Annotated in this window: 50 protein-coding genes (1 of these 50 running past the window's edge); 33 read left to right on the top strand and 17 right to left on the bottom strand. The window is 53.7% G+C overall.

Going from position 1 to position 57,671, the window contains the following annotated elements:
• Positions 1-337 precede the first annotated feature (337 nt).
• Entirely contained in the window at positions 338-1,039 is a 702-nt protein-coding gene (locus tag ABLV30_RS04285; protein ID WP_004855803.1) for a FadR/GntR family transcriptional regulator, read from the top strand.
• Between the two features lie 12 nt (positions 1,040-1,051).
• Entirely contained in the window at positions 1,052-2,449 is a 1,398-nt protein-coding gene (gene mdtD / locus ABLV30_RS04290; RefSeq protein WP_348865558.1) for a multidrug transporter subunit MdtD, read from the top strand.
• Here the strand turns inward: mdtD and rbsR are convergent.
• The 7 genes from rbsR to kup form a co-directional block, all read right to left on the bottom strand.
• On the bottom strand, positions 2,446-3,438 hold the full coding sequence (rbsR, locus tag ABLV30_RS04295; RefSeq protein ID WP_014227359.1) for a ribose operon transcriptional repressor RbsR: 993 nt from the start codon (positions 3,436-3,438) through the stop codon (positions 2,446-2,448). The two genes, mdtD and rbsR, sit on opposite strands and share 4 nt — an antisense overlap.
• A 3-nt stretch (positions 3,439-3,441) precedes the next feature.
• Positions 3,442-4,374 carry a ribokinase gene (rbsK, locus tag ABLV30_RS04300; protein ID WP_265802165.1) on the bottom strand — a complete coding sequence of 311 codons (933 nt, stop codon included), beginning with the start codon at positions 4,372-4,374 and terminating at the stop codon, positions 3,442-3,444.
• A gap of 98 nt (positions 4,375-4,472) precedes the next feature.
• The gene (rbsB, locus tag ABLV30_RS04305) at positions 4,473-5,363 is read right to left on the bottom strand and encodes a ribose ABC transporter substrate-binding protein RbsB (RefSeq protein WP_004855794.1); all 891 of its coding nucleotides are present in this window, start codon (positions 5,361-5,363) and stop codon (positions 4,473-4,475) included.
• 27 nt (positions 5,364-5,390) lie between these two features.
• Positions 5,391-6,356, bottom strand: coding sequence for a ribose ABC transporter permease (rbsC, locus tag ABLV30_RS04310; protein ID WP_004855792.1), 966 nt, complete (start codon positions 6,354-6,356; stop codon positions 5,391-5,393).
• Between the two features lie 5 nt (positions 6,357-6,361).
• Entirely contained in the window at positions 6,362-7,867 is a 1,506-nt protein-coding gene (gene rbsA, locus ABLV30_RS04315) for a ribose ABC transporter ATP-binding protein RbsA (protein WP_009653315.1), read from the bottom strand.
• A gap of 10 nt (positions 7,868-7,877) precedes the next feature.
• A complete protein-coding gene (gene rbsD, locus ABLV30_RS04320) occupies positions 7,878-8,297 on the bottom strand; it encodes a D-ribose pyranase (protein WP_004855789.1) in 420 nt (139 codons plus the stop codon).
• 184 nt (positions 8,298-8,481) lie between these two features.
• The gene (kup, locus tag ABLV30_RS04325; protein WP_014227355.1) at positions 8,482-10,350 is read right to left on the bottom strand and encodes a low affinity potassium transporter Kup; all 1,869 of its coding nucleotides are present in this window, start codon (positions 10,348-10,350) and stop codon (positions 8,482-8,484) included.
• A gap of 217 nt (positions 10,351-10,567) precedes the next feature.
• Here kup and ravA point away from each other — a divergent pair, with 217 nt between their 5' ends.
• A complete protein-coding gene (gene ravA / locus ABLV30_RS04330; RefSeq protein WP_014227354.1) occupies positions 10,568-12,067 on the top strand; it encodes an ATPase RavA in 1,500 nt (499 codons plus the stop codon).
• Positions 12,064-13,512, top strand: a complete 1,449-nt coding sequence (gene viaA, locus ABLV30_RS04335; protein WP_014839869.1) for an ATPase RavA stimulator ViaA — start codon at positions 12,064-12,066, stop codon at positions 13,510-13,512. Before ravA ends, viaA begins: the two co-directional genes overlap by 4 nt.
• A 7-nt stretch (positions 13,513-13,519) precedes the next feature.
• On the opposite strand, the gene asnA is transcribed toward viaA, so the two are convergent.
• Positions 13,520-14,512 (bottom strand): aspartate--ammonia ligase, encoded by a 993-nt coding sequence (gene asnA, locus ABLV30_RS04340; RefSeq protein ID WP_265802160.1) that lies wholly within the window; start codon positions 14,510-14,512, stop codon positions 13,520-13,522.
• Positions 14,513-14,664: 152 nt separating this feature from the next.
• Between asnA and asnC the strand changes: the two genes are divergently transcribed.
• From asnC to ABLV30_RS04405, 13 genes are all read left to right on the top strand, one after another.
• On the top strand, positions 14,665-15,123 hold the full coding sequence (gene asnC, locus ABLV30_RS04345) for a transcriptional regulator AsnC (RefSeq protein WP_004107306.1): 459 nt from the start codon (positions 14,665-14,667) through the stop codon (positions 15,121-15,123).
• 91 nt (positions 15,124-15,214) lie between these two features.
• Complete coding sequence (gene mioC / locus ABLV30_RS04350; RefSeq protein WP_265802161.1) at positions 15,215-15,655, top strand: FMN-binding protein MioC; 441 nt, start codon at positions 15,215-15,217, stop codon at positions 15,653-15,655.
• A 381-nt stretch (positions 15,656-16,036) separates the two neighbouring features.
• Complete coding sequence (mnmG, locus tag ABLV30_RS04355) at positions 16,037-17,926, top strand: tRNA uridine-5-carboxymethylaminomethyl(34) synthesis enzyme MnmG (protein WP_004855773.1); 1,890 nt, start codon at positions 16,037-16,039, stop codon at positions 17,924-17,926.
• 113 nt (positions 17,927-18,039) lie between these two features.
• The gene (rsmG, locus tag ABLV30_RS04360; protein WP_265802162.1) at positions 18,040-18,663 is read left to right on the top strand and encodes a 16S rRNA (guanine(527)-N(7))-methyltransferase RsmG; all 624 of its coding nucleotides are present in this window, start codon (positions 18,040-18,042) and stop codon (positions 18,661-18,663) included.
• A 616-nt stretch (positions 18,664-19,279) separates the two neighbouring features.
• Positions 19,280-19,660 (top strand): F0F1 ATP synthase subunit I, encoded by a 381-nt coding sequence (gene atpI / locus ABLV30_RS04365; RefSeq protein WP_004127040.1) that lies wholly within the window; start codon positions 19,280-19,282, stop codon positions 19,658-19,660.
• Between the two features lie 8 nt (positions 19,661-19,668).
• The gene (atpB, locus tag ABLV30_RS04370; RefSeq protein WP_004127037.1) at positions 19,669-20,484 is read left to right on the top strand and encodes a F0F1 ATP synthase subunit A; all 816 of its coding nucleotides are present in this window, start codon (positions 19,669-19,671) and stop codon (positions 20,482-20,484) included.
• 47 nt (positions 20,485-20,531) lie between these two features.
• Positions 20,532-20,771 carry a F0F1 ATP synthase subunit C gene (gene atpE / locus ABLV30_RS04375; protein WP_000429386.1) on the top strand — a complete coding sequence of 80 codons (240 nt, stop codon included), beginning with the start codon at positions 20,532-20,534 and terminating at the stop codon, positions 20,769-20,771.
• A gap of 56 nt (positions 20,772-20,827) precedes the next feature.
• Entirely contained in the window at positions 20,828-21,298 is a 471-nt protein-coding gene (atpF, locus tag ABLV30_RS04380) for a F0F1 ATP synthase subunit B (RefSeq protein WP_004107293.1), read from the top strand.
• A 14-nt stretch (positions 21,299-21,312) separates the two neighbouring features.
• Positions 21,313-21,846, top strand: coding sequence for a F0F1 ATP synthase subunit delta (atpH, locus tag ABLV30_RS04385; RefSeq protein WP_004855764.1), 534 nt, complete (start codon positions 21,313-21,315; stop codon positions 21,844-21,846).
• A 12-nt stretch (positions 21,847-21,858) separates the two neighbouring features.
• Entirely contained in the window at positions 21,859-23,400 is a 1,542-nt protein-coding gene (gene atpA / locus ABLV30_RS04390; RefSeq protein ID WP_004127029.1) for a F0F1 ATP synthase subunit alpha, read from the top strand.
• 50 nt (positions 23,401-23,450) lie between these two features.
• On the top strand, positions 23,451-24,314 hold the full coding sequence (gene atpG / locus ABLV30_RS04395; protein ID WP_004107278.1) for a F0F1 ATP synthase subunit gamma: 864 nt from the start codon (positions 23,451-23,453) through the stop codon (positions 24,312-24,314).
• Between the two features lie 26 nt (positions 24,315-24,340).
• A complete protein-coding gene (gene atpD, locus ABLV30_RS04400) occupies positions 24,341-25,723 on the top strand; it encodes a F0F1 ATP synthase subunit beta (RefSeq protein WP_004107276.1) in 1,383 nt (460 codons plus the stop codon).
• 20 nt (positions 25,724-25,743) lie between these two features.
• Positions 25,744-26,163, top strand: a complete 420-nt coding sequence (locus ABLV30_RS04405; protein WP_004107274.1) for a F0F1 ATP synthase subunit epsilon — start codon at positions 25,744-25,746, stop codon at positions 26,161-26,163.
• A gap of 413 nt (positions 26,164-26,576) precedes the next feature.
• On the opposite strand, the gene ABLV30_RS04410 is transcribed toward ABLV30_RS04405, so the two are convergent.
• Entirely contained in the window at positions 26,577-28,748 is a 2,172-nt protein-coding gene (locus ABLV30_RS04410) for a right-handed parallel beta-helix repeat-containing protein (protein ID WP_265802163.1), read from the bottom strand.
• Positions 28,749-29,093: 345 nt separating this feature from the next.
• Between ABLV30_RS04410 and glmU the strand changes: the two genes are divergently transcribed.
• From glmU to ABLV30_RS04460, 10 genes are all read left to right on the top strand, one after another.
• Entirely contained in the window at positions 29,094-30,464 is a 1,371-nt protein-coding gene (gene glmU / locus ABLV30_RS04415) for a bifunctional UDP-N-acetylglucosamine diphosphorylase/glucosamine-1-phosphate N-acetyltransferase GlmU (RefSeq protein ID WP_032751777.1), read from the top strand.
• A gap of 181 nt (positions 30,465-30,645) precedes the next feature.
• On the top strand, positions 30,646-32,475 hold the full coding sequence (gene glmS / locus ABLV30_RS04420) for a glutamine--fructose-6-phosphate transaminase (isomerizing) (RefSeq protein ID WP_265802164.1): 1,830 nt from the start codon (positions 30,646-30,648) through the stop codon (positions 32,473-32,475).
• A gap of 326 nt (positions 32,476-32,801) precedes the next feature.
• Entirely contained in the window at positions 32,802-33,842 is a 1,041-nt protein-coding gene (gene pstS / locus ABLV30_RS04425; RefSeq protein WP_004127017.1) for a phosphate ABC transporter substrate-binding protein PstS, read from the top strand.
• 192 nt (positions 33,843-34,034) lie between these two features.
• Positions 34,035-34,994, top strand: a complete 960-nt coding sequence (gene pstC, locus ABLV30_RS04430; protein WP_004107261.1) for a phosphate ABC transporter permease PstC — start codon at positions 34,035-34,037, stop codon at positions 34,992-34,994.
• Positions 34,994-35,884 carry a phosphate ABC transporter permease PstA gene (gene pstA / locus ABLV30_RS04435; protein ID WP_004855748.1) on the top strand — a complete coding sequence of 297 codons (891 nt, stop codon included), beginning with the start codon at positions 34,994-34,996 and terminating at the stop codon, positions 35,882-35,884. The genes pstC and pstA overlap by 1 nt, the downstream gene beginning before the upstream one ends.
• A 47-nt stretch (positions 35,885-35,931) precedes the next feature.
• On the top strand, positions 35,932-36,705 hold the full coding sequence (gene pstB / locus ABLV30_RS04440; RefSeq protein ID WP_004855746.1) for a phosphate ABC transporter ATP-binding protein PstB: 774 nt from the start codon (positions 35,932-35,934) through the stop codon (positions 36,703-36,705).
• A 49-nt stretch (positions 36,706-36,754) separates the two neighbouring features.
• Complete coding sequence (phoU, locus tag ABLV30_RS04445; protein WP_004107251.1) at positions 36,755-37,480, top strand: phosphate signaling complex protein PhoU; 726 nt, start codon at positions 36,755-36,757, stop codon at positions 37,478-37,480.
• 583 nt (positions 37,481-38,063) lie between these two features.
• On the top strand, positions 38,064-39,710 hold the full coding sequence (locus ABLV30_RS04450; protein ID WP_025107545.1) for a carbohydrate porin: 1,647 nt from the start codon (positions 38,064-38,066) through the stop codon (positions 39,708-39,710).
• 41 nt (positions 39,711-39,751) lie between these two features.
• Positions 39,752-40,918: an alpha/beta hydrolase-fold protein gene (locus ABLV30_RS04455; RefSeq protein WP_265801161.1), complete on the top strand. Its 1,167-nt coding sequence runs from the start codon at positions 39,752-39,754 to the stop codon at positions 40,916-40,918.
• Between the two features lie 54 nt (positions 40,919-40,972).
• Positions 40,973-41,695: a glucosamine-6-phosphate deaminase gene (locus ABLV30_RS04460; RefSeq protein WP_025107547.1), complete on the top strand. Its 723-nt coding sequence runs from the start codon at positions 40,973-40,975 to the stop codon at positions 41,693-41,695.
• 55 nt (positions 41,696-41,750) lie between these two features.
• Here the strand turns inward: ABLV30_RS04460 and yieH are convergent, their stop codons facing one another.
• Entirely contained in the window at positions 41,751-42,416 is a 666-nt protein-coding gene (gene yieH, locus ABLV30_RS04465; protein ID WP_032718760.1) for a 6-phosphogluconate phosphatase, read from the bottom strand.
• A gap of 167 nt (positions 42,417-42,583) precedes the next feature.
• On the opposite strand from yieH, the gene adeP reads away from it, so the two are divergent.
• Entirely contained in the window at positions 42,584-43,921 is a 1,338-nt protein-coding gene (gene adeP / locus ABLV30_RS04470) for an adenine permease AdeP (protein ID WP_265801164.1), read from the top strand.
• Between the two features lie 48 nt (positions 43,922-43,969).
• Here adeP and ABLV30_RS04475 read toward each other — a convergent pair whose 3' ends face one another.
• The 5 genes from ABLV30_RS04475 to ABLV30_RS04495 all read right to left on the bottom strand — a co-directional run bounded on the left by ABLV30_RS04475 (position 43,970) and on the right by ABLV30_RS04495 (position 48,163).
• Positions 43,970-44,536: an NADPH-dependent FMN reductase gene (locus tag ABLV30_RS04475; protein ID WP_004855733.1), complete on the bottom strand. Its 567-nt coding sequence runs from the start codon at positions 44,534-44,536 to the stop codon at positions 43,970-43,972.
• 37 nt (positions 44,537-44,573) lie between these two features.
• Entirely contained in the window at positions 44,574-45,311 is a 738-nt protein-coding gene (locus tag ABLV30_RS04480) for a hypothetical protein (RefSeq protein WP_025107549.1), read from the bottom strand.
• 146 nt (positions 45,312-45,457) lie between these two features.
• Positions 45,458-46,417, bottom strand: coding sequence for an HTH-type transcriptional regulator YidZ (gene yidZ, locus ABLV30_RS04485; protein WP_025107550.1), 960 nt, complete (start codon positions 46,415-46,417; stop codon positions 45,458-45,460).
• Entirely contained in the window at positions 46,386-47,576 is a 1,191-nt protein-coding gene (locus ABLV30_RS04490) for an MFS transporter (protein ID WP_265801167.1), read from the bottom strand. The genes yidZ and ABLV30_RS04490 overlap by 32 nt, the downstream gene beginning before the upstream one ends.
• Before the next feature lie 179 nt (positions 47,577-47,755).
• Positions 47,756-48,163, bottom strand: coding sequence for a GNAT family N-acetyltransferase (locus ABLV30_RS04495; protein ID WP_048262966.1), 408 nt, complete (start codon positions 48,161-48,163; stop codon positions 47,756-47,758).
• A gap of 925 nt (positions 48,164-49,088) precedes the next feature.
• Here ABLV30_RS04495 and ABLV30_RS04500 point away from each other — a divergent pair.
• The 5 genes from ABLV30_RS04500 to ABLV30_RS04520 all read left to right on the top strand — a co-directional run bounded on the left by ABLV30_RS04500 (position 49,089) and on the right by ABLV30_RS04520 (position 54,589).
• Complete coding sequence (locus tag ABLV30_RS04500; RefSeq protein ID WP_025107553.1) at positions 49,089-49,631, top strand: fimbrial protein; 543 nt, start codon at positions 49,089-49,091, stop codon at positions 49,629-49,631.
• Positions 49,632-49,707: 76 nt separating this feature from the next.
• The gene (locus ABLV30_RS04505; protein WP_032751796.1) at positions 49,708-50,415 is read left to right on the top strand and encodes a molecular chaperone; all 708 of its coding nucleotides are present in this window, start codon (positions 49,708-49,710) and stop codon (positions 50,413-50,415) included.
• Positions 50,416-50,417: 2 nt separating this feature from the next.
• Complete coding sequence (locus tag ABLV30_RS04510) at positions 50,418-53,018, top strand: fimbria/pilus outer membrane usher protein (protein ID WP_057173438.1); 2,601 nt, start codon at positions 50,418-50,420, stop codon at positions 53,016-53,018.
• 189 nt (positions 53,019-53,207) lie between these two features.
• Positions 53,208-54,077, top strand: coding sequence for a fimbrial protein (locus ABLV30_RS04515; RefSeq protein ID WP_025107556.1), 870 nt, complete (start codon positions 53,208-53,210; stop codon positions 54,075-54,077).
• Positions 54,078-54,088: 11 nt separating this feature from the next.
• Positions 54,089-54,589: a fimbrial protein gene (locus ABLV30_RS04520; protein WP_025107557.1), complete on the top strand. Its 501-nt coding sequence runs from the start codon at positions 54,089-54,091 to the stop codon at positions 54,587-54,589.
• Positions 54,590-54,887: 298 nt separating this feature from the next.
• On the opposite strand, the gene mnmE is transcribed toward ABLV30_RS04520, so the two are convergent.
• Together mnmE and yidC are read right to left on the bottom strand one after the other, a co-directional pair.
• A complete protein-coding gene (mnmE, locus tag ABLV30_RS04525) occupies positions 54,888-56,252 on the bottom strand; it encodes a tRNA uridine-5-carboxymethylaminomethyl(34) synthesis GTPase MnmE (protein WP_025107558.1) in 1,365 nt (454 codons plus the stop codon).
• Positions 56,253-56,345: 93 nt separating this feature from the next.
• Positions 56,346-57,671 carry the 3' portion of a membrane protein insertase YidC gene (gene yidC / locus ABLV30_RS04530; protein ID WP_348865559.1) on the bottom strand. It continues 321 nt past the right edge of the window, so the window shows 1,326 of its 1,647 coding nt (coding positions 322-1,647); the start codon falls outside the window, past its right edge; the stop codon is at positions 56,346-56,348.

The following is a 57,671-nucleotide window of genomic DNA, read 5'->3' on the forward strand; positions in this document are numbered from 1 at the left end:
AGTGCAACGCGGCTTTCGCTCACCGTTGCGAGGTGGCGTATATTACGCTTTCCTCATTCAGAGTCAAGCGTTTAATTTCGCTTTTCTCTGCCGGTATTCATCGCTGAATCCCGCTGACCCGGCGGGCTGTAAGCCGTTGTTCCGTGTCAGTGGAGGCGCATTATAGGGAGTTATTCCGAAGTGACAAGGGCTAAATGCAAAAAACTTTTTAACCGCCTCTTTTTTCATCATTACGGCGCGTAATGTAGCAAAAAACCGGCGTTTTGCCGTTTTAACCAACGAAGTAAGCCGCCAGATGGCATACTGGTAAGGTAAAAAAGAGAAAGGAACGGCACGTATGTCTTTAAGCGCACAGCAGTTGGCGGCACAAAAGAATATCTCCTGGGTATTAGCGGAGAAGCTGGCTCAAAAAATTTTGACCGGTGAATATCAGCCAGAAAGTATCCTTCCAGGCGAGATGGAACTGGGCGAGCAGTTTGGCGTGAGCCGCACCGCCGTGCGTGAAGCGGTGAAGACGCTAGCGGCAAAAGGCATGCTTTTACCACGGCCGCGCATCGGAACGCGGGTGATGCCACGCAGCAGCTGGAACTTTCTCGATAAAGAACTCCTGGCCTGGTGGTTAACAGAAGATAACTTCTCCGATGTTGTCAGCCATTTCCTCGTGATGCGCGGCAGTCTGGAACCTCAAGCCTGTTTCCTGGCGTCAACCTCAGGGACGCCGGAGCAAAAAGCCCAGCTCAACGCTTTGATGGAGGAGATGGTTGAGCTGAAGAGGAACTTTCAGCGCGAACGCTGGATTGAAGTCGATATGGCCTGGCATGAACATATATATGAAATGAGCGGCAACCCTTTCCTGATCTCTTTCGCTTCTTTATTTCATTCGGTCTATCACACCTACTTCACGTCGATTACGCAGAATGAAGTGGTGAAACTGGATCTGCACCAGGCAATCGTTGATGCCATTCTGGATAGCGACGGCTTGCGGGCGCTGAGCGCCTGCCAGGCGTTGTTGAGCGCTCCCAACCATTCCGATAAATAGCAAGGGTATCGAATGACCAAAAAGAAAGCCCGCAGTATGGCCGGGCTGCCATGGATCGCAGCGATGGCTTTTTTTATGCAGGCGCTCGACGCCACCATTCTGAATACAGCCCTTCCCGCTATCGCCCATAGTCTCAACCGTTCACCGCTAGCGATGCAGTCGGCCATTATCAGCTATACGCTGACGGTGGCCATGCTTATCCCGGTCAGCGGTTGGCTGGCCGACCGCTTCGGCACGCGAAAAGTGTTTATCATCGCCGTCAGCCTGTTTACCCTCGGTTCCCTGGCCTGCGCGCTTTCCAACTCCCTGATGGAACTGGTTATCTTCCGCGTCATTCAGGGCATCGGCGGGGCCATGATGATGCCGGTAGCCAGGCTGGCGCTACTGCGCGCCTATCCGCGCAGCGAACTGCTGCCGGTGCTCAACTTCGTCACGATGCCTGGACTGGTCGGCCCTATCCTCGGTCCCGTGCTCGGCGGCGTACTGGTGACCTGGGCTAGCTGGCACTGGATTTTCCTGATTAATATTCCCATCGGTATTATCGGGATCGTGTATGCCCGCAAGTATATGCCGGATTTCACCACGCCACGGCGCCGCTTCGACACGCTCGGTTTTATCCTGTCTGGCCTGAGCCTGGTTCTGTTTTCCAGCGGAATCGAGCTGTTTGGCGAGAAAATTGTCGCCACATGGATGGCTCTGGCGGTTATCGCCCTGAGCATCGTTTTACTGTGGGCCTATATTCGTCACGCTCGCCGCCATCCCACGCCGCTCATTTCGCTTTCTTTATTTAAGACGCATACTTTCTCTGTCGGGATTGCGGGAAACCTGGCCACGCGCCTGGGTACCGGTTGCGTTCCGTTCCTGATGCCGCTGATGTTACAGGTTGGCTTCGGTTATCCGGCGATCGTCGCCGGCTGCATGATAGCGCCTACGGCTGTTGGTTCGATTATTGCGAAATCAACCGTCACCCAGATTCTTCGCTGGTTTGGTTACCGTAAAACGCTGGTTGGGGTCACGATATTTATTGGCCTGATGATCGCTCAGTTTTCGCTGCAATCGCCGGATATGTCGATCTGGATGCTGCTGCTGCCGCTCTTCATTCTGGGAATGGCAATGTCCACCCAGTTCACCTCCATGAACACCATCACGCTCGCCGATTTAACCGATGAAAACGCCAGCAGCGGCAACAGCATGTTGGCCGTGACGCAGCAGCTATCGATCAGTCTCGGGGTCGCCGTTAGCGCGGCGGTGCTGCGGTTTTATGAAGGATTCGATAGCGCAAATACCATCGAGCAGTTTCACTACACCTTTATTACCATGGGGGTTATCACCGTGGTATCGGCGATGGTATTTACCTTATTAAGAGCAAAAGATGGCCGCAACCTGATTAAGGAGCGGCACAAACGTTAGGCTGAGCCGCGAACTACCAGCTCGGGGGTTAACTGTACGCGCTGCTGTTTTTGTCCCGGGTCGGCCATACGGTGAATCAGCACATCGATGGCCAGCTCGCCCAGTTCATCTTTCGGTTGATGAATTGTGGTTAACGGCGGCGTCATATAGCGCGCCAGTTCAATGTCGTCATAACCTACCAGCGCCATATCCTGTGGGATACGCAGACCGCTCTGATAAAGGGCCTGATAGGCGCCTACCGCCATCGCATCGTTACCGATAAACACCGCCTGCGGCAGCGCTGGCAGCATCAGCAGCTTCTGCATGGCGCTGAAACCGCCGCCAAACTCAAAATCGCTGCTAATCACATATCCTTCAGGTACCGTGAGTCCGGCTCGGGCCATCGCTTCCTGATATCCCTCCAGGCGCAGTCGGGCAGGAGTTTTATCCAGCGGACCCGCAATACAGGCAATCCGCGTATAGCCCTGGTCGATCAGATACTGCGTCGCCATATCGCCGCCCAGCAGAGAGTTATCCTGAATCAGATCGCTATCGCCGTCGAACGGCGCCCAGTCCATCATCACCGTCGGTACAGAAGGGTAGCGCTGCATAATCTCCGGCGAAGGTTGATGCGTTTCAGTGCACAGCAGCAGTAAACCATCGACGCGCTTTTGCATCAGCGTCTCCAGATTACGGTTCATCCGCTGTTCATCGCCTTCGGTATTACACAGCACAAGGCTATAACCCCGTTCAAAGCAGCTGCGCTCCACGCCGCGCACCAGCTCCGAGTAAAACGGATTGGTACTGGCGGTAATGAGCATGCCTATGGTGCGGGTTTGATTTAATTTGAGACTGCGCGCCAGCGCGGACGGCGCGTAGTTCAGGCTCTTAATCGCGGCGTCGACTTTAGCGGTAATAGCTTCGCTAACGAAACGATCTTTGTTGATGACATGAGAAACCGTCGAAGTGGAAACGCCCGCAATGCGGGCTACATCCTTCATGGTAGCCAATCGTTACCCCTGTTGACGTAAAAATTCGTCTATTTCTTTTCGCCAGGGCACGGAGGGCTGAGCCCCTTTGCGGGTGACGGCGATAGCGGCGGCGGCATGGGCAAAACGAATCGCCTGCGCCAGTTCGCTACCTTCAAGCAGCGCGGTGACCAGCGCACCATTAAAGGTATCGCCAGCGGCGATGGTATCAACCGCCTGCACTTTAAAACCGGGAACCCGACGACCTTCACCTTCGCTGCTGGCCCATACGCCACGGCTGCCAAGCGTAATGATCACCGTACCAATACCTTTATCATGGAGCACTTTGGCGGCTTTTGCCGCATCATCGTCGCTTTCTACGCGAACGCCGGTGAGCTTTTCCGCTTCGGTCTCGTTAGGGGTAATGATATCCACCAGCGTGAGCAGATCATCGGGCAGTTCACGTGCCGGCGCCGGATTGAGGATAACTGAGGTTTGATTCTGGTGAGCGATTTTCGCCGCGGCCAGTACGCTTTCCAGCGGCGATTCCAGCTGCATCAGCAGCGCCTGCGCGCCGGCAATACGCCCTTTTTCCGCATCAACCTGAGCCACGCTGAGCGCGGCGTTAGCGCCAGCATGAATACCGATAGTATTCTCACCTTCAGCGTTAACAAAAATCAGCGCCACGCCGGTTGATTCTCCGGCAACGGCCCTGATCGGCGCGACGTCGATATTATCGCTTTTCAGCTGACGACGAACGCGTTCGCCAATATCATCATCGCCGGTACAGGCGATAAAGGCGATATTGGCTCCGCTGCGTCCGGCAGCAACCGCCTGGTTTGCGCCCTTACCGCCAAAAGCGACCTGATAGTGATGACCGGTAACGGTTTCACCCGGCGTTGGGAAGGCGTCAAGATTCAGGATGTGATCGGCGTTGATACTGCCAAGGACGACAAGTTTGCCTGCGGTTTTCATAATCAATATTCCCGGAAAGCGCGCCACCGGAATCCGGTGGCGCATGCCCTGCTTTTCTTTATTATGTTGTCCCTCGGACCGTCACCGATCCGAATCGCACATTATTGCTTAATGACCAGTTTCAACTCAACCGGATAGCTGGTTTCCACTTTTTCGCCCTTCAGCACTTTATCGGCTGTCTCAACGCCTTTCACGCCGATCTGCTCCGGTAACTGGGCGATGGTCGCTGCCAGTTTGCCACTATTTACCGCTTTTTCGCCATCCGGAGTGCCGTCAAATCCAACAACCATCACATCAGATTTGCCTGCCGTTTGCAGGGCACGCAGCGCGCCCAGCGCCATTTCATCGTTTTGGGCGAATACGGCCTGTACATCAGGATGCGCCGTCAGCAGGTTCTGCATGACGTTCAGGCCCTTGGTACGGTCAAAATCTGCCGGCTGGCTGGCCAGAACGTTAAACTTATGCGCAGCAACGGCCTGCTGGAAACCTTCGCCACGCTCGCGCGCCGCGGACGTCCCGGCAATGCCCTGTAGTTCAATGATCTTCGCGCTTTCACCGACTTTCTTCGCGATATAGTCACCAGCCATCTTACCGCCCAGCACGTTATCAGACGCGATATGGCTCACCACGTCGCCTTTTGACGCCTGACGGTCGAGGGTGATAACCGGAATTTTAGCCTGGTTAGCCAGCTTCACGGCGTTACCCACCGCATCGGAATCCGTTGGGTTGATCAGCAGCAGTTTGGTACCACGAACGGTTAAATCCTGCACGTTAGCCAGCTCTTTGGCCGGGTTATTCTGAGAGTCCAGAACCACCAGGTTATAGCCCAGTTTGTCCGCTTCTTTTTGCGCGCCATCCTTCAGCGAGACAAAGAACGGGTTGTTAAGGGTTGAGATAACCAGAGCGATAGTGTCTTTTGCCATCGCGTTTGCGCTTACGGTCGCACTTAACGCTACAGCAGAGACCAGGGTCGCCAGTTTTTTCATATTCATAGTTAAGATGTCCTGTAGAGTTATCAGTTACTGCTTCTTGTTATCTACCAGTACCGCCAGCAAAATAACCACCGCTTTCACGATCATCTGGTAATAGGATGAAACGCCTAATAAATTCAGTCCGTTGTTCAGAAAGCCAAGGATCAACGCGCCAATCAGCGTCCCGACAATACGGCCTTTACCGCCCGCAAGGCTGGTACCGCCGAGCACCACCGCCGCAATCGCATCCAGTTCATATCCGGTGCCCGCCGTCGGCTGCGCGGAAGAGAGACGCGCGACCTCAATAATGCCGGCCAGCGAGGCCAGCATGCCGCACAAAGAATAGACGATGATTTTAACTTTATTCACGCTGATGCCGGAAAGACGCGTTGCCGCTTCGTTGCCGCCGAGCGCGTAGATATAACGACCCAGGCGGGTATGGTGCAGCATGTACCAGGCGGCCAGGAAGACGATCGCCATAATCCACACCGGCGTTGGGATCCCAAGCGGACGGCCAATCCCGAACCAGCCAAACAGATCGGCGTTGTCGGTAAAGCCGGTGTTTACCGGGCTGCCGTTGGTATACACCATCGTCACGCCGCGCAGCAGCAACATCATGACCAGCGTGGCGATAAATGCCTGTACGCGCCCTTTCGCCACGATTACGCCGGTCACGGCGCCAATTGCCGCACCTAACGCCAGCGCAGCGGCCACCGCCACCAGCGCGTTGACCTCAATCCCCACAATGGAAGCCGCCACCGCGCCGGTCAGCGCCAGCAGGGAGCCGACGGACAGGTCGATGCCCGAAGTCAGGATAACCAGCGTCATCCCGACCGCCATAATGGCGTTAACTGAAGTCTGCTGCAGAATATTGAACAGGTTATTCACGGTAAAAAAGTTGGGGCTCATGGTCGAGACAATCGCAATCAGCACCAGCAGGGCAATCAGCGATTTTTGCTCCATCAGCCACGCTTTTGTGAAGTAGCGACGACCAGAAACAGCCGGGTTATTCATCTTTTTTACTCCTGATTCACACGGTTAAGCTTGCCCACAGCGGCAGCCATCAATACTTCCTGGGTGGCCTGCTCGCGTGTGAATTCACCGCCGAGGTGCCCTTCATGCATCACCATGATGCGATCGCTCATGCCCAGCACTTCCGGCATCTCCGAAGAGACCAGAATGATGCTCAGGCCTTCGGCTTTAAACTGGTTAATCAGCTGGTAGATCTCTTTCTTCGCCCCGACGTCGACGCCGCGGGTCGGTTCATCAAGGATCAGCACCTTCGGACGGGTCATCAAGCCGCGGGCAATCGCCACCTTCTGCTGGTTACCGCCCGATAGCAGCCCAATAGCCTGCTCCATCGACGGCGTTTTCACATTAAACAGGCGGATAAAATCACCTACCGCCTGCTGTTCATCTTTATGCTTCAGGCTACCGCCGCCGCGGCTGAAGTAACGCAGCGCGGTGAGCGACATATTCTCTTTAACCGACATGCCGAGCACTAAACCATCGCGCTTGCGGTCTTCGGAGATATAAACAATGCCGTTGGCCAGGCCATCCTGCGGAGAACGCGTAATGACCTCATGCCCATCCAGGGTAACCGATCCGCTGCTGCGCGGCAGCGCACCGTACAGCACCTTCATCAGTTCGGTTCGTCCGGCGCCCATCAGCCCGGCGACGCCGAGGATTTCGCCCTGGCGCAGAATAAAGGAGATGTTCTCCACCCCTGATCCACACAGGTTGTCGACCTTAAGGCGAACCGCGCCCGGAGCTTTGTCCAGATGCGGATACTGATCCTCCAGCTTGCGGCCGACCATCATCTCAATCAGCAGATCTTCATCCAGGCTGGCCACTTCGCGCTCGGCGATAAACTGCCCATCGCGGAAGACCGTGACGTCATCGCAAATCTCGAAGATCTCTTTCATACGGTGAGAGATATAGACAATACCGCGCCCCTGCGATTTCAGTTCGCGGATCACGCGGAACAGGGATTCGGTCTCGGTGTCGGTTAGCGCGTCGGTGGGCTCATCCATAATGATGACCTTCGACTCAAAGCTCAGCACTTTAGCGATCTCGACCATCTGCTGATCGCCGATCGACAAATCGCCCACCAGCTTTTGGCTGTTGAAGCGTAAGTTCAGCTTTGCCAATAGCTTGTCAGCTTCGGCATACATCGTTTTCCAGTCAATTTTGCCAAAGCGATTCACAAACTCACGACCGAGGAAAATATTCTCGGCGATCGTCAGCTGGGGGATCAGGTTGAGTTCCTGGTGAATGATGCCGATTCCGGCTTCCTGAGAAGATTTAGGTCCGTTGAAAGTGGTCTCTTTCCCCAACCACAGCAGCGAACCGGCATCGCGGGAGTAGATACCGGTCAGCACCTTCATCATGGTAGATTTGCCGGCACCGTTCTCCCCGACCAGCGCCATCACGCGACCTGGATAGACATTTAGCGAGGCGCCGGAGAGCGCCTTGACGCCAGGGAACGCTTTATCGATCCCTTTTAGTTGCAATAAGGCTTCCATATCGGCGACCTCAGAACGTCACGCCGGCACAGAGAATAACGTTCGCATACGGGGAACACTCCCCGCTGCGAATCACCGCCTGACTGTCTGCGGTTTCTTTTTTAAACTGCTCATGACTGGTGTAACGAATTTCAATGGTGTTTCCCTGGTGCTGCTGCAGCTGCTCAAGGTGAGTGAGCAACGTCGCATGGAGCTGCGGATTAAGGGTTTTAATCTCTTCCGCCAGGATAGCCGCTTCAACCTGCATTTCGCTCGTCACCACCTCCAGAACCTGCATAAAGGAGGGAACCCCGTGGGTTAACGCCATATCAATACGCGCGCTGCTGCGGGGAACCGGTAAACCAGCGTCGCAAACAACCAGCGTATCGGTATGCCCCAGACGGGAGATGACCGACGAGATATCAGCATTGAGGACGGTACCTTTTTTCATTTTTTCTTTTGCTCCATTAGCGAAACGTTTCGCTGGTATAAGTATTAGCAATAAGAGAACAGAAAACCATCACCAGATGTGAGAATTGTGATCGTCATCGAAACGTTTCGCAACGCAGCAGCGAGAAAGTCTGAAGCGAGCAGATAAAACAAAAAAGCCCTTCATTAAGAAGGGCCCTAGTGAATCAAATCTCAACCTGGGTGCCGAGTTCAATAACCCGGTTAGGCGGGATTTCGAACTGATCCGGCGCCCGCAGGGCGTTGCGCTGCAGCAGCAGATACAGCTTGCCGCGCAGGCGCAGATACCACGGCCGCTTGCCGATGATCAACGACTCATGCGACATAAAGAAGGAGGTCTCCATCATCCGGCAGCTCAGGCCTTCCAGCCCGCAGCGGTGGAAAACCTCTTCGACGTTCGGCGTTTCGCGCCAGCCGTAGCTGGCAACGACGCGCCAGAACGACGGCGATATCTGTTCAATCTGTACGCGACGAACGTTATGTACGTACGGCGCGTCTTCGGTACGCAGCGTGAGCAAAATCACCCGCTCGTGCAGCACCTTGTTATGCTTCAGGTTGTGCAACAGCGCGAAAGGAATCACGTTCAGCGCCCGGGACATATAAACAGCGGTACCCGGCACGCGAACCGGCGGCGATTTTTCAAGAGAAGAGATCATCGCCTCCAGAGAATTACCGTGCTCATGCATCCGACGCAGAAGGCGGAAACGTTCGCTCTTCCAGGTGGTCATGATGGTAAACATCACCAGACCGAGGGTCAGAGGCAGCCAGCCGCCGGAGACGATTTTATCGAGGTTCGCGGAGAAGAGCGGGATATCAATGCACATAAAGGCAACCAGCAGCAGCGCCACAATAAACTTATTCCAGTGCCAGTTTTGCCGCGCCACCGTCGTGAACAAAATGGTGGTCAGCACCATCGTTCCCGTCACCGCAATACCGTATGCCGCCGCCAGATTCGAGGAGTGCTCAAAGTTAACAATAACGATGACCACCGAGATATAGAGCAGCCAGTTGATAAACGGGATGTAAATCTGCCCGGACTCCATTTCCGAGGTGTGAATAATACGCATCGGCGACAGGTACCCCAGACGCACGGCCTGGCGAGTCAGAGAGAAGACGCCGGAGATAACCGCCTGGGAAGCGATAACCGTCGCCAGGGCGGCAATGATCAGCATTGGGATCAGCGCCCACTCCGGCGCCAGCAGAAAGAACGGGTTTTTAATCGCTTCCGGATGTTTAAGCAGCAGCGCCCCCTGACCAAAGTAGTTCAGTACCAGCGAAGGCAGCACGACCGAAAACCAGGCCAGGCGAATCGGCAATTTGCCGAAATGCCCCATGTCGGCATACAGCGCTTCCACGCCGGTAATCGACAGCACCACCGCCCCCAGCGCCACAAACGAGACGGTTTTATATTCGAGGAAGAAATGAACCGCCCAGTAAGGGTTCAACGCCTGCAGCACTTCAGGGTTAGCGAAAATACTGCGCGCGCCCAGTACCGCCAGCAGCAGGAACCAGATCAGCATAATCGGCGCGAACAGCTTACCCACCATGCTGGTACCGTGCTTTTGAATGGCAAATAGCAGCGTCAGGACAATGATGGATATGGGCACAACCCAGGTATCCAGGTCCGGAGCGATAATTTCCAGACCTTCTATCGCCGACATCACCGAGATGGCAGGGGTAATGACCACCTCGCCATAAAAGAAGCTGCCGCCGATAAGCCCAAGGATCACCAGGATGGACGTGGCGCGCGCGGAAGTGTTTCGCCCCGCCAGCGACATTAACGTCAGGATCCCGCCTTCACCGGCGTTATCTGCCCGCATCACGAAGGTGATGTATTTGAGTGAAACAGTAAGAATTAATAGCCAAAAAATGAGCGACAGGAAGCCAAAAACAGCATCACGCTCAACGCCAAAGCCAAACTGACCTGACAGACATTCACGAAGTGTATACAGTGGACTGGTGCCGATATCGCCGTATACCACGCCGATTGCCGCCAGCGTTATTGCCGGCAGCGATTGCTTATTATCAGTGCTCATAGACTAGTCTTTTCGTTTATAAAACAAATGTGTGCCTAGTCCCTTGGCCCACAAAAAGCGCACAGTATGCACGATTATTTGCTGAATCGTACCCCTAACTGACATCATCTTAACCTGACTCAAAGAAAATAAATCGATTCTTCAGGCTATTACCACCCCTAATCAAACATCTATACTCGACCTAACAACGACATTCTAAAAAGCACGCAACTCTATTATGGCTCAATCACATTTACTGGCAGAAAGAATTTCCCGGCTCAGCGCCGCGCTGGAAAAAGGACTCTTCGAACGCAGCCACGCAATACGCCTTTGCCTGCTTGCCGCCCTCAGCGGCGAGAGCGTTTTTCTGCTGGGCCCGCCGGGGATCGCCAAAAGCCTGATTGCCCGTCGCCTCAAGTTCGCCTTCCAGCAGGCTCGCGCATTTGAATACCTGATGACCCGTTTCTCCACGCCGGAAGAGGTCTTTGGCCCACTCTCCATTCAGGCGCTGAAAGATGAAGGGCGCTACGAACGTTTGACCGCCGGCTATCTTCCGGAAGCTGAAATTGTTTTTCTCGATGAGATCTGGAAAGCGGGCCCGGCAATTCTCAATACGCTGCTGACGGCGATAAACGAACGCCATTTCCGCAACGGGGCGACCGAAGAGAAGATCCCCATGCGCCTGCTGGTGGCGGCGTCGAACGAGCTCCCGGAGGCAGACAACAGTCTGGAAGCCTTATACGATCGTATGCTTATTCGCCTATGGCTGGATAAGGTACAGGATAAAACGAACTTCCGCTCAATGCTGATAAGCCAGCAGGACGAGAACAGTAATCCTGTCCCGGCGAGTTTGCAGGTCAGCGACGAGGAATTTCTGCAATGGCAGCAGGATATCGGCAGCGTGAAGCTACCGGACAGCGTATTTGAACTGATTTTCCAGCTGCGCCAGCAGCTGGATACGTTGCCAAACGCGCCCTACGTCTCAGATCGTCGCTGGAAAAAAGCCATTCGTCTGCTGCAGGCCAGCGCCTTTTTCAGCGGCCGCGACACCATTGCGCCAATAGACCTGATCCTGCTGAAGGATTGCCTGTGGCACAATATTGAGACGATGAATCTGATGTCCGTGCAGATTGAGACCTTAATGACCAGCCACGCCTGGCAGCAGCAGGCGATGCTCACCCGCCTCGGGTCGATTATTCAACGGCGCATTCAGCTTCAACAGCAGCAAAGCGATAAGACCGCGCTAAAAGTCACCCGTCTCGGCGGGATGTTCAGCCGTAAACCTCATTATGAACTGCCTGCTGAAGTGCAGGACCCCACGCTAACGCTGCTTCTCCAGCAGCCGCTAAAACTGCACGACCTGGAAGTGATTCATATTACGTTTGTTCGTGAAGAGCTTGCTCACTGGCTGGAGAAAGGGGGTGAGATCCGCGGCAAGCTCAACGGCATTGGTTTTGCCCAGCAGCTGAATATGGATGTCGATACCAGCCAGCATCTGGTCGTGCGCGATGTGAGCCTGCAGGGGTCGCGACTCTCCCTGCCCGGTAGCGAATCACGGGAAAATATGCCGGCAGAAATCAGGCAACAGCTGGAGGCGCTGGACGACGAATGGCATCAGCAACATAACCGCTTCAGCGAACAGCAAAAATGTCTGTTTATTCCCGGCGAGTGGCTGGGGCGCATTGAAGCCAGCCTGCAGGACGTGGGAACGCAGATTAAACAGGCCCGCCAGTCATGACGCTGGACATGCTGAATGTCATGCTGGCAGTCGGCGAAGAGGGCATGATCGATGAGATGCTGCTGGCCCTGCTGGCAGCGCCTCAACTCGCGGTATTCTTTGAAAAATTTCCGCGGCTCAAAAATATTATCGCCGCCGACATTCCTCGCTGGCGGGAAGCGGTCAGATCGCGACTAAAAGAGACCAACGTCCCGCCCGAGCTGGATGCGGAAGTTCAGTGCTATCAGCAATCACAGCGGCTTTCCACCTCGCAGTTTATCGTCCAGCTGCCGCAAATTCTGAGCCAGCTGCATAAGCTGCACTCCCCTTTTGCCAGCCAGGCGCAGCAGCTGGTGGACAACAACAGCACCTTTACGCCGGCGCTGCACACGTTATTCCTTCAGCGCTGGCGTCTGAGCCTGGTGGTGCAGGCAACCTCTCTTAATCAGCAGCTGCTGGATGAAGAGCGCGATCAGCTGCTGAGCGAAGTTCAGGAGCGCATGACCCTCAGCGGCCAGCTCGAGCCCGTGCTGGTGGAGAATGATAATGCGGCGGGACACCTGTGGGACATGAGCGCCGGAGAGCTGAAGCGAGGCGATTACCAGCTGATCGTTCGCTACGGGGACTTTTTAAGCCAACAACCTGAACTCATGCAGCTCGCCGAACAGCTGGGGCGCTCGCGTGAAGCGAAAGCGGTGCCGAAAAAAGATGCGCCGATGGAGACCTTCCGCAGCCTGGTGCGCGAACCGGCTACCGTACCGGAGCAGGTCGACGGTCTTCAGCAGAGCGACGATATTCTACGTCTGCTGCCGCCTGAGCTGGCCACCCTCGGCATCACCGAGCTGGAGTTTGAGTTCTACCGCAAGCTGGTTGAAAAGCAGCTGCTGACCTATCGACTACATGGTGATGCGTGGAAGGAAAAGATCACCGAACGGCCGGTAACGCGCCAGGACGTTGATGAACAGCCGCGCGGGCCGTTTATCGTCTGCGTCGATACTTCCGGCTCAATGGGCGGTTTCAATGAACAGTGCGCCAAGGCGTTTTGTCTGGCGCTGATGCGGGTCGCTCTGGCGGATAACCGCCGCTGCTTCATTATGCTGTTTTCCAGCGAAGTGGTGCACTACGAACTCACCGGCCCGCAGGGGCTGGAACAGGCGATTCGTTTCTTGAGCCAGCGCTTTCGCGGCGGCACCGATCTGGCCAGCTGCTTCCGGGCGGTGATTGAGCGTATGCAGAATCCGCAGTGGGTCGATGCTGATGCGGTGGTGATTTCTGATTTTATCGCCCAGCGCTTGCCGGATGAGGTGATCAATAAGGTGGGAGAGCTACAGCATAAACATCAACATCGTTTTCATGCGGTGGCGATGTCGGTACACGGCAAGCCCGGCATTATGCGCGTATTCGATCATATCTGGCGCTTTGATACCGGGTTGCGTAGCCGCCTGCTGAGACGCTGGCGGCGTTAATCACTGATTAAAGAAGCGCAGCAACGCTTTGACGAACCTGGGTTGGCCACACGCCGCACTGCACCTGGCCGATATGCTCAAGCTGCAGCAGCAGCATCGTCAGGCGAGACTGGCCAATGCCGCCGCCAATCGTCTGCGGCATCTCTCCGCGCAGCAGCGCCTGGTGCCATTCCAGCTGCAGGCGATCTTCGTCGCCGGTCATCGCGAGCTGACGCTTCAGCGCTTCGGCATCGACGCGGATCCCCATTGAAGAGAGCTCGAATGCATCTTCAAGCACCGGGTTCCACACCAGAATATCACCGTTCAGACCGGCATAGCCTTCAGCGGCAGGCGTGCTCCAGTCATCGTAATCCGGCGCGCGAACGTCGTGACGCTGGCCATCGGAAAGCTTGCCGCCGATACCGATCAGGAATACCGCGCCCAGCTCTTTCGCGATCGCCCGCTCGCGGCCCTTGGCATCAAGATCCGGATAGCGACTTAAAAGCTCCTCGCTGTGAACAAACTGGATCGTCTCCGGCAAGAAAGGCGTGAGGCCAAACGCTTTACTGACGGCGTCTTCGGTCGCTTTGATCCCGGCATAGATCGCTTCAACGGTTGCTTTCAGCGTGCCGCTGTGGCGCTCTCCGTCGCCCATTACGCGCTCCCAGTCCCACTGGTCAACGTAAACGGAATGGATGGGAGTTAATCGGTCTTCATCGGGACGAAGGGCCTTCATGTGCGTGTACAGCCCTTCGCCCGCGCTGAAGTCGTGTTGTCCCAGGGTTTGACGCTTCCACTTCGCCAGTGAATGAACCACTTCGAACTGGGCGTCTGGCAGTGTTTTCACTTTAACCTGAACCGCTTTTTCGCAACCAGAGAGGTTATCCTGGGTCCCATCGCCCACGCGGCTTAAGATCGGCGCCTGGACTTCGATCAGGCCGAGCTTCTCTTCAAGCTGGCGGGAAAAGTGTGACTTAACGAAACTAATCTGGCGTTGTTTTGCGATGTATGCGGTTTTCATTTTTTATAACTCCTGCGTCCTGTTGCCATTGATTAAGCAACAAAACAGCGCTGCAATTCAATAATCCAACAACAAAAAGCCTGCATCGATTTTGATTCATTAAAATTTGAGGCTAAAATAGAAATATTCGTCAAACTTCATAAGAAAAACCTATGGAAAATTATCAGATCGACAATCTGGACCGCGGCATTCTAGAGGCCTTAATGGCCAACGCGCGCACCGCCTATGCTGAACTGGCAAAACAGTTTGGCGTCAGCCCGGGGACCATTCACGTGCGGGTAGAGAAAATGAAGCAGGCCGGAATTATTACCGGCGCACGCATCGACGTCAGCCCCAAGCAGCTGGGTTACGATGTAGGATGTTTTATCGGCATCATTCTGAAGAGCGCGAAAGACTACCCCTCCGCGCTGGCCAGGCTAAACAGCCTGGATGAGGTTACTGAAGCCTATTACACCACCGGACACTACAGTATCTTTATAAAAGTGATGTGCCGATCGATTGATGCGCTCCAGCATGTACTTATCAACAAGATCCAAACAATTGATGAAATTCAGTCCACTGAAACGCTGATCGTCCTGCAAAACCCGATTATGCGTACCATCCGCCCGTGATCGGGCTTTTTAATCCCACATTTTTCCACAGGTAGATCCCAGCTCGCTCACAGCGTACAATACGCCACTCTGAATAGTGGAGCGGGCGATCATGGCAGAGATAACTCTTATCAGCGGCAGTACGCTGGGTAGCGCAGAATATGTATCAGAACATCTGGCGGAAAAGCTGGAAGAGGCTGGACACAGCACGACTATTCAGCACGGCCCGCTGATCGACGATCTGCAGGCGAAAGGGATCTGGCTGGTTATCTCTTCGACGCATGGCGCCGGGGACATTCCCGATAATCTTCTGCCTTTCTATGAAGCGCTTCAGGAGAAGCAGGTCGACCTCTCTGCGGTCCGTTTTGGCGCAGTCGGCATCGGTAGCCGTGAATACGATACCTTCTGCGGAGCAATTGATAAGCTCGAGACGGCGCTCAACGCCTGCGGGGCAAAACAGATCGGTGAAACGCTAAAAATTAACGTTCTCGAACATGAAATTCCGGAAGATCCGGCCGAGATTTGGCTGGGATCCTGGAAAAACTTGCTCTGAGAATTGTAAAGATCATACTTTCTTCTGTGGATAACTATGCTTAAAAGCTTGGATCAACCGGTAGTTATCCAAAGTATAACCCTTGACTGATTTTTGTGCTGTGTATAACCCTTCATTTTGATCCCAGCTTATACGGACCAGGATCACCGATCATTCACAGAAAGCGATCCTTCTTAAGCGTTTGATCTTAAATCGCGGATCTGACTTATCCACAAGACAAGCCGATCCTAATAAGAGATCACAATAAAACAGATCTCTAAATAAAAGATCTTCTTTTTAATACTCAGGATCCCGGCGCTTTCTCGAAAGGCTAAAGTTGAGTAGAATCCACGGCCCGGGCTTCACTCTATTTTCAAACCGCTTTATGCGAGGCATACCACCATGTTTTATCAGGATCCTTTTGACGTCATCATCATTGGCGGGGGTCATGCAGGCACTGAGGCCGCGATGGCCGCAGCGCGAATGGGTCAACAGACTCTGCTTTTGACACACAATATCGACACTCTGGGGCAGATGAGCTGCAACCCGGCGATTGGCGGCATTGGGAAAGGACACCTGGTAAAAGAAGTGGATGCGCTTGGCGGCCTGATGGCGAAGGCAATTGACCACGCCGGCATTCAGTTTAGGATACTAAACGCCAGCAAAGGCCCGGCCGTACGGGCAACTCGCGCTCAGGCAGACCGTGTGCTGTACCGGCAGGCCGTACGTACCGCGCTGGAAAACCAGCCTAATTTAATGATCTTCCAGCAGGCGGTGGAAGATCTGATTGTCGAAAACGATCGTGTTGTTGGCGCCGTCACCCAGATGGGGCTTAAATTCCGCGCCAAAGCGGTGGTACTGACCGTCGGAACCTTTCTCGACGGTAAGATCCATATCGGTCTGGATAACTACAGCGGCGGTCGTGCAGGCGATCCTCCGTCGATCCCGCTGTCCCGCCGCTTGCGTGAACTGCCGCTGCGCGTCAGCCGCCTGAAAACCGGTACCCCGCCGCGTATCGATGCGAGGACGATTGATTTCAGCGTTCTGGCACAGCAGCACGGCGATAATCCGATGCCGGTCTTCTCGTTTATGGGAGATGCTTCGCAGCATCCGCGTCAGGTGCCGTGCTACGTCACGCATACCAACGAGAAAACGCATGACGTGATCCGTAATAACCTCGATCGCAGCCCGATGTATGCCGGCGTGATTGAAGGGATCGGTCCCCGCTACTGTCCTTCGATCGAAGACAAGGTCATGCGCTTTGCCGATCGTAACCAGCATCAAATTTTCCTCGAGCCGGAAGGCCTGACGTCCAACGAAATTTATCCAAATGGCATCTCCACCAGCCTGCCGTTCGATGTCCAGATGCAAATCGTCCGCTCAATGCAGGGGATGGAAAATGCAAAAATCGTTCGTCCTGGCTACGCTATTGAGTACGATTTCTTTGACCCGCGCGACCTGAAACCGACGCTGGAAAGTAAATTTATTCATGGCCTGTTCTTTGCCGGCCAGATTAACGGCACCACCGGTTATGAAGAAGCCGCCGCTCAGGGCCTGCTGGCAGGCCTGAACGCCGCTCGTTTCTCCGCCGAGAAAGAGGGGTGGGCGCCTGGCCGCTCTCAGGCTTACCTTGGCGTCCTGGTAGACGATCTGTGTACTCTCGGTACCAAAGAACCGTACCGCATGTTTACCTCTCGTGCGGAATACCGCCTGATGCTGCGTGAAGACAACGCCGATCTGCGCCTGACCGAACAAGGTCGTGAACTGGGTCTGGTGGATGACGAACGCTGGGCGCGTTTCAACGAGAAGCTTGAGAGCATTGAACGTGAACGTCAGCGTCTGAAAACCAGCTGGGTTAATCCGCTGGCGGAAAGCGCTGCGGAAGTGAATGCTCGACTGACGGCGCCTTTGTCCCGTGAAGCTAACGGTGAAGATTTGCTCCGTCGTCCGGAAATGACCTACGAACAGCTGGTGCAGATGACGCCGTTCTCGCCGGGTCTTGAGGACAAGCAAGCGGCTGAACAGGTCGAAATTCAGGTAAAATACGAAGGCTACATCGCGCGCCAGCAGGATGAAATCGAGAAACAACAGCGCAACGAGAACACGTTGCTGCCTGCTACGCTTGATTATCGCCAGGTGAATGGGCTGTCGAACGAGGTCATTGCCAAGTTGAACGACCATAAGCCGTCTTCGATAGGGCAGGCATCGCGTATTTCCGGCATTACGCCTGCGGCAATCTCGATTTTGCTGGTGTGGTTAAAAAAGCAGGGAATGCTGCGCCGTAGCGCCTGATATTCCACTGAACGATACATGGGCGAATAGCGCATCAGATATCCGTCAGGTCAATTTCTCAGCCCGGTAAGCGTATCGCCTCCGGGCTCATTGTTTTTAAACAGGTAAAGATCGTGCTCAACAAACTTTCTCGTCTGCTTGATGAAGCAGGTATTTCACTTACCGATCCCCAGAAAAACCAGCTTGTCGCCTACGTTGGCATGCTGGATAAGTGGAATAAGGCCTATAACCTGACCTCGGTTCGCGATCCTGACGAGATGCTGGTACGCCACATCCTCGACAGCATTGTTGTTGCGCCATACCTTAAAGGAACGCGTTTTATCGATGTCGGTACGGGGCCTGGGCTGCCGGGGATCCCGCTGGCTATCGTGCGTCCTGAATCCCACTTCACCCTGCTGGACAGTCTGGGCAAGCGAGTACGTTTCCTTCGGCAAGTCCAGCATGAGCTCAAACTGGATAACATCACCCCGGTACAAAGCCGTGTGGAAGAGTTCCCGGCAGAGCCGCCGTTTGACGGCGTGATTAGCCGCGCATTTGCGTCGCTGAATGACATGGTGAGCTGGTGCCATCATTTACCTGCAGAGAACGGTCACTTTTATGCGCTCAAGGGCTTAGCGCAGGAAGATGAAATGGCAAATCTGCCGGAAGGGGTCGTCATTAAGGAAGTTGTCGAACTGCATGTGCCTCAGCTGGAAGGGGAGCGTCACCTTGTGGTGATTCAGCCAAAAATGATTTAATTTTTATCAAAAAATGTGAAAAAAACACGGTCCGTGGATGTTACAAAAATAAAAGTCACGGCAGGGTATTATCGGACTGTCTTTAACCCTGGGGTTACCAGGGGTTTTCTTTCCGTTAACTTTGCCCTGTTGCTTTACCAACAGAATAGTCAACATTGAAAATATCAGTACGCTAAAAATCTCGCTGCTTGCACTTCATACTGATGTTAAATTTTTATTATGAATGTCAATAAAAGGTTTTTATTGTATATGGGATTGTTTTAGAAAGAATACCTGGTTTTTATGTTGAATATCAAACGGATAAAAAATTGAGTTTTATGTACAGAATTAATTCGATTTCGCGAAAAATGTTTATTATGTGATCTGATGCACGCTTTAATTGCCGATTTTTCGCGGTATTTGCAGTTTTGCATGACGGCTCACAGATCGGTGAAATGCATGAAAAGTTGTCTGTCGGAAAATAATTAAACATTTATTCACTATTTTGCTACTTATTGTTTGAAATCACGAGGCGTCACCGTATAATTTGTCCGCTTTTTGATGCTTGACTCTTCGTCTTAAAGGACGTTTTATACGACACGCGACATACCTCGAAGGGAGCAGGAGTAAAAACGTGATGTCAGTGTCGCTCTTGAGTCGAAACGTTGCTCGTAAGCTTCTGTTTATTCAGTTACTGGCAGTAATAGCAAGTGGACTGCTGTTCAGCCTCAAAGACCCTTTCTGGGGCATCTCCGCGGTGAGTGGAGGTTTGGCGGTTCTTTTGCCAAACATGATATTTATGATTTTTGCCTGGCGTCATCAGGCGCATACACCAGCTAAAGGCCGAGTGGCCTGGTCCTTCGCCATTGGTGAAGCCTTCAAGGTGTTGCTGACCTTCGCCTTTCTGGCGGTGGCGCTGGCGGTTTTGAAAGTGGTATTTTTGCCGCTGATAGTGACGTGGGTTTTGGTGCTGGTGGTACAAGTTCTGGCGCCAGCTGTAATTAACAACAAAGGGTAAAAGGCATCATGGCTTCAGAAAATATGACGCCGCAGGATTACATAGGCCACCATCTGAACAACCTTCAGCTGGACCTGCGTACATTCTCGCTGGTGGATCCGCACAACCCCCCGGCCACCTTCTGGACGCTCAACATTGACTCCATGTTTTTCTCAGTGGTGCTCGGTCTGTTATTCCTGTTTATGTTCCGCAGCGTGGCTAAAAAGGCGACAACCGGCGTACCTGGTAAATTCCAGACCTTCATTGAGATGATCATCGGCTTCGTCCATGGCAGCGTCAAAGATATGTATCACGGCAAGAGCAAGGTCATTGCTCCGCTGGCCCTCACCGTGTTCGTCTGGGTATTCCTGATGAACCTGATGGATCTGCTGCCTATCGACTTTATCCCTTGGATCGGCGAACACGTTCTCGGTCTGCCTGCTCTGCGCGTGGTGCCGTCAGCTGACGTTAACATCACCCTGTCGATGGCGCTTGGCGTATTTATCCTGATTCTTTTCTACAGCATCAAAATGAAAGGCGTGGGCGGGTTCGTTAAAGAACTGACCCTGCAGCCGTTCAATCACTGGGCGTTCATTCCTGTCAACTTAATCCTTGAAGGGGTAAGCCTGCTGTCAAAACCTGTATCACTGGGTCTGCGACTGTTCGGCAACATGTATGCCGGTGAGCTGATTTTCATTCTGATTGCTGGCCTGTTGCCGTGGTGGTCACAGTGGATTCTGAATGTGCCATGGGCCATTTTCCACATCCTGATTATTACGCTGCAAGCCTTCATCTTCATGGTTCTGACGATCGTCTATCTGTCGATGGCATCTGAAGAGCATTGATTTTTACCAACATACTACGTTTTAACTGAAACAAACTGGAGACTGTCATGGAAAACCTGAATATGGATCTGCTGTACATGGCTGCCGCTGTGATGATGGGTCTGGCGGCAATCGGTGCTGCGATCGGTATCGGCATCCTCGGGGGTAAATTCCTGGAAGGCGCAGCGCGTCAACCGGATCTGATTCCTCTGCTGCGTACTCAGTTCTTTATCGTTATGGGTCTGGTGGATGCTATCCCGATGATCGCTGTAGGTCTGGGTCTGTACGTGATGTTCGCCGTCGCGTAGTAAGTTGTTCGAAAGAAACCTAAGCCACAGAGTTATTTTTTAAGAGGTATTGTGCTGTGAACATGAACGCAACAATCCTCGGCCAGGCCATCGCGTTTGTTATCTTCGTATGGTTCTGCATGAAGTATGTATGGCCGCCTTTAATGGCTGCCATCGAAAAGCGCCAGAAAGAAATTTCTGACGGTTTAGCTTCTGCAGAACGCGCTAAGAAAGATTTGGACCTTGCACAGGCCAACGCGACCGACCAGCTGAAAAAAGCGAAAGCGGAAGCCCAGGTAATCATCGAGCAGGCGAACAAGCGTCGCTCTCAGATCCTGGATGAAGCAAAAGCGGAAGCAGAACAGGAACGCACCAAAATCGTCGCACAGGCGCAGGCTGAAATCGATGCCGAACGTAAACGTGCCCGTGAGGAGCTGCGTAAGCAGGTTGCTATCCTGGCTGTTGCTGGCGCCGAGAAGATCATCGAACGTTCCGTGGATGAAGCTGCTAACAGCGACATCGTGGATAAACTTGTCGCTGAACTGTAAGGAGGGAGGGGCTGATGTCTGAATTTGTAACGGTAGCTCGCCCCTACGCCAAAGCAGCTTTTGACTTTGCCGTCGAACACAACAGCGTTGAACGCTGGCAGGATATGCTGGCGTTTGTTGCTGAAGTGACTAAAAACGAAGAAATGGCAGAGCTACTCTCTGGCGCACTGGCGCCGGAAACGCTCTCTGATGTGTTTATCGCGGTTTGTGGTGAGCAACTGGACGAAAATGGTCAAAACCTGATCCGGGTGATGGCTGAAAATGGTCGTCTGAAAGCGCTCCCTGATGTTCTCGAGCAGTTCATTCATCTGCGCGCTGCCAGTGAGGCAACCGCAGAGGTAGAAGTTATTTCTGCCGCTCAAATGAGTGACGAACAGCTTGCGAAAATTACCGCCGCGATGGAAAAACGTCTGTCACGCAAAGTTAAGCTGAATTGCAAAATCGATAAGTCTGTAATGGCAGGCGTAATCATCCGTTCGGGTGATATGGTCATTGATGGTAGCGTACGCGGCCGTCTTGAACGCCTTGCAGACGTCTTGCAGTCTTAAGGGGACTGGAGCATGCAACTGAATTCCACCGAAATCAGCGAACTGATCAAGCAGCGCATTGCTCAGTTCAATGTTGTGAGCGAGGCTCATAACGAAGGTACTATCGTTTCTGTAAGTGACGGTGTTATCCGCATTCACGGCCTGGCCGATTGTATGCAGGGTGAGATGATCGCTCTGCCGGGTAACCGTTACGCTATCGCACTGAACCTGGAGCGCGACTCCGTAGGTGCAGTTGTGATGGGTCCGTACGCTGACCTCGCCGAAGGTATGAAGGTTAAATGTACTGGCCGTATCCTTGAAGTTCCGGTTGGCCGCGGCCTGCTGGGACGTGTGGTTAACACCCTGGGTGCACCGATTGATGGTAAAGGTCCGCTGGAGCACGACGGCTTCTCCGCCGTTGAAGCTATCGCGCCGGGCGTAATCGAACGTCAGTCCGTCGATCAGCCGGTGCAGACCGGTTATAAATCCGTTGATGCCATGATCCCAATCGGTCGTGGACAGCGTGAACTGATCATCGGCGACCGTCAGACCGGTAAAACCGCGCTGGCTATCGACGCCATCATCAACCAACGTGATTCCGGCATCAAGTGCGTCTACGTAGCTATCGGCCAGAAAGCGTCCACGATTTCTAACGTGGTACGTAAACTGGAAGAACACGGCGCGCTGGCTAACACCATCGTTGTGGTTGCAACCGCATCTGAATCTGCCGCACTGCAATACCTGGCGCCGTATGCCGGTTGTGCAATGGGTGAATACTTCCGCGACCGCGGTGAAGATGCGCTGATCATTTATGATGACCTGTCTAAACAGGCCGTTGCTTATCGTCAGATCTCCCTGCTGCTCCGCCGTCCGCCTGGACGTGAAGCATTCCCGGGCGACGTATTCTACCTCCACTCTCGTCTGCTGGAGCGTGCTGCACGTGTTAACGTCGAATACGTTGAAGCTTTCACCAAAGGTGAAGTGAAGGGTAAAACCGGTTCTCTGACTGCGCTGCCGATTATCGAAACCCAGGCGGGTGACGTTTCTGCGTTCGTTCCGACCAACGTAATTTCCATTACCGATGGTCAGATCTTCCTGGAAACCAACCTGTTTAACTCCGGTATTCGTCCTGCGGTTAACCCGGGTATCTCCGTATCCCGTGTTGGTGGTGCCGCTCAGACCAAGATCATGAAGAAACTGTCCGGTGGTATTCGTACCGCTCTGGCACAGTATCGCGAACTGGCGGCGTTCTCCCAGTTTGCCTCTGACCTTGATGATGCAACCCGTAAGCAGCTGGACCACGGTCAGAAAGTGACCGAACTGCTGAAACAGAAACAGTATGCGCCGATGTCCGTTGCGCAGCAGTCTCTGGTTCTGTTCGCGGCAGAACGTGGTTATCTGGCGGATGTCGAGCTGTCGAAAATCGGTAGCTTTGAAGCCGCTCTGCTGGCTTACGTCGACCGTGATCACGCTCCGTTGATGCAAGAGATCAACCAGTCCGGTGGCTATAACGACGAAATCGAAGGCAAGCTGAAAGGCATCCTCGATTCCTTCAAAGCAACCCAATCCTGGTAAAGTCTGGCGGCTTGCTCTAGGGCAGGCCGCAAGGCATTGAGGAGAAGCTCATGGCCGGCGCAAAAGAGATACGTAGTAAGATCGCAAGCGTCCAGAACACGCAAAAGATCACTAAAGCGATGGAAATGGTCGCCGCTTCCAAAATGCGTAAATCGCAGGAGCGTATGGCGGCCAGCCGTCCTTATGCAGATACGATGCGCAAAGTGATCGGTCACCTTGCGAACGGTAATCTGGAATATAAGCACCCTTACCTGGAAGAACGCGACGTTAAACGCGTGGGCTACCTGGTGGTGTCTACCGACCGTGGTCTGTGCGGTGGCTTGAACATTAACCTGTTCAAAAAGCTGCTGGCGGAAATGAAAGCATGGTCCGATAAAGGCGTTCAGTGCGAACTCGCAATGATCGGCTCCAAGGGCGTGTCGTTCTTTAATTCCGTTAGCGGTAATGTTGTCGCCCAGGTGACGGGTATGGGGGATAACCCATCCCTGTCCGAACTGATTGGTCCGGTAAAAGTGATGTTGCAGGCCTACGATGAAGGCCGTCTGGACAAGCTGTATATTGTCAGCAACAAATTTATTAACACCATGTCTCAGGTTCCAACCATCACTCAGCTGCTGCCGTTACCGGCTTCAGAAGATGGTGAGTTGAAGCGTAAATCCTGGGATTACCTGTATGAACCCGATCCGAAAGCGCTGCTGGATACCCTGCTGCGCCGTTATGTGGAATCTCAGGTTTATCAGGGCGTGGTAGAAAACCTGGCCAGCGAGCAGGCCGCACGTATGGTGGCGATGAAAGCCGCGACCGACAATGGCGGCAGCCTGATTAAAGAGCTGCAGTTGGTATACAACAAAGCTCGTCAGGCCAGCATTACTCAGGAACTCACCGAGATCGTCGGTGGAGCATCCGCGGTATAACCAGGTTAATTCGTAGAGGATTCAAGATGGCTACTGGAAAAATTGTCCAGGTAATCGGCGCCGTGGTCGACGTCGAATTCCCTCAGGATGCCGTACCGCGCGTGTACGAGGCTCTTGAGGTACAAAATGGTAGTGAGAATCTGGTGCTGGAAGTTCAGCAGCAGCTCGGCGGCGGTATTGTTCGTACCATCGCCATGGGTTCTTCCGACGGTCTGCGTCGCGGTCTGGAAGTAAAAGACCTCGAGCATCCGATCGAAGTCCCGGTAGGTAAAGCAACGCTGGGTCGTATCATGAACGTACTGGGCCAACCGGTAGACATGAAAGGCGACATCGGTGAAGAAGAGCGTTGGGCTATCCACCGCGCAGCACCTTCCTACGAAGAGTTGTCAAACTCTCAGGAACTGCTGGAAACCGGCATCAAAGTTATCGACCTGATGTGTCCGTTTGCGAAGGGCGGTAAAGTTGGTCTGTTCGGTGGTGCGGGTGTAGGTAAAACCGTAAACATGATGGAGCTGATCCGTAACATCGCGATCGAGCACTCCGGTTACTCCGTGTTTGCGGGCGTAGGTGAACGTACTCGTGAGGGTAACGACTTCTACCACGAAATGACCGACTCCAACGTTATCGATAAAGTATCCCTGGTGTATGGCCAGATGAACGAGCCGCCGGGAAACCGTCTGCGCGTTGCGCTGACCGGCCTGACCATGGCTGAGAAGTTCCGTGACGAAGGTCGTGACGTTCTGCTGTTCGTCGATAACATCTATCGTTACACCCTGGCCGGTACTGAAGTATCCGCACTGCTGGGCCGTATGCCTTCAGCGGTAGGTTACCAGCCGACTCTGGCGGAAGAGATGGGCGTTCTGCAGGAACGTATCACCTCCACCAAAACCGGCTCTATCACTTCCGTACAGGCGGTATACGTACCCGCGGATGACTTGACTGACCCGTCTCCAGCAACCACCTTTGCGCACCTTGACGCAACCGTGGTACTGAGCCGTCAGATCGCTTCTCTGGGTATCTATCCGGCAGTTGACCCGCTGGACTCCACCAGCCGTCAGCTGGATCCGCTGGTTGTTGGTCAGGAGCACTACGACACCGCTCGTGGCGTTCAGTCCATCCTGCAGCGTTATCAGGAACTGAAAGACATCATCGCCATCCTGGGTATGGATGAACTGTCTGAAGAAGATAAGCTGGTGGTAGCTCGCGCGCGTAAGATTCAGCGCTTCCTGTCCCAGCCGTTCTTCGTGGCAGAAGTATTTACCGGTTCTCCGGGCAAATACGTCTCCCTGAAAGACACCATCCGTGGCTTTAAAGGCATCATGGAAGGCGAATACGATCACCTGCCGGAGCAGGCGTTCTACATGGTCGGTTCTATCGACGAAGCCGTGGAAAAAGCCAAAAAACTTTAACGCCTTAATCGGAGGGTGATATGGCAATGACTTACCACCTGGACGTCGTCAGCGCAGAGAAACAAATGTTCTCTGGTCTGGTCGAGAAAATCCAGGTAACGGGTAGCGAAGGTGAACTGGGTATTTACCCGGGGCACGCGCCGCTGCTCACCGCCATTAAGCCTGGTATGATTCGCATCGTTAAGCAGCACGGTCACGAAGAATTTATCTACCTGTCAGGCGGCATTCTTGAAGTGCAGCCGGGTAGCACGACCGTTCTGGCTGATACGGCAATTCGTGGTCAGGATCTCGACGAAGCGCGAGCCCTGGAAGCGAAACGTAAGGCTGAAGAGCACATTAAGAGCTCTCATGGTGACGTGGACTACGCTCAGGCGTCTGCGGAACTGGCCAAAGCGATCGCTAAACTGCGCGTTATCGAGTTGACCAAAAAAGCGATGTAACACCGGCTTGAACGCTAAAAGCCAGTCTGGTTTCCAGGCTGGCTTTTTTTATGGCTTCGTTTCAGAAAAAACAAAACTAAAAAGCGGGTTTAAAAATTTTGTGATGCATATCTCATTTTTGTTGATCGTTTAAAAGATGAAGCGTAGACTTGTTTTTGTGATGTGAGTCACAAAAAAATTCATCAAAAACGTAATCGCTATCCAGGAAGAGATCATGAAACTGCTTAATAAAATCGTCGCTTTCTTCAGTGCTATGAACGTAACCTTCGGTACGTTCAACCACTAAGAAGTCAACTTTCCAGACTGTTTTTGCGCTGTACCGCTAACTAAAACGACAACACATGCGGTGTGAAGCAGACAGAAAGTGAAAAGGTCGCCCCAGGGCGACCTTTATGTTTTTCACGCATAGCGGGTTAGTCGCGGCTGAGGAAGTTACCGGTGTTGAAGCTGCCGTCGGCCTCACGCGTCAGCGGGTCCGGCAGCGCCAGCGTCTGATAATCGGCGCTGTTAATGCGTTTTCCCTGGGCGTTGATGCTTCTGCCGCCGTGGATAAAATAGTTGCTATCGTCAATATTCCCGACAACGGCATCGTCATATTTCCCAGGCTGGCTGCGCAGGGAAAGGTTCTCGCTGAAGGTGCCCTGCGTTTCCGGCGCACCGTACGGACTCGGGCGGAACAGGTAGTTAAAGCGCTGGTTATCTACCGCGACGTTGTTAACCACCACCAGCTTGCCGGGGTTAAAGTTGTCGGTAAAACCGTCCAGATGGTTATCGATGGCGATGCTGTTACGTACCTCGTGGGCGACCGGCTGCCCTTCCCCACCGAGCTTAAACCCGTTACTGGTATTATTGCGGGCAATAGAGTTCTCGATCACCACAACGCCGTTTGCACCGTCCTCAATTTTATTAAACAGGTCGAAACCGTCGTCGATATTATCGTGCGAGTAACAGCCCTCCAGCCGGTTACCCTCTCCTACGCGCATTTTCACCGCGAAGCCGTCGGCGTTAATTTTGCCCGGATCCTCGTTACTAAAGGATTCAGAATTCACTACCCGGTTAAAGCTGGCCCACAGCGGGCGTCCAACATCCGCCGGAGAGGAAATTTGAATGCCGGTATCATCGTTACGATACGCGGTGACGTTCTCGATCAGGTTATGGCTGCCCTGTACGCGCAGGCTCTTGTCCGTAATCTCAATCCCATCGATATGCCAGTAGCTGGCATCCAGCAGCAGCCCGTGAATCACCGCTTTTCCGTCGGCTTTTAGCGTTTTGATTTTGTCCTTCAGGCCGCTGGCGCTGACAGGAATGGCCGTTTGCGGGTAATCTCCGGCGGCTAATACAATTTGCCCGCCGGGCGGGACGAGTTTGATAGCGGAGACGAAATCCAGCGGCGAGTCCGCCGTCCCTTTTGCCTGAGGTTGTCCCTCTGGCGCGGCGTAGAGCGTATTGCCTGTCACTTGGGGACTCTGTTCAACCGTCAGCGTCTGGGTCAGCGTTTCCGCGCCGGTAGCCGGAGTGAAGCGGATTTCGAACGTGCTTTTATCTTTCAGTACGGCAGGCTGGGTAAACATTTCCCCGGCCTTCACGGTTTTATCCTGCCCGATCACCACTTCATCCTGACGAACGGTGATGCGCCCATCGCTGTTGGTGCGCGCCTGTAGGATGTAAGCTTTGCTCTGGCTTACTGTTCCCGAAGCAATTTGCATAACCGGCGGCCAGCCTTTAGCGACATACGGCGCGGAGGGAACCGTATGTGCCGCTGAGGTGGTGAGCGAGGCGTTGCTGACGGTGATTTTTGCATTACGTGAGGCGAAGAAGCCGACGTAGTAATGTTCTTTATCCTGCCGGGCAACCAGATCGGCGTGAGGAACCTGCTGGCTTACCCATTCATTACTGCCCGTTGCTGCCCATGAGGTAATAAACCCGTCGTTGGTGCGTTCCAGTCTGAGCTGGAACGTCGGCGTTTGCTGGATATCGATTTTCTCTTTATAGCTCTGACGCTTTATTGATGCGCCCGCATTGCCCCACGGTTGGGTTATCCCTTCCCGGCTGATAGCCTGCAATTTGATATGTGAGCCATCTTTTTTATCCTGTGTCATAATGGCATTCATCACCATATTGGATGCCGCCGGAAACTCTTCGTAGCCGACCTTCAGCGGCTGTTGACGCGGAACTCCTATTACATCGCGGACCAGCAGTCCCGCACCTTCCTGTGCCGCAGGACGCGCGCCATTTTCCGGGCCAAACTGATTGACGGTCACCGTAGCCTGCAGGATAAAATTCTGGCTGGTCGGTAGCCGGGTGTAAAAGAAGGTCAGTCCGTCGTGAGAATTGGCTATTTTACCTCCCCGGCTCTCGATGGTAATGGGCTGGCTGAGGTTGGCGACGTCCAGCGGCGTCAGTTTTTTTCCGGCGATGGTGACATCGTTGACGCCAATTTTTTCCGGCAGAACATTCGAGGAAAAATTGCTGTCGGTAGATTGCCCAAAGGCGATTGCCCGCCACTGATGACCATCGTTGGCCTGCAGCGGTAGCGCGATCATCGTACTGCAAAGGGTTAATGCCAAAGGTATTTTGTTATTCATTCTTTTCTCCTGGGTAATTATTAACCGGCATTATCAGGAAAATGAAATGGTGTTTCTATTTATCACGTCACAATTAATGAATATTAAAACTGTGTTTTATTTTATGGGTTTTCTTTATTTACCCGCCAAAAAAACAGCAAAAGCAGAGGGATAGCCGGCATTGCCACTCATTAAAATGCTTTTTTTGCGCTAAACGGGTTTGCGCTGACTAAAAATACCCACCTAAAATGGTGTATAGCGTTACGCTTGTGCATTTTATCTTCGTCTCGTTTCATGATGAAAAATATGTAGATATTTCAACGTGAAAGGCTTTTACTTTTCGTTCCAACAGCAGTCAGGATGCGTATGTCAAACAGTCCGATGAGCGTGGTTATTCTTGCCGCTGGCAAAGGTACCCGCATGTATTCCGATCTTCCTAAGGTGTTGCATTCGCTGGCCGGGAAGCCAATGGTGCAGCATGTTATTGATGCAGCTAAAGAATTAGGCGCTTCCGCCGTACATCTGGTGTACGGGCACGGCGGCGATCTGCTTCGCCAGACGCTGCACGAAGATAACCTCAACTGGGTCCTGCAGGCCGAACAGCTAGGTACCGGCCACGCCATGCAGCAGGCGGCGCCGTTCTTCAGCGATGATGAAGATATCCTGATGCTGTACGGCGACGTGCCGCTCATTTCCGTCGAAACATTGAAGCGTCTGCGGGAAGCGAAACCGCAGGGCGGCATCGGTCTGTTGACGGTGAAGCTTGACGATCCGACCGGCTACGGCCGCATTACGCGCGATAACGGCGCGGTGACGGGCATTGTCGAGCATAAAGACGCCAGCGACGAGCAGCGCCGGATTCAGGAAATTAATACCGGGATTCTGGTCGCCAATGGCGCGGACCTTAAACGCTGGCTGGCTAAGCTCACCAATAACAACGTTCAGGGTGAATACTACATCACCGATATTATCGCCATGGCCTATGAAGAAGGTCGTGAAATTGCCGCTGTTCATCCTCAGCGTCTAAGCGAAGTGGAAGGCGTAAATAACCGCCTGCAGCTCTCCCGGCTTGAGCGCGTCTGGCAGTTTGAAAAGGCTGAAGAACTGCTGCTCGCGGGCGTTATGCTGCGCGATCCGGCGCGTTTTGATCTGCGCGGCGTGCTGAAACACGGGCGCGATGTCGAAATTGATACTAACGTTATCTTCGAAGGTGACGTGGTGCTGGGGGATCGGGTAAAGATTGGCACCGGCTGCGTCATCAAGAACAGCATCATTGGTGATGATTGCGAGATCAGCCCCTATACCGTAGTAGAGGATGCTCATCTGGCAGCCGCCTGTACCATTGGGCCGTTCGCGCGGCTGCGCCCAGGCGCTGAGCTTCTCGAAGGCGCGCACGTCGGCAACTTTGTTGAAATTAAAAAGGCGCGTCTGGGTAAAGGCACGAAGGCCGGGCATCTTTCCTATCTCGGAGACGCCGAGATAGGCGATAACGTGAATATCGGCGCGGGCACCATCACCTGTAACTATGATGGCGCAAATAAGCATAAAACGGTGATCGGCGATGACGTGTTTGTTGGCTCAGACAGCCAGCTGGTCGCTCCGGTGACCGTCGGCAAGGGGGTCACCATTGCCGCAGGAACAACGGTAACGCGTAACGTTGCCGATAATGAATTAGTGTTAAGCCGCGTGCCGCAGGTTCATAAACAGGGCTGGCAGCGCCCGGTGAAGAAAAAGTAACGCGATTTCTCTTTCGCCCTTTTCGGGGAAAGAGCGGGGTGAGGGGATAAAATAATCCTCCCCCCACGGCAGTACCCATAAAAATAACCCCACTCTCTACAAGGCTCGGGGCGCCCGAAAATACGGGTAAACAGGTTGACCGACAACGTATGGCATACAGCCAAAATCGGAATTAAAAACTATGTGTGGAATTGTTGGCGCAGTCGCGCAGCGTGATATTGCTGAAATCCTTCTCGAAGGTTTACGTCGTCTGGAATACCGCGGTTATGACTCCGCCGGTCTGGCCGTCGTCGATAACGAAGGTCATTTGAACCGCGTTCGCCGCCTCGGGAAAGTACAGATGCTGGCCCAGGCGCTGGAAGAACATCCGTTGCACGGCGGTACCGGGATTGCCCATACCCGCTGGGCGACGCACGGCGAACCGTCTGAAGGTAACGCGCATCCGCATGTTTCTGACCATATTGTGGTGGTGCATAACGGGATTATCGAAAACCATGAGCCGCTGCGCGAGCTGTTGCAGTCGAGGGGCTACGTTTTCGCCTCCGAGACTGACACGGAGGTTATTGCGCACCTGGTTCACTGGGAGCTGGAACAGGGCGGTACTCTGCGTGATGCGGTTCTGCGGACTATCCCGCAGCTGCGCGGCGCTTATGGCACCGTGATCATGGATTCCCGCGATCCGGGTACGCTGCTGGCCGCTCGTTCAGGAAGCCCGCTGGTGATTGGCCTGGGGATGGGGGAAAACTTCATTGCCTCCGATCAGCTGGCGCTGCTGCCGGTTACCCGCCGCTTTATCTTCCTCGAAGAGGGCGATATTGCGGAAGTCACCCGCCGTTCCGTGACTCTCTTTGACAAATCCGGCGCCGAAGTGCAGCGCCCGGATATTGAATCCAGTCTGCAGTACGACGCGGGCGATAAAGGTATCTATCGTCACTATATGCAGAAAGAGATCTACGAGCAGCCGAACGCCATCAAAAATACCCTCTCCGGGCGCATTAGCCACGGCGAGGTTGATTTAAGCGAGCTGGGCCCGCAGGCTAACGAGCTGCTGTCTAAGGTCGAGCATATTCAGATCATCGCCTGCGGCACCTCCTACAACTCAGGTATGGTGTCCCGCTACTGGTTTGAGTCGCTGGCAGGGGTGCCGTGCGATGTTGAAATCGCCTCCGAGTTCCGCTATCGCAAATCGGCCGTACGTCGCAACAGCCTGATGATCACCCTCTCTCAATCCGGCGAGACGGCGGACACCCTCGCCGGCCTGCGCCTGTCGAAAGAGTTGGGCTATCTGGGGTCGCTGGCGATTTGTAACGTGCCTGGATCATCCCTGGTGCGTGAGTCCGATCTGGCGATGATGACCAACGCCGGGACGGAAATCGGCGTCGCCTCGACTAAAGCCTTCACGACGCAGCTGACCGTTCTGCTGATGCTGGTGGCGAAACTGGCGCGACTCAAAGGCCAGGATGCGTCGATTGAACATGATATCGTGCATGGTCTGCAGGCGCTGCCGAGCCGCATTGAGCAGTTGCTTTCGCAGGACAAGCGTATTGAGGCGCTGGCTGAGAACTTCTCTGACAAACACCACGCGCTGTTCCTTGGCCGCGGCGATCAGTATCCCATTGCCCTGGAAGGGGCGCTGAAGCTGAAAGAGATCTCCTATATTCATGCGGAAGCCTATGCTGCCGGCGAGCTGAAGCATGGTCCGCTGGCGCTGATTGACGCTGAAATGCCGGTGGTGGTGGTCGCGCCGAACAACGAACTGCTGGAAAAACTGAAATCCAACATTGAAGAGGTTCGCGCTCGCGGCGGCCAGCTGTACGTTTTTGCTGACGGCGATGCGGGTTTCACCGGCAGCGACAATATGCACATCATCGAGATGCCGCATGTTGAAGAGGCGATCGCGCCAATCTTCTATACCGTACCGCTGCAGCTGCTGGCGTATCACGTCGCGCTGATCAAAGGGACTGACGTTGACCAGCCGCGTAACCTGGCGAAATCAGTTACCGTGGAATAACGATTTTACAGCGCTGAAAGGGCTGCCGTCCGGCGGCCCTTTTTATTTGCGGTTATTTGCAGCGAACAGCGAGATCCCACCCGCTTTATGACAGCCTGTCATTTTTGAGACGCTTTTGCGCTGTCATAAAAATAAAATTTTCCGCTAATCTTTCTATCATTAACCATAGTAACAACATGATTTGTATTGTTTTTATTTAACGTAAATTCCCGTCTTTTTGCTTGTCATAAAACTGTAATAATTCGTACATTTTACTGTCACCTGTTTGTCCTATTTTGCTCACCATAGCTTCGAAACAATGGTTTACGAATCCAGCAGGAGACATTATGAACGTTATGCGTACCACCGTCGCAACAGTTGTCGCCGCGACCTTATCGATGAGCGCTTTCTCTGTTTTTGCAGCAGCAAGCCTGACTGGCGCAGGTGCAACTTTCCCCGCGCCGGTGTATGCCAAATGGGCAGATACCTATAACAAGGAAACGGGTAATAAAGTCAATTACCAGGGTATCGGCTCCTCTGGCGGCGTAAAACAAATTACGGCCAACACCGTAGACTTCGGGGCTTCTGATGCACCTCTTGCTGATGACAAGCTGGCTCAGGAAGGTCTGTTCCAGTTCCCGACCGTTATCGGCGGCGTAGTGCTGGCAATTAACCTGCCTGGCGTGAAATCCGGTGAGCTGGTGCTTGACGGTAAAACGCTGGGTGATATCTACCTGGGCAAAATCAAAAAATGGGATGACGCGGCGATTGCTAAGCTCAACCCGGGCATGAAGCTGCCTTCTCAGAACATCGCGGTGGTTCGTCGTGCCGATGGTTCCGGTACTTCCTTCGTTTTCACCAGCTATCTGGCGAAGGTGAACGAAGAGTGGAAATCTAAAATCGGCGCGGGCTCAACCGTTAACTGGCCGACCGGTCTGGGCGGTAAAGGCAACGACGGCATCGCCGCGTTCGTTCAGCGTCTGCCGGGCTCTATCGGCTACGTAGAATATGCCTACGCAAAACAGAACAACCTCGCTTACACCAAACTGCTGTCCGCCGATGGCAAGCCGGTGAGCCCGACTGAAGATAACTTCGCTAACGCGGCGAAAGAAATCGACTGGAGCAAATCCTTTGCACAGGATCTGACGAATCAGAAAGGCGACAACGCATGGCCGATCACTTCAACCACCTTCATTTTGGTTCACAAGGCTTCCAACAAGCCAGAGCAGACCGCCGAAGTGCTGAAGTTCTTCGACTGGGCGTATAAAAACGGCGGTAAAGAAGCCAACGCGCTGGACTATGCTACCCTGCCGGAAAGCGTGGTTGAGCAAGTTCGCGCGGCATGGAAGACCAACGTAAAGGACAGCAGCGGTAAAGCGCTGTACTAATACCCGTCAGCCTTCGAGCTACAGGTGCGTTGGCAGCGCTTGTTCACCCCGGTCACATAGCCCATCTATGTTCCCGGGGATCCACAAGCCAGCTGCCTGCCTGCAGCTCGAATTATTTAGGGTATGGCATTACCTTTGCCAGAAAGATCAGTAAACTACGATTTTTTCTGGCCCGAAACTGAAGAGTAACTTATGGCTGCAACCAAGCCGGCATTTAACCCTCCGGGGAAAAAGGGTGACATAATTTTCAGCGTGCTGGTAAAACTGGCGGCGCTGATTGTGCTATTGATGCTTGGCGGCATCATCGTCTCCCTTATCATCTCGTCCTGGCCAAGCATTGAGAAATTTGGCTTTGCCTTTCTGTGGACCAAAGAGTGGGATGCACCGAACCAGATTTTCGGCGCCCTGGTACCCATTTACGGGACGCTGGTCACCTCATTTATCGCGCTGCTGATCGCCGTACCGGTGAGCTTCGGTATTGCGCTGTTCCTGACGGAACTGTCACCCGCCTGGCTGAAGCGCCCGCTGGGTATCGCTATTGAGCTGCTGGCCGCGATCCCCAGTATCGTTTACGGCATGTGGGGCCTGTTTATTTTCGCCCCGCTGTTTGCGACCTATTTTCAGGAGCCGGTTGGCAACGTTCTGTCGACCATTCCGTTCGTTGGCGCGCTCTTTGCGGGCCCGGCATTTGGTATCGGTATTCTGGCGGCGGGCGTGATTCTGGCCATCATGATCATTCCTTACATCGCGGCCGTTATGCGTGACGTCTTTGAACAGACGCCGGTGATGATGAAAGAGTCCGCCTACGGTATCGGCTGCACAACGTGGGAAGTTATCTGGCGTATCGTTCTGCCTTTCACCAAAAACGGCGTGATCGGCGGGGTAATGCTCGGTCTGGGGCGCGCGCTGGGGGAAACCATGGCGGTGACCTTTATTATCGGCAACACCTACCAGCTTGATAGCGCTTCGTTATATATGCCGGGCAACAGCATCACCTCCGCGCTGGCGAATGAGTTTGCCGAAGCGGAAACCGGACTGCACGTTGCCGCATTGATGGAGCTGGGCCTGATTCTGTTCGTTATCACCTTTATTGTTCTGGCCGCATCGAAGTTTATGATCATGCGCCTGGCTAAGAATGAGGGGGCTCGCTAATGGCGACGATTGAATTACAAACCACCGCGGAGCTGGCGGAATCCCGTCGCAAAATGCAGGCAAAACGCCGCATGAAAAACCGTCTCGCCCTGACGCTATCGATGGCGACCATGGCGTTTGGTCTGTTCTGGCTGATCTGGATCCTGATGTCCACCGTCACCCGCGGCATCGACGGCATGAGCCTGGCGCTGTTTACTGAAATGACGCCGCCGCCAAATACGGCGGGCGGTGGTCTGGCAAACGCCCTGGCGGGCAGCGGATTGCTGATCCTCTGGTCGACGGTTATCGGTACCCCGCTGGGGATTCTGGCGGGAATTTATCTGGCGGAATATGGCCGTAAATCCTTGTTGGCCGAAGTGATTCGTTTTATTAACGATATCCTGCTTTCCGCGCCGTCGATTGTCGTCGGTCTGTTTGTTTACACCATCGTCGTTGCGCAGATGCAGCACTTTTCCGGCTGGGCGGGCGTGATTGCGCTGGCGCTGCTGCAGGTGCCTATCGTTATTCGTACCACTGAAAACATGTTGAAGCTGGTACCGGACAGCCTGCGTGAGGCGGCATATGCGTTGGGTACGCCGAAGTGGCGCATGATCTCTGCGATCACCCTGAAAGCATCGGTATCGGGCATTATGACCGGTATTCTGCTGGCCATCGCCCGTATCGCCGGGGAAACGGCGCCGCTGCTGTTTACCGCGCTCTCCAACCAGTTCTGGAGCACCGACATGATGCAGCCGATTGCTAACCTGCCGGTGACGATTTTCAAATTTGCCATGAGTCCCTTTGCGGAGTGGCAGCAACTGGCATGGGCCGGGGTCTTGATTATCACCCTGTGCGTATTGCTGCTGAACATTCTGGCGCGCGTTGTTTTCGCGAAGAATAAACACGGTTAATTTTTGCGGCGCGGCGAAACGCGGCGCCGAATGAGGAAAAGAACGAGATGAGTATGGTGAATGCGACCCCGGGTAAACTTTCAGTTCGTAACCTGAATTTCTACTACGGAAAATTCCATGCCCTGAAAAACATCAACCTGGATATTACCAAAAACCAGGTTACGGCGTTTATCGGACCGTCAGGCTGCGGTAAATCCACGCTGCTGCGTACGTTCAACAAAATGTTTGAGCTGTACCCGGAGCAGCGTGCGGAAGGCGAAATTCTGCTCGATGGCGATAATATTCTGACCAACACCCAGGATATCGCCCTGCTGCGCGCCAAAGTGGGGATGGTGTTCCAGAAGCCGACGCCGTTCCCGATGTCGATTTATGACAACATCGCCTTTGGCGTGCGCCTGTTTGAGAAGCTTTCCCGCACGGATATGGATGAGCGCGTGCAGTGGGCATTGACCAAAGCCGCATTGTGGAATGAAACCAAAGATAAACTGCATCAGAGCGGATATTCTCTCTCCGGTGGCCAGCAGCAGCGTCTGTGCATCGCGCGCGGTATCGCTATTCGTCCAGAAGTTCTGCTGCTGGATGAGCCCTGCTCGGCGCTGGACCCGATCTCTACCGGGCGTATTGAAGAGCTGATCACTGAACTGAAACAGGATTACACCGTCGTTATCGTGACCCACAACATGCAGCAGGCCGCGCGTTGCTCCGACCATACGGCATTTATGTATCTTGGCGAGCTGATTGAATTCAGCAACACGGACGATCTGTTTACCAAGCCCGCTAAGAAGCAAACTGAAGATTATATTACTGGCCGCTACGGTTGATTGCCCTTCTGCTACCAGGCTCTAACCTATTGGGCAATCAGGAGATACTATGGATAACCTAAATCTTAACAAACATATTTCCGGCCAGTTCAATGCTGAACTGGAGTACATCCGCACCCAGGTCATGACCATGGGTGGGCTGGTGGAGCAGCAGCTTTCTGATGCGATCACCGCGATGCATAACCAGGACAGCGAACTGGCAAAGCGCGTTATTGACGGCGACAAGCAGGTCAATATGATGGAAGTGGCGATCGATGAGGCCTGCGTGCGCATCATCGCCAAGCGTCAGCCGACCGCCAGCGACCTGCGTCTGGTGATGGCGATTATTAAAACCATCGCCGAGCTGGAACGCATCGGCGACGTCGCGGATAAAATCTGCCGCACCGCGCTGGAAAAATTCTCCCAGCAGCATCAGCCGCTGCTGGTGAGCCTGGAATCGCTGGGGCGCCACACCGTGCAGATGCTGCATGATGTGCTGGACGCCTTTGCGCGTATGGACCTTGATGAAGCGGTGCGTATTTATCGCGAAGATAAGAAAGTCGACCAGGAATATGAAGGCATCGTGCGCCAGCTGATGACCTATATGATGGAAGATTCGCGCACCATTCCAAGCGTCCTGACCGCCCTGTTCTGTGCCCGCTCGATTGAGCGTATCGGCGACCGTTGTCAGAACATCTGCGAATATATTTTCTACTTCGTTAAAGGTCAGGATTTCCGTCACGTTGGCGGCGACGAGCTGGATAAACTGCTGGCCGGGAAAGATCCTAAAGAGTAATAAATCACAGAGACTAATTCTGATAAAGGATTTATCAGAATTAGTTATGATTAATATTACTCCTGTTTTTAATTAACAAAATTGGTGCGATTGTCGTCACAAATAATAATTTCATCAATTGTGGTTTGATTTTAATAGCGTAACAATGCGGTACATTAATCGGGTGACTTGTTGCGGCAAGGCTCGAATAAAACTCTGGATTGTTACTGCGCAAGCAGGCAAAACCTGACATCACCGTTAACCTGGTGATGTCAGGTTTTTTTTGCCAGATAATCCGCCATTAGCCGATGAAAGGGATTGTTACCGCAGCGCGGGCAAAACCTGAAGCAAGCCTCCTCTGTTTTCTGCAGGGGGATTGCTTCAGGTTTTTTTTTGATTTGATGCAAGGCTGTTTGTGGGTAAACCAGGATGGTATTAACCGAATAAATAATAGTGCTGGTTTTAATAACGTTCTTTTTTCCTTAAGGGGAAGCACCTTTTCGGTAACAAGCTTTATTCGATAGAAAAATAAAAATACGCCTTCGCGTTAGTTGACATTTTATCGCGATATTCAGTTGCACCTGTTTTTATATAAAGGGAACTTATGTTTAAAAGAAATCTGATTACCTCGGCCATACTTATTATGGCGCCGCTCGCTTATACAACCCATGCTATGGCGGAATCGCTAACCGTTGAACAGCGTCTTGAGCTTCTGGAGAAGGCGCTTAAGGATACGCAGAGCGAACTAAAAAAATATCAAGATGAAGAGAAGGCCAGAAATCGACTCTGGATTGCCAGTACGCAGCCTGGCGCACCTGAGCAGAGTGCGTCCGCGCAGGTTGTCAGCGCGCCCGCGCCGGCAGGCGGCGCTGCAAAACCGGCGGCGGTTCTGGTGAAAAACGAACAGCCCGCGGCTAACGGCGAGTCCATTTATAGCTCGATGACAATGAAGGATTTCAGCAAGTTTGTGAAGGATGAAATTGGCTTCAGCTATAACGGCTATTACCGTTCCGGCTGGGGGACCGCATCCCATGGTTCACCTAAGTCCTGGGCGATTGGCTCGCTGGGTCGCTTTGGTAATGAATATTCGGGCTGGTTTGATTTACAACTTAAGCAGCGGGTCTATCAGGAAGGCAATAAGCGGGTTGATGCGATCGTGATGCTTGACGGCAACGTCGGGCAGCAGTATTCCTCCGGCTGGTTTGGCGATAACGCTGGCGGCGAGAACTATATGCAGTTCTCTGATATGTACGTCAACACCAAAGGTTTCCTGCCATTCGCGCCGGAAGCGGATTTCTGGGTGGGTAAGCACGGTGCGCCGAAAATTGAAATCCAGATGCTGGACTGGAAAACGCAAAGAACCGATGCCGCAGCCGGCGTTGGCCTTGAAAACTGGAAGGTGGGCGCGGGTAAGTTTGATATTGCGCTGGTGCGCGAGGACGTTGATGACTACAACCGTACGTTGACCAAAAGCCAGCAAATTAACACCAATACTATTGATATTCGTTATAAAGAGATCCCGCTTTGGGATAAGGCGTCATTGATGGTCAGCGGCCGGTATGTCGCGGCAAATCAGAGTTCATCCGAGAAATATAATGAAGGTAATAATGGATATTATGAATGGAAAGATACCTGGATGGCGGGGACGTCGTTAACGCAGAAATTTGATAACGGCGGATTTAACGAATTTTCCTTCCTGCTGGCAAATAACTCCATCGCCAGCAGCTTCTCGCGCTATGCGGGATCCAGTCCGTATACCACATTCAACGGCAGATACTATGGCGATCATACCAACGGCACCGCCGTTCGCTTGACCTCGCAGGGGGAAACCTATTTGAGTGATGACATTATTATGGCGAACGCCATCGTTTACTCCTTTGGTAATGATGTCTACAGCTACGAGACCGGCGCGCACTCCGATTTTGAGTCTCTTCGCGCCGTCGTGCGCCCGGCCTGGATCTGGGATAAATATAATCAGACCGGCGTTGAATTGGGCTATTTCAAGCAGCAGAACAAAGATAGTACCGGCAAGAAATATAACGAATCCGGCTACAAAACTACCCTGTTCCATACCTTTAAAGTGAATACCAGTATGCTGACCTCCCGCCCGGAAATTCGTTTCTATGCGACTTATATTAAAGCGAAGGATATCGACCTGGATAAGGCGGCTAACAGCAATACCAGCAGCATTTTTGAAGATGGTAAGAACGATCAGTTTGCCGTTGGCGCTCAGGCTGAAATCTGGTGGTAAGGCTGGCAACGGTCAGGACAAAATTCTAAAGAGGAATAAAGATGAAACGACATGCTATTTACTTCGCTCTGGCGCTGGCGGGCGCGGCGTTTACCGCTCATGCCGCGCCGTTTCCGGTCACGCCGAGCGCGGCGATCCCGGTCAGCCAGTATATTACGCAGGTTAACGCCGATAAGAGTATCACCTTCCGCCTGTTTGCCCCGGATGCAAAACGGGTGTCCGTGGTGACGGGGGCAACGCCGGATACCTTTGTCTCCCATGATATGAGCAAAGATGAGCAGGGGATCTGGACATGGAAAAGCGATGCGCTGGCACCCAATCTCTACGAATACTATTTTGATGTCGACGGATTCCGTTCCGTCGATACCGGTAGCCGCTATCAGAAGCCACAGCGTCAGGTGAATACCAGCCTGATCCTGGTACCCGGCAGCATTCTTGACGATCGCGCGGTCGCCCACGGCGAGCTACGAACCCTGACCTATCATTCAAAGGCGCTGAACGCTGAGCGTCGCGTCTACGTGTGGACGCCGCCAGGCTATACCGGTACCGGCGAACCGCTGCCGGTGCTCTATTTCTATCACGGTTTTGGCGACAGCGGACTGTCGGCCATCGACCAAGGCCGTATTCCGCAAATCATGGATAACCTGCTGGCGGAAGGCAAAATCAAGCCCATGCTGGTGGTGGTGCCGGATACCGAAACCGATATTCCTGACGCGGTTGCGGAAAACTTCCCGCCGCAGGAGCGGCGTAAAACCTTCTATCCGCTGAATGCGAAAGCGGCTGATAAAGAGCTGATGAACGATATTATTCCGCTGATTGATGCGCGCTTTAACGTGCGTAAAGACGCGGACGGCCGGGCGCTTGCCGGGCTGTCGCAGGGCGGTTATCAGGCGCTGGTCTCCGGAATGAACCATCTGGAGAGCTTCGGCTGGCTGGCGACGTTCAGCGGCGTAACGACAACCACGGTACCGGATGCCGGCGTCGAGGCGCAGCTACACAACCCACAGGCGATCAACAAGCAGCTGCGTAACTTTACCGTCGTCGTGGGCGAGAAAGACGTGGTTACCGGCAAGGATATCGCCGGGCTGAAAGCGGAGCTGGAGAAGCAGAAAATCAACTTTGATTACCATGAGTATCCGGGCCTGAACCATGAAATGGACGTCTGGCGTCCCGCCTACGCCGAATTTGTACAGAAGTTGTTCAAATAACATGAAGGAGCCAGTTCGCTGGCTCCTTATCTTCAATACCTTGAGGGAGACAATATGAAATTAATCGTGACGGAAGATTATGCAGAGATGAGCCTGGTCGCCAGCCATCACGTTCTGGGCTACATCACCGCGCCGCGCAGGGTGAACCTGGCGGTAACGGCAGGCAGTACGCCGAAGAAAATGTATGAACATCTGACGGCCGCGGTTAAAGGTAAATCGTTCTATTCTCAGGTCCATTATTACAACTTTGACGAGATTCCGTTCCGCGGACAGGATCGTGAAGGCGTGACCATTTCCAATCTGCGCAGCCTGTTTTTCACCCCCGCGCAAATCTCTGAAGAGAATATCCACCCGCTCAGCCATGAAAACTTCAGGCATCACGACCAGCGGTTACAGGACGAAGGGGGCCTCGATCTGATAGTGATGGGCCTCGGCGCTGACGGCCATTTTTGCGGTAATTTGCCGAATACCACGCGCTTCCACGATGCGACGGTGGAAGTCTCTATCGTCGGCGATATGGTGGATCTTGTCGCTCACGGCGAGATGGACGGCGACTTCTCTGCGGTGCCGGATAGCTACGTCACGATGGGGCCAAAAAGCGTCATGGCGGCGAAAAACCTGCTGCTGATCGTCAGCGGCGCGGCAAAAGCGCAGGCGCTAAGGCAGGTGATTGAAGGCGAAGTCAGCGAGCGGGTTCCGGCTTCGGTGCTGAAATTACATCCTTCCCTGGTGATTGTGGCTGATAAAGCGGCGGCTGCGGAGTTGAGTCAACCGTAATCCACTTTCAGCGTAGCGCAGGCGGGACGCGCCCTGATAGCGCTACGCTCCGGGTTTATCGCGTTATATTCCAGCCGCGCGCCTGCCATAACTCAGGTAGCTCTTCGAGGCGGGTAAACGTCGTCACCTTCGGATGTTCGATCGGCTTATTATGCGGATCGGCGCAGAAGTAGAACACTTCCATGCCGGCGGCGATCCCCGACTGCGCGCCTGCGCTGGAGTCGTCGACAAGAATGCAGTTCTCGACGTTAACGTTCATCGCTTTTGCGGCATGCAGCATCAGGGCCGGATCGGGCTTCCAGCGCTGGATATCGTAGCCGCTGTACAGACGCTCCGGGAAATGGTGCAGCATTGCGGTTTTACCGAGAGAGTGCTGCATTTTGCTCACCGGGCCGTTGGAGACCACGCACATCGGCACGCTGACCGCGTCCAGCAGCGCCTGTGCGCCAGAAATGACTTCCAGTTCAGTATCAAACAGGCGCGCGACTTCATCGCGGTACACCGGCTCAAGGGTCGCCTTGTCCAGATTAACGCCGTACTCCGCGTTAATGGTGTCGATAATCTCGTACAGCTTAACGCCTTTGAAGCGCTTAAAAATCTCGTCTAAATCCAGCGTAATGCCGAATTCCCTGAACATGTGAACGTAGGCGCGGGAGCAGATCACCTCGCTGTCGACCAGCGTGCCGTCACAGTCGAAAAATACTGCTTCTGGTTGGGTCATGTCGTTTCCATTTTAATAAGTTAACGTTTTCGTCTTGCTGATTAGTGAGACGCAATCGTTGCCGTATAAGCAAAATCGATGAAAAAAAGTATCTCACAACCGCCCTTATTGTCGCATTTTGGTATAGGATAGCGACGAATTTTCCCTCCTTTGTTCGGAAACCGATAATGAGTCAACAACAAACCAGCCAGTCATCTGGCCCGGGTCTGCTGGAGCGCGTGTTCAAACTACGTGAACACGGCACGACGGCACGCACCGAAGCGATTGCAGGTTTCACCACTTTTCTGACAATGGTGTACATCGTTTTTGTTAACCCACAGATCCTCGGCGTGGCGGGTATGGATACCAGCGCCGTGTTCGTCACAACCTGTCTGATCGCCGCGTTCGGCAGCATCATGATGGGCCTGTTCGCTAACCTTCCGGTGGCCCTGGCGCCGGCGATGGGACTGAACGCCTTCTTTGCTTTTGTCGTGGTACAGGCAATGGGCCTGCCGTGGCAGGTCGGGATGGGCGCGATTTTCTGGGGGGCGGTTGGCCTGCTGCTGTTGACGATTTTCCGCGTACGCTACTGGATGATCGCCAATATCCCGGTTAGCCTGCGTATCGGTATCACCAGCGGTATTGGCCTGTTCATCGGTATGATGGGCCTGAAGAACGCCGGCGTGATCGTCGCCAACCCGGAAACCCTGGTGAGCATCGGCAACCTGACGTCCCACAGCGTACTGCTGGGCATTCTTGGCTTCTTTATTATTGCGATTCTGGCTTCCCGCAACATCCACGCCGCGGTGCTGGTTTCTATCGTGGTTACCACGCTGCTGGGCTGGCTGCTGGGCGACGTTCACTACACCGGAATCGTATCCATGCCGCCGAGCGTCGCGACGGTCATTGGGCATGTTGACCTGGCAGGCTCGCTGAATCTCGGCCTGGCGGGCGTGATCTTCTCGTTTATGCTGGTGAACCTGTTCGACTCCTCCGGTACCCTGATCGGCGTGACCGATAAAGCTGGTCTGGCCGATGCGCAGGGTAAGTTCCCGCGGATGAAGCAGGCGCTGTTTGTCGATAGCGTCTCGTCCGTTGCGGGCTCCTTTATCGGCACCTCTTCCGTAACCGCCTATATTGAATCTTCCTCGGGCGTTTCCGTAGGCGGACGTACCGGCTTAACCGCCGTGGTCGTTGGTCTCTTGTTCCTGCTGGTGATCTTCCTGTCGCCGCTGGCGGGTATGGTCCCGGCCTATGCCGCAGCCGGCGCGCTGATTTACGTTGGCGTCCTGATGACCTCCAGCCTGGCGCGCGTGAAGTGGGATGATTTAACCGAATCAGTGCCGGCGTTTATTACCGCCGTGATGATGCCGTTTAGCTTCTCCATTACGGAAGGTATTGCCTTAGGCTTTATCTCTTACTGCGTAATGAAGATCGGTACCGGTCGACTGCGCGACCTCAGCCCATGCGTGATTGTGGTTTCGCTGCTGTTTGTGCTGAAGATTGTGTTTATCGACGCGCATTAATACCCGCGCCGTCACACTCAGCCGTTCTGGCGAGTGTGACGGCGTCTATCAGGCTTTAACCCTCTGAATATATTCGGCAAAAGCGCTAAGCTGTCCGCTCAGATGATCGAGCGTGCTCTGATCGACGACTTTCCCCTCCTGCGGATCCACTTTGTTCTGAATCACGCCGCCCATAAATTCGGGCTTATTCATCACCATAGCGTCGAGGAATACCAGAATCTGACGCAGGTGATACTGACAGCGCGCACCGCCAATAGCCCCCATCGAACTGGTTTGAATCAGTACCGGCTTACCGGCCAGCGGCTGTTCCGGCAGGCGAGATAGCCAGTCGATGGCGTTTTTCAGGCCGCCGGGCACCGAGTAGTTGTATTCCGGTGTAACGATAACCACGCCATCAGCCTCGCGAATTTGCTGAGCGATATCCTGAACGCTTTGTGGGAATCCCTCTTCCTGCTGGACGTCGGCATCATAGAGAGGAATATCGCCAATGGACGGTAACGCGGAAACCGCCATTCCTGCGGGCGCGATGCCGGGGAGGGTACGCGCGACCATGGCATTAAAAGAGCCTTTGCGCAGACTTCCGAGTAACGTAACAACTTTCAACGTATCAGACATGATTGCTCCTTTGCATCATGATGGCCGGGTTATCCGGTCAGTTGAGGGAGAAGGCTTTTTCTACCGGTAAATGGGTGAAACGCATCAGCCGGGCGGACGGCTCTCTGGCGCGAGCCTGCGCGTCGGGCAGGCTACGCCAGCCCTCTTTACCATTATATTCCCAGACTTTCAGCTGGCCGATATCCGGACTGGCGGCGATGGACCAGACCAGCACCGTTTCGGCATCGCATACTGCTTCGATTGACTGCGTCCCGCTTGTCCGTAATCGTCCGGAGCCCGGAAGAAGCTGGAGGTTAACGGCGTTTTCACCGGTCAGTTTCATGACGCTTTTGCGGAGTGCGTCAAGCTGAGCGCGCGCTTCATCAGGATCGTGCTGGTTGCTAATCCATACCCGCTCATTACTGTTAAAGACGTAGCGGTCGGCGTCGGGCGAGGCATGTAAACTGCGGGAGGCGTGCGGTAATTCCATATCCAGGCCGCAATCACCTTCGGTGGATAACGCGACGCCGACAATATTCCCGGCATAGGAGATGGAAAAACGCGGGAGATTTTCGTCGCGGAAAGCGGGTTTTCCATTCTCTTCGTCAATAATTTCAGGAAGTTCGCTGATGCCGTACAGCATAAAGAGGAGTTCTGCGAGGAGTGACCGTGATGCGCGATAGCGGCTTTGTCGGTACTCAGGCAGGCGGCAGGCGGATTGATGACAGGCCGCTGACAGGCGTGTTGATAGCGGTTCCCGGGTGTTGAGTATCCCTCTTGCAAAATGCGTTGCCATTCGTCGCTCCGTGATTAATGGTCAATGATAGAAATTGCGAATTATATTATCGCTCAGAATTGCCAGGTTTTAATGCGGAAATCACCCCTTGCGCAATAAATTGCATAAATTTTACAATTTATTGCGCAAGACGGGCTAATCCAACGCTAGAGCGGTTCAGTATAGAGCTGCCTGAGCGTTTCTCGCAGCCAGACGATCTTCGGATTGTAGCTGTTGCGCTTATGCCACAGGAGGGTGAAGGGGACGCGTATTTTCTCCAGCTGGGACGGCTCCAGCGGCAACGGGAGTGAAACCAGCGGCAGATGGTGCTGTTGATTGTAACGCTGGCAATAGCGCGGGGCGGTGGCCAACATCGTATGATGAGGCTGGGCCGCCATAAACAGCGACTGCTCAAAACCCGGGACGGTCAACGCCACGGTGCGTTTATGCCCCAGATCGTGCAGAACATCATCCAGCGCCCAGGTATCGCTTTGTTCCCAACAGATATTGATATGCGGATAACGCAGGAAAGTGTCCAGATTCCACTCCTCGTTCAGCGCGGGATGATCGGCGCGCAGCCATACCTGCGGGAGATCGGTAAACAGGATTTCAAAATCGATATACCAGGGCAGCAGGCTGAGCTGTTCACGGGAGCGAGGATGGGTTTCCCGGCCGCAAAAACCGATGTCGACTTCACCGCGAATAATCGCATCCAGCGAATCATAATCCCAGTTACGCAGGCGGATCAGCGCCTGCGGATAGCGCTGGTAGATCCGCTGTGAAAGCGTATTCAGCAGGATCATCAGCAGCGGCGACTCTGCCGCCAGCTCAAACTTTAACCCGCTCGGCATGGTGTGATGAGGCTTATCGAGGATCTGATTACCCATCTGCATCCAGTCCGCCAGATCCTGCTCCATACTGCTCATCAGCGGCGTGGGTGACAGCCCCAGAGGCGTTTTGACAAACAGCGGATCGTCAAACCAGGCGCGCAGTTTGGCCAGCGATTTACTCACTGCCGACGGCGAAACGTTCATCCGTTTCGCCGTGCGGGTGACGCTGAGCTCCTGGGTTAAGAGCTGCAGGCACAGCAGCAGGTTAAGATCGAGACTCGACAGGGGTTTCTTCATAGCGTTGCGCGGCCCGCGCCGGAGAGGTGACCATAATCAGAACAATGCTCACTATGCTACAGGCAATAAGTATCCCGATCAGCATATTCATCGCGCTGAGTCCGATGATAGCCGCCAGCCAAATCCACAGTGAAGAGCCGCAGACCTGAGCAATTCCCAAAACAGAACTCGCCACGCCGGCGCGCAGGGTGAATGGCCCAAGGGCCTGACTCATTGCTACGCCAAAGCCGGCGGAGAACCCGGCGCAAATCAGTCCCAGACCCAGACCCAGCATCGTCATCGTCTGGCTGGTGGAGAGGCTCAGCAGCACGCCGGCGATAAAGAACAGCACCTGCGAGGTCAGCATCAGGGTGCGGGGCTTAAATAGCGTCAAAGCGAACGGCGTTGAGAACGACACCACCATGCTAACAAGCGCCATTAGCGCCATCGCCATGGAATAGGTGCCGCGATCGAAGCCCATCACTTCCATCATGATCACCGGGGAGACGTTAACGTAAGTCAGGATAGCCGTCACGCTCAGGGTGGTTATGATAATTCGGCTGAGAAAAAAGCGGTTAAGCAGCGACTCGGGGACATTATTTTGCTGCATCGCCGCATGTGGCGCGGCTGTGGGACGCGTTTCCCGCAAGATAAAGACCGAGAGCAGTCCCACCAGAACGCCCATGCCTGTCATGGTATAGAACAGGCTCTGCCACGGGTATTTCAGCATAATCAGGTGGCCGAGTACCGGCGCCAGTACCGGAATAATGCAGGTGATACCGTTAAGGAGGGAAAGCACCTTCGCCCGGCGGCGATCGTCGAGGGTATCGCGCAGCACCGCAAAGGCGACGACGTAGCAGCTGCCCGCGCCAATCCCCTGAATAAAACGCCCAGCCAGGAAGTGGGCGCTGACCTGCGCCTGCGAGCAGAGAAGGGAGGCCAGTATGAAGACAACGGCACCGAAAATCGCCACCGGCTTGCGCCCTGATTTATCGGCGATACGACCCGCAAACAGCATCGCCGCGGCCATTCCCGCCAGATAAACCGAAAAGGCGATATGCAGCTGCGCTTCACTGGCCCCCAGATCCTGCGCAATGCGCGGTAGACCGACCAGATACATATCGATGCCGGATGGATAAAGCAGAACCAGCGCAAAACTGCAGATAAGAAAGCGTGCCATAGAACCCCTCGCATAAGAATGCGGTACAGAATAGTGGGGTTCGTGCGGGAGTACGAGTTGCCATTTGGACAACAACGATTTCCTGGGAGGAAAAACGGTTGAAAGATGTGCAGCGATAATTTAATTATTTGTTTTTATATCGCTTTTTGATATTTCCAATCAAGCGATCGCGTCCCGCATTATTTCCAGATCTTTGCCATACCTTCACTTTCTGGCCTGACGCAGGAAAACCCAAATTTGGCGTACAGTTCGGGAACATCCGCCACCAGCGAGACGTATGCCCCTTTAACCGCGTTTTCATCCAGCCAGGAGACGATTTTCTGCATGATCTGGCGACCGAGACCTTTTCCCTGATGGGCCGGGTCCACGGCGACGTCGACGATTTCAAAGTTCAGCGCGCCGTCGCCGACGATGCGTCCCATACCAACGGGCACGTCCGCATAGAGGACATGCACGCCGTAGCAGCTACGCGGCAGACCCGCGCGGGCGCCTTCCAGCGGGCGCGGCGACATACCTGATATGACGCGCAGGCGACAAAAATCTTCCGCCGAAGGGACGGTATCAATAAACGTGTAATCAGCCATCATTGTCGTATCCGGTAAGTGGGAGTACCGATAAGGGTAATAGACAAAGCGATACGCCGTGAAGACGCTAAAGGAAAATAATTAACCCGCTTTAACAGGATGTTAAGGCGAGTGAGTACGCTTTATTTAATCTCATTTCTGATGCCCTGCTGATAGGGTGTGTTTTTTCCGCAACTATCTGTTTATGCCCATCATACTTCAAGTTGCATGTGCGTTGGCTTTGTTACTCGGCCTAAGACCTCGCCCCTACGGGAACAGAGCAAGCGCTGTTCAAGGCACAAGTACCTACCGTCATATGGCATACGAGTAGTGACTCCCCGAGTGTTATGAACCCCTGCTTTGGAGGCTCGTATAATATTTTTTTTGCATTTATCCTGACCCCATAAATAGGCGATGGTTGAGAGCCGCCTGCATTCAACTTTTTATTTAAAGAGCAGCCATGATCGATGCTGGAATCTCGACGCTCGGCTGTATAAAAAGGCAATGTTGTGAAGCGTTATTTTGTAGTGCGTTAAGAGAAAGCGAGCAAGTACCTGAACATATTAGAACTGGGATAACCAGGGGGGGGGTAAAATGATAGTTGAGTGCTTTTATGTATCTTGTTGTTTTTTAATAAATGTTTTGGTGGTTTTGATGTTTTTTTCGGGGTATTGAGCGAAGTCCAATAATGGATGAAATATTCTGTTGAGATGGTTGGGGGTTCTATTTCATAATCTTTTGCAGATTAATATTACATAAGGAAGTTGGCATGTAAGCATTAGGGTGCTGATTGAAATGCGCCATGGGCTTTCTTTTTCAATATTTTACTCCGCTGTTTGTCATCTTAAATAATGTATTTAGGGGTCATTCTTCCCTGAATGAACCGTTGTATGGTTCTATTTTAAAAGAATGAATGAGTAATGATTATATTTTTATTAAGGATTAAATAATGAAAAAGCAATTTGTAATGACTGCTGTGGCAGCATTGTTCAGCGTAGGGATGGGTGTGGCTCATGCGGTTGATGGAACGATCAACTTCGTCGGTACCGTTACTGCCGACAGTTGCACCGTGGATATCAACGATCAGACAAACCCAACCCTGAACCTGGGTACCGTGAACACGGTTGATCTGGCGAAAGCTGGCGACACCGGTCCGGCAACGAACTTTACGCTGGATCTCACCGCTTGCCCGAATACGGTTACCGCAGCAAGCGTGACTTTTACTGGCAATGCCGATGGTTCTATGAACACGGCGTTCAAAAATGAGTCCAGCGACAGCGGCGCGGCTACTAATGTTGGCGTTCAGCTGTACGACGCATCTGCAGCCAAAGTCAGCCCGTCTTCTGCTGTCGACGTTAGCTCTTTCCTGACGGCGGACGCTACCACTACCGAAGCACATATTCCATTCACCGCTCGTATGGTTGCTGTGGCTGATACCGCAACTGCCGGTACGCTGGTTTCTCACGCTGACTACACCATCAGCTACCAGTAACCCTCCGTATCAGGGAGAACGCCAGGGCACGGAGGCCCTTGTTTTCAAACGATTAGGAAAGAGGATGCAACGGTTCATGAGAAAGTCAGTTATTTACGGTCTGCTGGCGGCTGCGATGTGCGCCGTAACATCTGCGCACGCAGGGGTCGTTATCGGCGGTACGAGACTGGTTTATCACGGCGGCGATAAGGAAGCGTCCATTCAGGTGATGAACAGCGCTAACGGTCAGATTCCCTACCTTATTCAAAGTTTTGTCGATGACAAAGGCCCGAAAGGAGATCGTCCTGGTACCACCGGTTCGCTGCCCTTTACCGTTACGCCACCGCTGTTTCGACTGGATGCTGGTTCAGAAAATACGATTCGCGTTGTCAGAACAGGGGGGAATTTCCCGGCAGATCGGGAAAGCGTTTACTGGCTGGATGTGAAGGCGATACCGGCAAACAATCCGGCGGATAAGGGCAAGAACGTGCTGCGCTTTTCGCTGAAAAACCGAATCAAACTTTTTTATCGTCCCAAAGGCGTTGCCGATCCCACCAGTGAGGCAATGGAGGCGATCGGTTTTCACAGGACGGGCAACAAGCTGACCGTCACCAATCCAACCCCCTGGTATCTGAGCTTCTTTAAGCTGAACGTCGGTGACAAAGTGGTCGATACGGCGTTTACCATGGTCGCGCCGCACGGTTCGACTGATTACACCATTCCGGCAGGGGCAGGCGGGAAAATCACCTGGCAATATATCAATGATTATGGCGCAGGATCGTTGGTTCTGGACGGGAAAGGGTAATCATGTCTCAACCATCCATAGACGTAGCGGGCAAAAGCAGCGCTTTTTTATTACAACCGCTTGCCTGCATTATTATTTTAGCGCTGTATGGAACGCAGGGCGCGCTGGCTCAGGATGAGTTCGATATGGCGGCGCTGGAGACCAGTGGGCCCAAACTTAACGTTGATCTCAGCCAGTTTTCCCAACCCGGTTCACAGCTACCGGGTCGCTACCACGTAGACGTTTATGTGAACCATGAGCAGGTTGACACGCAAACGCTGGACTTTGTGCAGGATAAACATGGGCAGCTTACGCCTGTGGTGACCCCCGCGCTGTTGGCGCAGTGGGGTATTAAGATTGGTGATATCGATGCGCTGCGGAACAAGAACAGTATCAACGATCTGGCTGCAACCGTCCCGGATAGCCAGATCAGACTCGATTACAGCCAGATGCGTCTGGATCTCACCATACCGCAGGCTGACGTCAACAGCGCGGCGCAGGATTCCGTCAGCCCGACGCTGTGGGATGAAGGAGTGCCGGCGCTGCTGCTGGGCTATGACTTTAACGGTTCAAACACCTGGCGCGACGAGAACGATTCTGGAAGGGAAGATAGCTATTTTCTGAACCTGCACAGCGGCATTAACCTGGGCGCGTGGCGGTTGCGAAACTACAGCACCTGGACCTACAGCAAATCGCCGGAATATCACGACACCACAAGCGGCGAAGACGTTAGCAGCGGCGGGAGCAGCGAAAGCGACTGGAGCTCCATCAACACCTTTTTACAACGCGACGTGCAGGCCGTACAGGGGCTGTTAACGCTGGGCGATGCGACCACTCCTTCCGATGTTTACGACGGTTTTACGTTCCGCGGCGTCCAGCTTTCTTCAGACGATGACATGCTGCCTGACAGTCTGCGCAACTTTGCGCCAACGGTACATGGCATTGCAACCAGCAACGCGACGGTCACCATTCGCCAGAATAATAGCGTGATTTACCAGAAGCAGGTACCGCCGGGGCCGTTTAAGATCGACGATCTCTACCCAAACTCCACAAACGGCGACCTGCTGGTAACGATTAAAGAGTCAGACGGCAGCGAACGCAGCTTTGTCCAGCCGTTCTCCAGCGTGGCAATCATGCAGCGCGAAGGGCATCTTAAGTATGACTTCACCGGCGGTAAATACCGCAGCAACAGCGATGGTCAGGAGCCGAAGTTCGCCCAGATGACGCTGATCTACGGCCTACCGTACGATATGACGATATACGGCGGTACGCAGCTGGCGGATAGCTACCAGAACGGGCTGTTGGGGATGGGATTCACCCTCGGTGAACTGGGCTCCATCTCCTTTGACGGGGCCTATTCCTCGGCCGATTTGAGCAATGACGAGCACAAAGAGGGGCAGTCCATACGCGCCCAGTACTCAAAAAGTATGCTCAGCACCGGCTCAACGATCACGCTGGCGGCATACCGTTATTCCACTAAGGGCTACTACAGCTTTCAGGATGCGGCGGATCTAATCGTCGATGATTCTCACGATGACGACCTGAACGACCAGGATGAATTTGACTTAAGCCATAACAAACGTTCCCGCTGGCAGCTGTCACTCAGTCAGTCGCTACCAGAGGGCTGGGGATCGCTTTATGCGAGCGGCTACCAGCAGGATTACTGGGACGAAGGTGGATATGAGCGAAACCTGTCCCTCGGCTACGACACCAGCTGGGATGGCATGACGTTGGGCCTGAACTACACCTTCAGCAGCATGCCGGGAACAGAGGACGACCATCAGGGCGCGTTGAATATCAGTATCCCGCTGAGTAAATGGCTGCCGAAAGCCTATGCCGGATACAGCCTCAACACTAACCGCCACGGAGACACCACCCAGCAGGTCAGCTTGTACGGTACGGCTTTGAAGGATTCGAACCTTAGCTATAGCGTGATGGAAGGCTACAGCAACCATGAAAATTCCGGCAATAACGGCACGCTATCCGTCGATTATACCGGTCGCGCGGGCGAAGCGAACATGGGTTACAACTACGATCCGGACAGCAGGCAGGTGAACTATGGCGTGCAGGGCGGAGTGGTGGTGCACCCTTACGGCGTCACCTTTTCGCAGTCGCTGAGTGAGGATATCCAGTCGCTGGCGCTGGTGCGCTCGCCGGGGGTCAGCGATGTGACCGTGGAAAACGGCACCGGGGTCAGCACCGACTGGCGCGGTTATGCCATCGTACCTTATCTCACGCCGTATCGCCGCACGACGGTAAGGCTTGATACCAGCACCCTGGCCGACAATGCGGAAGTCGATAGCTCCACGGCGCAGGTGGTGCCGACGGAAGGGGCGATTGTACTGGCGGGGTTTAAAACGCATATCGGTGCGAGGGTGTTGATGCATCTGCATCACGCGAGTACGGACGTTCCTTTCGGCGCCACCGTCACGCTGGCAGAGGACGACAGCGTCAATAGCATCGTTAGCGACGGCGGTTCAGTGTATCTGACCGGGATGCCGCAGCAGGGCGACATCCTGGCACAGTGGGGCAAAGGAAAAAATGCGCAGTGCCATGCCCATTATCAGCTGCCACAAGAGGGTGAAAAAACTGGCGTAATTAATCTTGATGCGCAATGTCAGTAGAGAAAAGGTGGTGAAATGAAAAACAGAACAACATGCAGGCCGCCGTTGACAGGGCAGCGCGAGGCAAACACACGGTTTTTTCGCCAGGCGGTAATGGCTGGATGCGCTTGCACGCTATCGCTGAATGTCTGGGCTTCAGAGTGTTACTCGAGTGTTGCCTCAACGAGCGTTGATCTGAAAACGATATCGGTGTCGCCGGATCTGGCCGTTGGACAATCGATTACCGGCGGCGATAAAACGTTTGATTCGGTTCAGTTTGCGTCATGTGAATCCTCATTTACGGTAGAGAAATACTTTTATGGTTATCTCTATTCGTCGTTGGCTTCGGCGGGAACCTATAACGGCCGACTGACTTTTAAAACCAATTTGTCCGGCGTTGGCGTTCAGCTTGGCGCCAGCATGTCGGATACGAAAGGGGCCTCGGGCAACGGCTGGATAACCAGCGGCTCGTCAATAAAGCTGTTAACCGATGACAGTATCGGTTGGGGGGCGATGATTTATATGTCGATTACCCCAAAGCTTAATTTAATTAAAATCGCCGATTCGGTAAGCGGCGGTACGCTCTCCGGAAAGGTTGGTTACGGTCAGGCGAACGGCAACCAGGGGTCGGCAAATATCGATATTAATTTCACTGGCACGTTGTCGGCCAGCGGCTGTACCCTCTCCGGCGGCTCGGATCTGAGTTTTACGCTTGATGATGTGCAAAAAAGCGAACTGCCTTCGGTCGGGAGCACTTGGGGAGAGAGCAGTGAAAAAGATATATCGCTGAGCTGTACTGCCGGAACGAATGTCTATTTTACCCTTAGCGGCACACAGGAACCTGGCACCAGTGATACCAGTATATTAAAGAATAATGGCACCGCTAAAGGACTTTCCGTGCAGGTGATGGATCTGCATGGCGGCGGTAATCACCCGGTCAATCTGAATTACCGCTGGTCGCCGATTACCAGCTCAGGGACGACGGCAAAAATACCGCTCGCCGCGCGTTATATTCGCACGGGCGACTTAACCCCGGGCTCCGTTGACGCCAGCGCCACCTACACGCTTGATTATGATTAAGGAGAATGAATATGTTTCTGCGTTTATTTTTTCTCCCTTTGTTACTGCTAGCGATAGCGTCATTAGCTGAGGCTGACGGGGGCAATATTCATATTACGGGAAATTTGACGGCTCAATCCTGCACAGTAGATGGCGCTACAGATTTTACGCTTTCTTTGGGTACGGTTGACCGGGCGGATTTACCTTCTGTGGGTTCAACGGCTAATCAGGTTGGACTCAATATCCCGCTAAGTTGTATCAGCGGTACGAAAGTAATAATACAGATTGACGGCACCAGCGTAAGTGACAATAACACGGTCATGGTAAATACCGGTACCGCGGAGGGGGTCGGTACGCAATTACTGGAGCCCAACAATAACAACAGGCCTGTCCCACTCGGGAGTTCCTGGACAATTATCGAAAATTCACAGACCAGCGAAGTGATTACTCTTGGCGCCAGATTCTACAGAACAGGCGATGTGGTTCCCGGAACGGTGAATGCGACGGCGACTTATACCCTCTCATATGAATGAAAATGACAGGGTAGATATTTTTCTGCCCTGTCAGGTTATCGCGCTGTGCTTTCATCAGACCGCAGGCGGTCAGTAATGAAATCTCGATATGATTTATGCAGGTGCAGTTCGTGAGTTCTTTTGCTTGCCGCTAAACATTTGATGTGATTTTTAGCGTAAAAAGTGAACAATGACACAGCGTTTTTAATTCAGAATACAAAATCGCGGATGGTCCCGCACGACTACGCGCCAGTACAAACAATAAAAACCCGCATTAACAATCAGTTAGTGCGGGTTAGTCAATGCTCACATACTGAACTTATTTACCAATACAGAAACTTGAGAAAATGCGTCCCAGCAGGTCGTCGGAGGTAAACTCGCCGGTGATTTCGCTCAGGCTCTGCTGGGCCAGGCGCAGCTCTTCCGCCAGCAGCTCGCCAGCCCAGGCGCCCAGTAGCTGCGCTTTACCCTGCTGAAGATGCTCTGCGGCGTCGGACAGCGCCTGCAAATGGCGGCGGCGCGCCAGAAAGCCGCCTTCCATATTGGTTTCAAAGCCCATGCTCTGCTTGAGATGATTACGCAGCACGTCTACGCCTTCGCCGGTACGCGCCGAAAGGCGAACAAGTGAGTGGTCATTCACTTCGCTCAGCCCCAGCGTTTCGCCGGTGATATCCGCCTTGTTGCGCACCACGGTAATCGGCAGGTTTTTCGGCAGACGGGCGATAAAATCTGGCCAGATATCTGCCGGATCGGTCGCATCGGTGGTGGTACCATCGACCATAAACAGCACGCGATCGGCTTGTTCAATCTCCTGCCAGGCGCGTTCGATGCCGATACGTTCGACCTCATCGTTCGCATCGCGCAGGCCGGCGGTATCAATGATGTGCAGCGGCATACCGTCGATATGGATATGCTCGCGCAGCACGTCGCGGGTGGTACCGGCAATATCGGTGACGATAGCCGCCTCCCGGCCCGCCAGCGCGTTCAGCAGGCTTGATTTCCCGGCGTTCGGCCGCCCGGCAATGACGACCTTCATCCCTTCGCGCAGCAGGCTACCCTGGCGCGCTTCGGCGCGCACGGCGTCAAGATCGGCGATAACGTCATTTAGCTGGGCTTCGATTTTGCCATCGGAGAGGAAGTCGATCTCCTCGTCCGGGAAATCAATGGCCGCTTCCACGTAGATGCGCAGGTGCGTCAGCGCTTCCACAAGATGGTTTACGCGAGTGGAGAATGCGCCCTGCAGCGAATTCAGCGCAGAACGCGCCGCCTGCTCGGAGCTGGCGTCGATCAGGTCGGCAATGGCTTCTGCCTGTGCCAGGTCGAGCTTGTCGTTTAAAAACGCGCGCTCGGAGAACTCGCCGGGCCTGGCGATGCGCACGCCCGGCAGCGTCAGAATGCGTTTCAGAAGCAGGTCGAGGATAACGGGGCCGCCGTGGCCCTGAAGCTCCAGCACGTCTTCGCCGGTAAAGGAGTTCGGGCCGGGGAACCACAGCGCAATCCCCTGATCCAGCGCGCTGCCGTCGCTGTCTTTAAACGGCAGGTAGTCGGCATAGCGCGGCTTCGGCAGCTTGCCCAGCACCGCCTGCGCAACGTCGCGCGCCTTCAGGCCAGAGATGCGCAGAATGCCCACACCACCGCGTCCCGGTGGGGTTGCCTGGGCGACGATAGTGTCGTTATGGCTCATGGTGACTCTCTATGTAGATGTAAAAAAGGCGGTCTATTGACCGCCTTCTCTGGCATTAACGTTACCGTAAATACTCAAAATAATTCAAGAGTATCAGGATTTTTTCTTCTCGCGGCTATGCAGGCCACGCTTCTCCAGACCACGGTAAATCAGCTGCTGCTGAATAATGGTGACCAGGTTGCTGACGATATAGTAAACCACCAGACCGGATGGGAACCACAGGAAGAACACCGTGAAGATGACCGGCATAAAGGTCATGAGCTTCTGCTGCATCGGGTCGGTCACGGTGGTCGGAGACATCTTCTGGATGAAGAACATCGTCGCGCCCATGATGATCGGCAGGATGTAGTACGGGTCTTGCGCAGACAGGTCGTGGATCCACAGGATAAACGGCGCATGACGCAGTTCAACCGAGGCGCTCAGCATGTAGTACAGCGCAAGGAAGATTGGCATCTGGATAATCAGCGGGAAGCAGCCACCCAGCGGGTTAACCTTCTCAGCTTTATACAGGGCCATCATTTCCTGGCTTTGACGCTGCTTGTCGTCGCCCAGACGCTCGCGCATTGCCTGAATCTTCGGCTGCAGCATACGCATCTTCGCCATGGAGGTGTACTGCGCTTTAGTCAGCGGGTACATGATGCCACGAACGATAAAGGTGATGACGATGATGGAGAAGCCCCAGTTGCCCAGGAAGCTATGGATCCATTTCAGCAGTTTGAACAGCGGCTGAGAGATAAACCACAGCCAGCCGTAGTCGACGGTCAGGTCAAGATGCGGCGCAACGGCGGCCATTTTGTCCTGAATAGCCGGGCCGACCCACAGGGTGCTTTCCAGCTTATCGGTTTGACCCGGCTGCACCAGAACCGGCTGAGATTTGTAGCCGATTGCCACAATACCGTTGCCGAGATTCGCGGTGTAGAAGTTGTTAGTACCGGTGTTCTGCGGAACCCATGCGGTAGTAAAGTACTGCTGCAGCATGGCAACCCAGCCGTTTTTGGTGCTGACGTTCAGGTTTTCGTTATCGACGATAGTATCGAATTTGTATTTTTCGTACTTCGTTTCAGACGTTGAGTATGCCGCGCCACGGAAGGTGTGCATCGTCGTCAGACCGCCGGTCTGCGTGTCGCGATGCGTCGGCAGGTTGGCGGTTTGCTTCAGCTGGCCAAAGGTCGACAGTTCCAGCGGTTTTTCGCTGGCGTTCTGCACGCTATAGCCGACGTTCACCGCATATTCACCGCGCTTCAGGGTGAAAGTTTTAGTGAATACGTTGCCTGCTTTATCGGTGTACGTCAGAGGAATGACGATTTCGTTCTGGCCATCAGCCATCACAAACGCATCTTTATCGACGTTATACAACGGACGCGGTCCGTTAGCCGGGTTGTCCGGGCCATCACGACCGGTCAGGCCGCTCTGCGCCTG

The sequence above is a fragment of the Klebsiella sp. CN_Kp113 genome (genome assembly GCF_040064585.1).
Taxonomy (GTDB): Bacteria; Pseudomonadota; Gammaproteobacteria; order Enterobacterales; family Enterobacteriaceae; genus Klebsiella; species Klebsiella michiganensis.

What these genes read in the sequence shown, in the direction of transcription:
- ABLV30_RS04285 (WP_004855803.1), top strand. Translation starts at nt 338, where the DNA reads ATGTCTTTAAGCGCACAGCAGTTGGCGGCACAAAAGAATATCTCCTGG.
- mdtD (WP_348865558.1), top strand. Translation starts at nt 1,052, where the DNA reads ATGACCAAAAAGAAAGCCCGCAGTATGGCCGGGCTGCCATGGATCGCA.
- rbsB (WP_004855794.1), bottom strand. Translation starts at nt 5,363, where the DNA reads ATGAATATGAAAAAACTGGCGACCCTGGTCTCTGCTGTAGCGTTAAGT.
- rbsC (WP_004855792.1), bottom strand. Translation starts at nt 6,356, where the DNA reads ATGAATAACCCGGCTGTTTCTGGTCGTCGCTACTTCACAAAAGCGTGG.
- rbsA (WP_009653315.1), bottom strand. Translation starts at nt 7,867, where the DNA reads ATGGAAGCCTTATTGCAACTAAAAGGGATCGATAAAGCGTTCCCTGGC.
- rbsD (WP_004855789.1), bottom strand. Translation starts at nt 8,297, where the DNA reads ATGAAAAAAGGTACCGTCCTCAATGCTGATATCTCGTCGGTCATCTCC.
- kup (WP_014227355.1), bottom strand. Translation starts at nt 10,350, where the DNA reads ATGAGCACTGATAATAAGCAATCGCTGCCGGCAATAACGCTGGCGGCA.
- ravA (WP_014227354.1), top strand. Translation starts at nt 10,568, where the DNA reads ATGGCTCAATCACATTTACTGGCAGAAAGAATTTCCCGGCTCAGCGCC.
- viaA (WP_014839869.1), top strand. Translation starts at nt 12,064, where the DNA reads ATGACGCTGGACATGCTGAATGTCATGCTGGCAGTCGGCGAAGAGGGC.
- asnA (WP_265802160.1), bottom strand. Translation starts at nt 14,512, where the DNA reads ATGAAAACCGCATACATCGCAAAACAACGCCAGATTAGTTTCGTTAAG.
- asnC (WP_004107306.1), top strand. Translation starts at nt 14,665, where the DNA reads ATGGAAAATTATCAGATCGACAATCTGGACCGCGGCATTCTAGAGGCC.
- mioC (WP_265802161.1), top strand. Translation starts at nt 15,215, where the DNA reads ATGGCAGAGATAACTCTTATCAGCGGCAGTACGCTGGGTAGCGCAGAA.
- mnmG (WP_004855773.1), top strand. Translation starts at nt 16,037, where the DNA reads ATGTTTTATCAGGATCCTTTTGACGTCATCATCATTGGCGGGGGTCAT.
- atpI (WP_004127040.1), top strand. Translation starts at nt 19,280, where the DNA reads ATGTCAGTGTCGCTCTTGAGTCGAAACGTTGCTCGTAAGCTTCTGTTT.
- atpB (WP_004127037.1), top strand. Translation starts at nt 19,669, where the DNA reads ATGGCTTCAGAAAATATGACGCCGCAGGATTACATAGGCCACCATCTG.
- atpE (WP_000429386.1), top strand. Translation starts at nt 20,532, where the DNA reads ATGGAAAACCTGAATATGGATCTGCTGTACATGGCTGCCGCTGTGATG.
- atpH (WP_004855764.1), top strand. Translation starts at nt 21,313, where the DNA reads ATGTCTGAATTTGTAACGGTAGCTCGCCCCTACGCCAAAGCAGCTTTT.
- atpA (WP_004127029.1), top strand. Translation starts at nt 21,859, where the DNA reads ATGCAACTGAATTCCACCGAAATCAGCGAACTGATCAAGCAGCGCATT.
- atpG (WP_004107278.1), top strand. Translation starts at nt 23,451, where the DNA reads ATGGCCGGCGCAAAAGAGATACGTAGTAAGATCGCAAGCGTCCAGAAC.
- atpD (WP_004107276.1), top strand. Translation starts at nt 24,341, where the DNA reads ATGGCTACTGGAAAAATTGTCCAGGTAATCGGCGCCGTGGTCGACGTC.
- ABLV30_RS04405 (WP_004107274.1), top strand. Translation starts at nt 25,744, where the DNA reads ATGGCAATGACTTACCACCTGGACGTCGTCAGCGCAGAGAAACAAATG.
- ABLV30_RS04410 (WP_265802163.1), bottom strand. Translation starts at nt 28,748, where the DNA reads ATGAATAACAAAATACCTTTGGCATTAACCCTTTGCAGTACGATGATC.
- glmU (WP_032751777.1), top strand. Translation starts at nt 29,094, where the DNA reads ATGTCAAACAGTCCGATGAGCGTGGTTATTCTTGCCGCTGGCAAAGGT.
- glmS (WP_265802164.1), top strand. Translation starts at nt 30,646, where the DNA reads ATGTGTGGAATTGTTGGCGCAGTCGCGCAGCGTGATATTGCTGAAATC.
- pstS (WP_004127017.1), top strand. Translation starts at nt 32,802, where the DNA reads ATGAACGTTATGCGTACCACCGTCGCAACAGTTGTCGCCGCGACCTTA.
- pstC (WP_004107261.1), top strand. Translation starts at nt 34,035, where the DNA reads ATGGCTGCAACCAAGCCGGCATTTAACCCTCCGGGGAAAAAGGGTGAC.
- pstA (WP_004855748.1), top strand. Translation starts at nt 34,994, where the DNA reads ATGGCGACGATTGAATTACAAACCACCGCGGAGCTGGCGGAATCCCGT.
- pstB (WP_004855746.1), top strand. Translation starts at nt 35,932, where the DNA reads ATGAGTATGGTGAATGCGACCCCGGGTAAACTTTCAGTTCGTAACCTG.
- phoU (WP_004107251.1), top strand. Translation starts at nt 36,755, where the DNA reads ATGGATAACCTAAATCTTAACAAACATATTTCCGGCCAGTTCAATGCT.
- ABLV30_RS04450 (WP_025107545.1), top strand. Translation starts at nt 38,064, where the DNA reads ATGTTTAAAAGAAATCTGATTACCTCGGCCATACTTATTATGGCGCCG.
- ABLV30_RS04455 (WP_265801161.1), top strand. Translation starts at nt 39,752, where the DNA reads ATGAAACGACATGCTATTTACTTCGCTCTGGCGCTGGCGGGCGCGGCG.
- ABLV30_RS04460 (WP_025107547.1), top strand. Translation starts at nt 40,973, where the DNA reads ATGAAATTAATCGTGACGGAAGATTATGCAGAGATGAGCCTGGTCGCC.
- yieH (WP_032718760.1), bottom strand. Translation starts at nt 42,416, where the DNA reads ATGACCCAACCAGAAGCAGTATTTTTCGACTGTGACGGCACGCTGGTC.
- adeP (WP_265801164.1), top strand. Translation starts at nt 42,584, where the DNA reads ATGAGTCAACAACAAACCAGCCAGTCATCTGGCCCGGGTCTGCTGGAG.
- ABLV30_RS04475 (WP_004855733.1), bottom strand. Translation starts at nt 44,536, where the DNA reads ATGTCTGATACGTTGAAAGTTGTTACGTTACTCGGAAGTCTGCGCAAA.
- ABLV30_RS04480 (WP_025107549.1), bottom strand. Translation starts at nt 45,311, where the DNA reads ATGGCAACGCATTTTGCAAGAGGGATACTCAACACCCGGGAACCGCTA.
- yidZ (WP_025107550.1), bottom strand. Translation starts at nt 46,417, where the DNA reads ATGAAGAAACCCCTGTCGAGTCTCGATCTTAACCTGCTGCTGTGCCTG.
- ABLV30_RS04490 (WP_265801167.1), bottom strand. Translation starts at nt 47,576, where the DNA reads ATGGCACGCTTTCTTATCTGCAGTTTTGCGCTGGTTCTGCTTTATCCA.
- ABLV30_RS04495 (WP_048262966.1), bottom strand. Translation starts at nt 48,163, where the DNA reads ATGATGGCTGATTACACGTTTATTGATACCGTCCCTTCGGCGGAAGAT.
- ABLV30_RS04500 (WP_025107553.1), top strand. Translation starts at nt 49,089, where the DNA reads ATGAAAAAGCAATTTGTAATGACTGCTGTGGCAGCATTGTTCAGCGTA.
- ABLV30_RS04505 (WP_032751796.1), top strand. Translation starts at nt 49,708, where the DNA reads ATGAGAAAGTCAGTTATTTACGGTCTGCTGGCGGCTGCGATGTGCGCC.
- ABLV30_RS04510 (WP_057173438.1), top strand. Translation starts at nt 50,418, where the DNA reads ATGTCTCAACCATCCATAGACGTAGCGGGCAAAAGCAGCGCTTTTTTA.
- ABLV30_RS04520 (WP_025107557.1), top strand. Translation starts at nt 54,089, where the DNA reads ATGTTTCTGCGTTTATTTTTTCTCCCTTTGTTACTGCTAGCGATAGCG.
- mnmE (WP_025107558.1), bottom strand. Translation starts at nt 56,252, where the DNA reads ATGAGCCATAACGACACTATCGTCGCCCAGGCAACCCCACCGGGACGC.